Source organism: Verrucomicrobiia bacterium, from assembly GCA_035489575.1.
In the GTDB taxonomy this organism is placed as follows: Bacteria; Patescibacteriota; Saccharimonadia; order Saccharimonadales; family JAGQNK01; genus DATHJY01.
Genome location: DATHJY010000007.1, coordinates 1 through 57,671, shown reverse-complemented (window position 1 = coordinate 57,671; position 57,671 = coordinate 1). Strand labels below are relative to the sequence as shown.

The 57,671-nt window shown below is 53.2% G+C and carries 56 protein-coding genes (1 of these 56 running past the window's edge); 37 read left to right on the top strand and 19 right to left on the bottom strand.

From position 1 onward, the window contains the following. Positions 1–2: a 2-nt sliver of a methionine--tRNA ligase gene (gene metG, locus VK694_03395; GenBank protein HTE57766.1), read on the top strand. The gene continues 1,453 nt to the left of window position 1, outside the view; just 2 of its 1,455 coding nucleotides fall inside the window; its start codon lies beyond the left edge, outside the window; its stop codon straddles the left edge of the window (only 2 of its three bases are visible, at positions 1–2). A 116-nt stretch (positions 3–118) separates the two neighbouring features. Here the strand turns inward: metG and VK694_03390 are convergent, their stop codons facing one another. From VK694_03390 to VK694_03370, 5 genes are all read right to left on the bottom strand, one after another. Further along, the gene (locus VK694_03390) at positions 119–547 is read right to left on the bottom strand and encodes a hypothetical protein (GenBank protein HTE57765.1); all 429 of its coding nucleotides are present in this window, start codon (positions 545–547) and stop codon (positions 119–121) included. Between the two features lie 296 nt (positions 548–843). Next, positions 844–1,656, bottom strand: coding sequence for an NUDIX domain-containing protein (locus VK694_03385; protein HTE57764.1), 813 nt, complete (start codon positions 1,654–1,656; stop codon positions 844–846). Continuing rightward, positions 1,653–2,894, bottom strand: coding sequence for a nicotinate phosphoribosyltransferase (gene pncB / locus VK694_03380; GenBank protein ID HTE57763.1), 1,242 nt, complete (start codon positions 2,892–2,894; stop codon positions 1,653–1,655). The genes VK694_03385 and pncB overlap by 4 nt, the downstream gene beginning before the upstream one ends. A gap of 230 nt (positions 2,895–3,124) precedes the next feature. After that, positions 3,125–3,556, bottom strand: coding sequence for a hypothetical protein (locus VK694_03375; protein HTE57762.1), 432 nt, complete (start codon positions 3,554–3,556; stop codon positions 3,125–3,127). 180 nt (positions 3,557–3,736) lie between these two features. Beyond that, positions 3,737–3,925 (bottom strand): hypothetical protein, encoded by a 189-nt coding sequence (locus tag VK694_03370; GenBank protein ID HTE57761.1) that lies wholly within the window; start codon positions 3,923–3,925, stop codon positions 3,737–3,739. A gap of 133 nt (positions 3,926–4,058) precedes the next feature. Here VK694_03370 and VK694_03365 point away from each other — a divergent pair, with 133 nt between their 5' ends. After that, the gene (locus tag VK694_03365; GenBank protein HTE57760.1) at positions 4,059–4,544 is read left to right on the top strand and encodes a hypothetical protein; all 486 of its coding nucleotides are present in this window, start codon (positions 4,059–4,061) and stop codon (positions 4,542–4,544) included. 218 nt (positions 4,545–4,762) lie between these two features. On the opposite strand, the gene VK694_03360 is transcribed toward VK694_03365, so the two are convergent. The 3 genes from VK694_03360 to VK694_03350 all read right to left on the bottom strand — a co-directional run bounded on the left by VK694_03360 (position 4,763) and on the right by VK694_03350 (position 5,482). Further along, positions 4,763–4,927: a hypothetical protein gene (locus VK694_03360; GenBank protein ID HTE57759.1), complete on the bottom strand. Its 165-nt coding sequence runs from the start codon at positions 4,925–4,927 to the stop codon at positions 4,763–4,765. Between the two features lie 16 nt (positions 4,928–4,943). After that, positions 4,944–5,156, bottom strand: coding sequence for a hypothetical protein (locus tag VK694_03355; protein ID HTE57758.1), 213 nt, complete (start codon positions 5,154–5,156; stop codon positions 4,944–4,946). Positions 5,157–5,233: 77 nt separating this feature from the next. Beyond that, complete coding sequence (locus tag VK694_03350; GenBank protein HTE57757.1) at positions 5,234–5,482, bottom strand: hypothetical protein; 249 nt, start codon at positions 5,480–5,482, stop codon at positions 5,234–5,236. Positions 5,483–5,991: 509 nt separating this feature from the next. Between VK694_03350 and VK694_03345 the strand changes: the two genes are divergently transcribed. Next, positions 5,992–6,237 (top strand): DUF397 domain-containing protein, encoded by a 246-nt coding sequence (locus VK694_03345; GenBank protein HTE57756.1) that lies wholly within the window; start codon positions 5,992–5,994, stop codon positions 6,235–6,237. Between the two features lie 222 nt (positions 6,238–6,459). Here the strand turns inward: VK694_03345 and VK694_03340 are convergent, their stop codons facing one another. After that, positions 6,460–7,140, bottom strand: a complete 681-nt coding sequence (locus VK694_03340) for an NUDIX domain-containing protein (GenBank protein ID HTE57755.1) — start codon at positions 7,138–7,140, stop codon at positions 6,460–6,462. Between the two features lie 99 nt (positions 7,141–7,239). Between VK694_03340 and VK694_03335 the strand changes: the two genes are divergently transcribed. Beyond that, on the top strand, positions 7,240–9,399 hold the full coding sequence (locus VK694_03335) for a hypothetical protein (GenBank protein HTE57754.1): 2,160 nt from the start codon (positions 7,240–7,242) through the stop codon (positions 9,397–9,399). On the opposite strand, the gene VK694_03330 is transcribed toward VK694_03335, so the two are convergent. Next, entirely contained in the window at positions 9,396–11,306 is a 1,911-nt protein-coding gene (locus tag VK694_03330) for an NAD(+) synthase (protein HTE57753.1), read from the bottom strand. The genes VK694_03335 and VK694_03330 overlap by 4 nt on opposite strands. A gap of 85 nt (positions 11,307–11,391) precedes the next feature. On the opposite strand from VK694_03330, the gene VK694_03325 reads away from it, so the two are divergent. The 14 genes from VK694_03325 (at position 11,392) to VK694_03260 (ending at position 23,073) form a co-directional block, all read left to right on the top strand. Further along, entirely contained in the window at positions 11,392–12,003 is a 612-nt protein-coding gene (locus VK694_03325) for a nicotinate-nicotinamide nucleotide adenylyltransferase (protein HTE57752.1), read from the top strand. 4 nt (positions 12,004–12,007) lie between these two features. Continuing rightward, positions 12,008–12,775 carry a TatD family hydrolase gene (locus VK694_03320; protein ID HTE57751.1) on the top strand — a complete coding sequence of 256 codons (768 nt, stop codon included), beginning with the start codon at positions 12,008–12,010 and terminating at the stop codon, positions 12,773–12,775. 7 nt (positions 12,776–12,782) lie between these two features. Next, positions 12,783–13,142, top strand: a complete 360-nt coding sequence (locus tag VK694_03315) for a hypothetical protein (protein HTE57750.1) — start codon at positions 12,783–12,785, stop codon at positions 13,140–13,142. Then, on the top strand, positions 13,123–13,491 hold the full coding sequence (locus tag VK694_03310; GenBank protein ID HTE57749.1) for a hypothetical protein: 369 nt from the start codon (positions 13,123–13,125) through the stop codon (positions 13,489–13,491). Before VK694_03315 ends, VK694_03310 begins: the two co-directional genes overlap by 20 nt. 220 nt (positions 13,492–13,711) lie before the next feature. Then, on the top strand, positions 13,712–14,851 hold the full coding sequence (locus VK694_03305; protein ID HTE57748.1) for a cysteine desulfurase family protein: 1,140 nt from the start codon (positions 13,712–13,714) through the stop codon (positions 14,849–14,851). Between the two features lie 45 nt (positions 14,852–14,896). Beyond that, the gene (locus tag VK694_03300; protein ID HTE57747.1) at positions 14,897–15,745 is read left to right on the top strand and encodes a hypothetical protein; all 849 of its coding nucleotides are present in this window, start codon (positions 14,897–14,899) and stop codon (positions 15,743–15,745) included. A 148-nt stretch (positions 15,746–15,893) separates the two neighbouring features. Continuing rightward, complete coding sequence (locus tag VK694_03295; GenBank protein HTE57746.1) at positions 15,894–16,529, top strand: hypothetical protein; 636 nt, start codon at positions 15,894–15,896, stop codon at positions 16,527–16,529. Further along, positions 16,522–17,283, top strand: a complete 762-nt coding sequence (locus tag VK694_03290; protein ID HTE57745.1) for a hypothetical protein — start codon at positions 16,522–16,524, stop codon at positions 17,281–17,283. Before VK694_03295 ends, VK694_03290 begins: the two co-directional genes overlap by 8 nt. Continuing rightward, positions 17,280–18,869, top strand: coding sequence for a sodium-transporting two-sector ATPase (locus VK694_03285; protein HTE57744.1), 1,590 nt, complete (start codon positions 17,280–17,282; stop codon positions 18,867–18,869). Before VK694_03290 ends, VK694_03285 begins: the two co-directional genes overlap by 4 nt. Next, positions 18,866–19,735: a F0F1 ATP synthase subunit gamma gene (locus tag VK694_03280; GenBank protein HTE57743.1), complete on the top strand. Its 870-nt coding sequence runs from the start codon at positions 18,866–18,868 to the stop codon at positions 19,733–19,735. Before VK694_03285 ends, VK694_03280 begins: the two co-directional genes overlap by 4 nt. 160 nt (positions 19,736–19,895) lie before the next feature. Next, positions 19,896–21,203 (top strand): F0F1 ATP synthase subunit beta, encoded by a 1,308-nt coding sequence (locus VK694_03275; GenBank protein ID HTE57742.1) that lies wholly within the window; start codon positions 19,896–19,898, stop codon positions 21,201–21,203. Between the two features lie 60 nt (positions 21,204–21,263). After that, positions 21,264–21,539 (top strand): hypothetical protein, encoded by a 276-nt coding sequence (locus VK694_03270; GenBank protein HTE57741.1) that lies wholly within the window; start codon positions 21,264–21,266, stop codon positions 21,537–21,539. Between the two features lie 342 nt (positions 21,540–21,881). After that, positions 21,882–22,175, top strand: a complete 294-nt coding sequence (locus VK694_03265; GenBank protein HTE57740.1) for a hypothetical protein — start codon at positions 21,882–21,884, stop codon at positions 22,173–22,175. Between the two features lie 523 nt (positions 22,176–22,698). Beyond that, positions 22,699–23,073 carry a hypothetical protein gene (locus tag VK694_03260; GenBank protein ID HTE57739.1) on the top strand — a complete coding sequence of 125 codons (375 nt, stop codon included), beginning with the start codon at positions 22,699–22,701 and terminating at the stop codon, positions 23,071–23,073. On the opposite strand, the gene VK694_03255 is transcribed toward VK694_03260, so the two are convergent. Next, positions 23,070–24,062: a hypothetical protein gene (locus tag VK694_03255; GenBank protein HTE57738.1), complete on the bottom strand. Its 993-nt coding sequence runs from the start codon at positions 24,060–24,062 to the stop codon at positions 23,070–23,072. The genes VK694_03260 and VK694_03255 overlap by 4 nt on opposite strands. 297 nt (positions 24,063–24,359) lie before the next feature. On the opposite strand from VK694_03255, the gene VK694_03250 reads away from it, so the two are divergent. The 7 genes from VK694_03250 to VK694_03220 all read left to right on the top strand — a co-directional run bounded on the left by VK694_03250 (position 24,360) and on the right by VK694_03220 (position 35,544). Beyond that, entirely contained in the window at positions 24,360–25,070 is a 711-nt protein-coding gene (locus VK694_03250) for a hypothetical protein (GenBank protein HTE57737.1), read from the top strand. Positions 25,071–25,258: 188 nt separating this feature from the next. Further along, positions 25,259–26,506 carry a hypothetical protein gene (locus tag VK694_03245; protein ID HTE57736.1) on the top strand — a complete coding sequence of 416 codons (1,248 nt, stop codon included), beginning with the start codon at positions 25,259–25,261 and terminating at the stop codon, positions 26,504–26,506. A gap of 683 nt (positions 26,507–27,189) precedes the next feature. Further along, positions 27,190–28,377, top strand: a complete 1,188-nt coding sequence (locus VK694_03240) for a hypothetical protein (GenBank protein ID HTE57735.1) — start codon at positions 27,190–27,192, stop codon at positions 28,375–28,377. An 18-nt stretch (positions 28,378–28,395) separates the two neighbouring features. Next, a complete protein-coding gene (locus VK694_03235; protein ID HTE57734.1) occupies positions 28,396–29,466 on the top strand; it encodes a hypothetical protein in 1,071 nt (356 codons plus the stop codon). Positions 29,467–29,711: 245 nt separating this feature from the next. After that, positions 29,712–30,737 carry a hypothetical protein gene (locus VK694_03230; GenBank protein HTE57733.1) on the top strand — a complete coding sequence of 342 codons (1,026 nt, stop codon included), beginning with the start codon at positions 29,712–29,714 and terminating at the stop codon, positions 30,735–30,737. Positions 30,738–30,780: 43 nt separating this feature from the next. Then, positions 30,781–31,656, top strand: a complete 876-nt coding sequence (locus VK694_03225; GenBank protein HTE57732.1) for a hypothetical protein — start codon at positions 30,781–30,783, stop codon at positions 31,654–31,656. A 96-nt stretch (positions 31,657–31,752) separates the two neighbouring features. Then, positions 31,753–35,544: a hypothetical protein gene (locus VK694_03220; GenBank protein HTE57731.1), complete on the top strand. Its 3,792-nt coding sequence runs from the start codon at positions 31,753–31,755 to the stop codon at positions 35,542–35,544. Between the two features lie 169 nt (positions 35,545–35,713). Here the strand turns inward: VK694_03220 and VK694_03215 are convergent, their stop codons facing one another. After that, a complete protein-coding gene (locus VK694_03215) occupies positions 35,714–36,034 on the bottom strand; it encodes a hypothetical protein (GenBank protein HTE57730.1) in 321 nt (106 codons plus the stop codon). Positions 36,035–36,200: 166 nt separating this feature from the next. On the opposite strand from VK694_03215, the gene mnmA reads away from it, so the two are divergent. Beyond that, positions 36,201–37,256, top strand: a complete 1,056-nt coding sequence (gene mnmA / locus VK694_03210; GenBank protein HTE57729.1) for a tRNA 2-thiouridine(34) synthase MnmA — start codon at positions 36,201–36,203, stop codon at positions 37,254–37,256. 73 nt (positions 37,257–37,329) lie between these two features. On the opposite strand, the gene VK694_03205 is transcribed toward mnmA, so the two are convergent. Further along, positions 37,330–38,748, bottom strand: a complete 1,419-nt coding sequence (locus VK694_03205) for a hypothetical protein (protein HTE57728.1) — start codon at positions 38,746–38,748, stop codon at positions 37,330–37,332. 45 nt (positions 38,749–38,793) lie between these two features. Between VK694_03205 and VK694_03200 the strand changes: the two genes are divergently transcribed. Continuing rightward, positions 38,794–39,513, top strand: a complete 720-nt coding sequence (locus VK694_03200) for a hypothetical protein (protein ID HTE57727.1) — start codon at positions 38,794–38,796, stop codon at positions 39,511–39,513. Between the two features lie 295 nt (positions 39,514–39,808). On the opposite strand, the gene VK694_03195 is transcribed toward VK694_03200, so the two are convergent. Both VK694_03195 and VK694_03190 read right to left on the bottom strand, forming a co-directional pair. Then, entirely contained in the window at positions 39,809–40,315 is a 507-nt protein-coding gene (locus VK694_03195; GenBank protein ID HTE57726.1) for a hypothetical protein, read from the bottom strand. Next, positions 40,315–40,767: a hypothetical protein gene (locus VK694_03190; GenBank protein ID HTE57725.1), complete on the bottom strand. Its 453-nt coding sequence runs from the start codon at positions 40,765–40,767 to the stop codon at positions 40,315–40,317. The genes VK694_03195 and VK694_03190 overlap by 1 nt, the downstream gene beginning before the upstream one ends. Before the next feature lie 337 nt (positions 40,768–41,104). Between VK694_03190 and VK694_03185 the strand changes: the two genes are divergently transcribed. The 3 genes from VK694_03185 (at position 41,105) to VK694_03175 (ending at position 43,906) form a co-directional block, all read left to right on the top strand. Beyond that, a complete protein-coding gene (locus VK694_03185) occupies positions 41,105–41,551 on the top strand; it encodes a hypothetical protein (protein ID HTE57724.1) in 447 nt (148 codons plus the stop codon). A 249-nt stretch (positions 41,552–41,800) separates the two neighbouring features. Then, positions 41,801–42,568: an endonuclease/exonuclease/phosphatase family protein gene (locus tag VK694_03180; protein ID HTE57723.1), complete on the top strand. Its 768-nt coding sequence runs from the start codon at positions 41,801–41,803 to the stop codon at positions 42,566–42,568. Positions 42,569–42,721: 153 nt separating this feature from the next. Then, positions 42,722–43,906 (top strand): PQQ-dependent sugar dehydrogenase, encoded by a 1,185-nt coding sequence (locus VK694_03175; GenBank protein ID HTE57722.1) that lies wholly within the window; start codon positions 42,722–42,724, stop codon positions 43,904–43,906. A 104-nt stretch (positions 43,907–44,010) separates the two neighbouring features. On the opposite strand, the gene VK694_03170 is transcribed toward VK694_03175, so the two are convergent. From VK694_03170 to VK694_03160, 3 genes are all read right to left on the bottom strand, one after another. After that, positions 44,011–44,454, bottom strand: a complete 444-nt coding sequence (locus tag VK694_03170; GenBank protein ID HTE57721.1) for a hypothetical protein — start codon at positions 44,452–44,454, stop codon at positions 44,011–44,013. Between the two features lie 231 nt (positions 44,455–44,685). Beyond that, positions 44,686–45,066: a hypothetical protein gene (locus VK694_03165; protein ID HTE57720.1), complete on the bottom strand. Its 381-nt coding sequence runs from the start codon at positions 45,064–45,066 to the stop codon at positions 44,686–44,688. Positions 45,067–45,231: 165 nt separating this feature from the next. Further along, positions 45,232–45,663, bottom strand: coding sequence for a hypothetical protein (locus VK694_03160; protein ID HTE57719.1), 432 nt, complete (start codon positions 45,661–45,663; stop codon positions 45,232–45,234). A 165-nt stretch (positions 45,664–45,828) separates the two neighbouring features. Here VK694_03160 and VK694_03155 point away from each other — a divergent pair, with 165 nt between their 5' ends. Together VK694_03155 and VK694_03150 are read left to right on the top strand one after the other, a co-directional pair. Further along, positions 45,829–47,721, top strand: a complete 1,893-nt coding sequence (locus VK694_03155; GenBank protein HTE57718.1) for an alanine--tRNA ligase — start codon at positions 45,829–45,831, stop codon at positions 47,719–47,721. A 3-nt stretch (positions 47,722–47,724) separates the two neighbouring features. After that, positions 47,725–48,168: a hypothetical protein gene (locus VK694_03150; protein ID HTE57717.1), complete on the top strand. Its 444-nt coding sequence runs from the start codon at positions 47,725–47,727 to the stop codon at positions 48,166–48,168. Here the strand turns inward: VK694_03150 and VK694_03145 are convergent. Then, complete coding sequence (locus tag VK694_03145) at positions 48,165–51,443, bottom strand: DEAD/DEAH box helicase family protein (protein ID HTE57716.1); 3,279 nt, start codon at positions 51,441–51,443, stop codon at positions 48,165–48,167. The genes VK694_03150 and VK694_03145 overlap by 4 nt on opposite strands. Before the next feature lie 110 nt (positions 51,444–51,553). On the opposite strand from VK694_03145, the gene VK694_03140 reads away from it, so the two are divergent. The 5 genes from VK694_03140 (at position 51,554) to VK694_03120 (ending at position 57,524) form a co-directional block, all read left to right on the top strand. Continuing rightward, positions 51,554–52,852, top strand: a complete 1,299-nt coding sequence (locus VK694_03140) for a cell division FtsA domain-containing protein (GenBank protein ID HTE57715.1) — start codon at positions 51,554–51,556, stop codon at positions 52,850–52,852. Beyond that, complete coding sequence (locus VK694_03135; GenBank protein ID HTE57714.1) at positions 52,849–54,492, top strand: hypothetical protein; 1,644 nt, start codon at positions 52,849–52,851, stop codon at positions 54,490–54,492. The genes VK694_03140 and VK694_03135 overlap by 4 nt, the downstream gene beginning before the upstream one ends. A 160-nt stretch (positions 54,493–54,652) precedes the next feature. Further along, the gene (gene ruvX, locus VK694_03130) at positions 54,653–55,072 is read left to right on the top strand and encodes a Holliday junction resolvase RuvX (GenBank protein ID HTE57713.1); all 420 of its coding nucleotides are present in this window, start codon (positions 54,653–54,655) and stop codon (positions 55,070–55,072) included. Continuing rightward, positions 55,062–56,108, top strand: coding sequence for an endolytic transglycosylase MltG (mltG, locus tag VK694_03125; GenBank protein HTE57712.1), 1,047 nt, complete (start codon positions 55,062–55,064; stop codon positions 56,106–56,108). Before ruvX ends, mltG begins: the two co-directional genes overlap by 11 nt. A 321-nt stretch (positions 56,109–56,429) precedes the next feature. Then, the gene (locus tag VK694_03120; protein ID HTE57711.1) at positions 56,430–57,524 is read left to right on the top strand and encodes a LysM peptidoglycan-binding domain-containing protein; all 1,095 of its coding nucleotides are present in this window, start codon (positions 56,430–56,432) and stop codon (positions 57,522–57,524) included. Positions 57,525–57,671 lie beyond the last annotated feature (147 nt).

The window sequence follows — 57,671 nt, the reverse complement described above, 5'->3', positions numbered from 1 at the left end:
AGAAATGTTTAAGGCAGGTTAAGGGCAGTGGGGAGTAAGGGATATGTTCGATCGAGTGTGACCCGGACTGCCATAAAAAGACAGACAGTCCGAGCCAAACCCGTATTGCTGTGACTCGCTAGGCGACGGCCAGAATCGGTCCGTCGGTGACGGGTTGGCCGGGCCGACGACCGTCACGGAAGTGCTGGACCATGCCCGACCAGGCGCTGAGATCTGGGTCGTACACGGTTGTGCCATCTCCGTGGATGAACAAGATCTGGTCGTCGCTGATGGTCAGCACCAGGTCCGTACCGCGGACGGAGTACGTCCCAGCCTGCGGAAGTTGGGGGTGAGCCAACACGTACCGTGACAGTGCCTCGAACTGCTCCTGGTTGACCCACAGCACCCGATCTTGGTCTGCCGGTGCCATGGCATTGCTTGACATGGCAACGCCATGGATGCCCTTCTCGGGATGGGCGGCCTCATCGAAGGTGAAGCTGCTGCCGTTGGTGCCCGAGAACGCCGTGCGGTGTTCTGCAGGAACCCTGATCTTTAGCTTGTGTGTCATGAACATGCTCCTTGTATATGGGGTGGTTTTAACGCCTCCCCACTGCAAAAGCCTCGCTCGGATTTTGAACGAGACGCTTATGATTTTATGACTCATTGACGTTCGCATGCAACCACTTTTGCAGAACCTTTAACAAACCAGCGGACGCTCAGTATCGTTTTCGGGTGGGTACCTACCGAATTCTTTTTGACGTGGATGCACAAAACATTGTAATTCTGCACCTACAGCACCGTCGAGAAGTCTACCGACGTTAAGGTGACAGGACTCAGTGAAGTTCTTGGCTTCACGGCTGCTGGTCAAGCAGCCAGAGCAGTCTCGATAAGAAAGCGGTGGGAGCCATGCAGTCGGTTGCCAATCTCGCTCAGAGGCACCCAGGCGACGGCTTCGATTTCGCCTGCTTCATCGTTGCCTTCCCACTGCATCTCTAGTAAATGTTCGGTGGCTACATGATCGGGGATATCAAATCGCACTGCTGTAGTTTCGGGCCAGGCATGGGCGGTCGCTCGCAGGTCGGCTACGGGGCCCTGATATACCAGGTGCATACCCACGCCGGGTCGGCGGAGGGCCATTTGTATATCTGGACCAGTTTCTTCCCCAGCTTCGCGCATGGCCGCATAGAATCCGGTTTCGCCAGGATCTACAAAGCCACCGGGCAGCGCCCAGCCGTGCGTATCCGAGCGTTGAATGAGCAGTACATGCGGCTCTTCTAGGTCGTGACGAACGATGATGGGGTCGGCGGTGTAATTCGGTCCCCATTCCCAGTAGGCACCTTTGCCACCTAGCACACCGGCTTCGCTCTGGAGCATGTCCCAGAACCAGGGGTGCAAGGGGCGCCCCTCAGCATCAAACTGGGTGACGGTGTCCGGATATTCCTTACGAAAACTAGCGTCAGCTAGGTCAGCTTGGTTGACCCAGCCATAGTCGGTGGGTAGCAGCACGTTGTGTTGTTCTGGTACATACAGCAGGTTGTCTGCCTGGATGCGTTCTTCGTATGGCGGATAGCCAGGCCAAGCCTGATCTTTGACGCGTTGGGCCAGTAGCTCTATGCTGCCGCGGCGGATAATCTCTTCGGGGTGGGGTGGTTCGGCATTACGCATTTCGGGGCTCATGCTGTGATCTCCTCTTGAAAAATGTGTTGGTACAGGGCTATTTTTCCGGCAGGGCCGGTGTGTTTGCCGGGGTTGTCACTCAGCTTGACGGTGGGCGTGCCATCGACCTCGGTGGCTTTCATAACGATATTCAATGGCGGAATGCCGAGGTCGTTGGTCAGTGTGGTGCCCCAGCCAAAGATGACACCAACGCGATCCTTGAAATGATTGTGTAGTTTCACGATTTCTTCGATATTTAGACCGTCGCTAAAAACAATGGTTTTGGTGGTAGGGTCTATGCCATGTTGTTCGTAAAAGGCCAGGGCGCGTTCGCCAAATTCTATGGGATCGCCCGAATCATGACGCAGGGCCCGCCACTCGGCGGCTTGCTCTGATGTAAAGTCTGAAAAGAAGAAGTTGGTGGTGAAAGTGTCGGTCAGGACGGTAGACAGGTCTTCGCCGTAGCGGTCGTGCCAATCCTCTAAGAACTGATGATGCGAAGCCCGGATGTCTTGGCCACGGCTGTCGGCCAGGCCGGCGTAGACCATGGGCATTTCATGGGCAAAGGTGCCGATGGGCTTGATGTCCAGGGCATTAGCCAGGGCGACGTTACTGGTACCTACCATATTGTCCGGGTACTCGTTGACCAGGCGTTCTGTCACGTGCCGTTGCCAGCGGTGCGAGAAGTGACGGCGGGTACCAAAGTCGACAATTTTGATGTCTGGGTTTTGTTGCAGTATCTCGATCTTTTCGCTCAAGCGGCGGTCGCCTTCGTCGTAGACTTCGAAGATATCCAGGCCGTTTTTGGTCACATAGCTTTCAAAATACAGTTCGTTGACTTCGCTCATGACCACGGTTTCCCAGTAGGTGGCCATGCTCCACTCGCCGGTGGTATGTACGGCTATGTCGTTGTCTTCTATAGTGACGGTTGCTTCTGGCAGGGGAGTGTCGGCAATGTGTTGCAGGAACGAATCAGCAAAGACGCGTACGCCCTGGCTGTCATGCAGACTGGCCATGTAGTCTAGTTCGGTTTGGTTAAAGCCACGCCCCTGGATAGTGTCTAACCGGGCCTGCAACTGCTCTGGCTCGATGTATTCCACCAACCTCTGTTCACCTCTGTTTTTTAGGGTGAAGGTGACCTCGGCGTCTGGCTCTATCTCGTGCGCCAACTGGCTCATCGTGGGCTTGTAATAGTCTAGGCCGGAGGTGATGTAAGATCTCTCCAGTTCTGGTCCGTAGGTTATGGGCGAGTTTTCCATCTTCACTGTCCTGTTTGATTAGTTATTGTTCTAAATACACTAAGTAAGTATTGCTCTGATACTAACGCAACCTTAGTGTCTTGTCAACACTTACTGTATGATGCTTGTTCAAAAAAAGAACCCCTGTGTATGGGGTTCTTTTTTGCAAAATAAATAGTACCAGTGAGCGGCGAATGCCCGGCTAAGCTGCCGCGTAACATTCGCACGCTCCTGGCACGTTGCACTGATTTCTACATCCCAAGCAGCCGGAGCAGTTCGTTGAGCTTCTTGTCACGATGTTCCCACAAGAACTTGTGAAGGACGACGCCACGCCTTACGAGGTCGGTGATGGTGATGCCTTGCTCTTCACAGAGTAACAGCAGCTCCTCATAAACCCCTCCCTCTATGCTGATGGTGAGCGTATGTCGCTGAGCGTGGGACTTGGTAACAAAGAATGCGACCCCACCAGTGTAGCCGCTTGCAACGATGCTGATGTTCAGCGGTCCATCCATAATGCTGCTGAGCACTTTTTCTATAGTTGGCTGGATCACATGCCACATCACACGTGGTGATTTGGTAATGGTCAGTATCGCTGAAGGCTTGCTCGATGCTCCTACTGCGGTAATCAGCGGGTCATCTAGTAGCTGGGCGCAGGCGAGCTCGAGCTGCTCGGTAGTAGCCATAAAGGCCAGTATGGTGCGAGCCGTGTGTGGTGTTGTAGTGCTTCCCGGATGTTCCGTCACTGTTCCTCCGAAGGTGTCAACGGCAAGGGATGCCTCAGCATCACATGGAATTGCTGGTTTCGTCAAGAGGTAGTGTGTGCAAGACACAATTCACGATGCTTTCTACGGAGCACGAACTGCTTACTGGGCTATGATTGCGTCGTAGTCTTTGGCGGCAAGGTTACGGACTATTTTTTCTACGGTGACGGTCTTTCCGAGGTCTGGTCCGAGCGCTGTCTTTGTCTTTGTTAGACGGTTAGCGTATGCACATTGTAGCTCAAGCGCGACCGTCTGGCCAAAAGAGTTGGCCTGGACTCGTTGTTGACTCAATACAATATAAATAGTATAATATATTCTACTTTTGTAGAGCTTTTTGCTCCAGGGTACCTTTACAGCTTCTTGTCAGATAGTACGGCTAGAGATAAGCGCATACAGTGCGTTTTTTTCTATCCGTACTTACTCTGTGACCTTGGAGGTCATCTTGCCACCTTACGATCCATATCCCCCCTACATACCAGCTGACCTCAGTGCCTACGAGCCCGCTCCACAGAAGCCTTGGTTCCCCTGGAAGCTGACGGATCAGCACCTGGGTGTAGTTATTGTCGGCGTAGTGGCGGCTTTGATCGTTCTTGTTCTGTTGTCCATACCTGTGCAGGCTGCCATGATCTCTGACCAGGTAGCCATCGATGCCACTGAACGAGCCGAATACTCGGACGTTGAGGTCATTGACAAGGCAACGGTGTGGGGCTTTGGGAACAGTACTTGCAAAGGAAAGTTCGACGATGCCCAGTTTACGGTGCGCGCCACCGGTGACGATGGCTTCCGCCGCCAGATGGTGATATGTGCCAGTTTCTTTGGCTCAGAGACCTTAGTGATTTCTAGCATCTCAGCGCCACTCGAGACCACGCAACCCCAAGGGGCGAGGCGTCTCGAGCCAGCACAGGAGTAGTTCCGACAAGAGGCCCTGGCCCCCATTTCTCTTCTTTCGTGCCTCATGGTATGGAAGATGCAGGGATGGGGGTCTAATTTTATATATAAAAATACCACCAGGTGGGTGGCTGTGGTTTTCGAATAAGTGATATGACATGTCAGGCGGAACGAGAGAAGAGGCCGAGGCCAGCGGGGTGCTTCGTGGCAATACTAGCGCCACGAGGCACCCCAACTGGTTCAGCTCTGCTGCACGTCGTGATCGTCCTGGGGCGCGGTGTCTCCGGTGGAGCCGCCGATGTTGGTCCAGTCGATCTTGACGTCGAGCGTCACGACCTCGGTGATGAGGGCAACGATGCCGAGGACACCGAGTGCCATGATGAGGCGCTTGAGGGTCTGGCTCATGATCTGACCTCCGGGGTCAGGTGGGGGATGTGACTTCCTGCTGCCGTCGGGCACGCCGCTGGTAGCGGTCGCGGACGTTGTTGACCGGGGTCCACGGAGTGCGGGCCATGGTCCTGATGCCGCGGACGATGCGCTGGTCGCGGTCGGCGCTGGCGGCGTCGTAGGCCATGATGGCACCGATGGTACCAACGGCCGCGAGGACGGTTCCGACGAAGATCTTCTTGATCATGGATGTCTCCTGTTGCTGGGGGTTGCGAAACGCGACGATGGCTCGGGTGAGGCCGAAGACTCTCCGGACTCGTTCGATCATCGTGGTGTTGCTTCCAGGCGCTGGGCCTCGTCGAAGCCGACGTGGCGTTCGTTGGCGATCTGGCGGGTCGACGTGTCGAGGACATGTCGCGAGGGCAGGTCGAGCTTCTCACCACGCCACCAGGGCTTGGTGATGTAAGCCACGACGCCGACACCGACGACCATCAGACGGAGCGTCCACTTGCGGACGGACTTGGGGATCACGGAATCTCGTTTCTCGGTTGGGGTATGGATATGAAACATCACAAGATGGCTCGTATCCATATCCCAAACGATTTGCCTGACATGTCAAAGTGCTCAAATGATACGCAAGTGCGACCACCTGAGAATATGTTTATTATACTTTAATACTTAATATTTGTCAATAATTTATAAGAGGTGAACGGATGCGACGCCCATACTCATTTTTCCTTTGCGCCTGCTCTACTAAGTATATGAACTTTTGTACTGAGCCCCCAAGAAGTTTGAGGCTACATGCAACAAAAAATGAACTGCCATTGTGTGATTTTTAACAGAACCCAAGCCCCTTACATCTTAGACTTGTTCGGCACCCCTCATTTGCATGGCAGATGGGGGACGTTACATGAATGACCCTTATTTTAAGGGCCATTTGTACCTTCATAAGAGAAAGTTCAAGGTGGGATAGGTGCACGCTTTAGTAGCGTGTAGCCATCCCACCTTGAGGTAGTTTACTCAGGAAACCGGGAGGCTCACCCACCAGGGTGTAGTCGACAGCTACAGGAGAGGCAATATCAATGTCACAGCACCAGGACAGCACCATCGACTGGCTGACGAGTTCGTTCAGCGACGGCATGCAGTGCGTGGAGACAGCTGTCGTCGACGGCAACGTCGTCGTGCGCGACACGAAGGATCGGCAGGGTCCGACCCTCACCTTCACCCGCGGCGAGTGGGATGCCTTCGTGGAGGGCGTCAAGAACGACGAGTTCAACTTCGGTGCCATGGCCGCCGGCCAGCCGGTGACCGCCAAGGTGCTCGCCTGATCTGACGGGTGATGCCAGGACCGGGTGGTTGGAGATTGACGGCATGTCAATGTGGCTTCGGCCCTTCAACCACCCGGTCCTTCCCGTAAGCTCTCTTTTTCTCTGTGGAGTATAAATCCTTACAGTCATGTATATATGCCTGCCAGGTCATGGCGCGGAAGTAACAGTAGAAAGGCTCTTTAGCCCATCCTCCTTCCCGCCATGTGAAATATTTATTACTTGTTAATCAAAGCTGCGGACGAGGGTCTCGAGTGATTGTTTATTAAAGGTGTGCAGCTGTGCGGGTCGGTGGGCACCTTCGCGGCGGTATTCGTTGGTGGCGTGAATAAGGTCTAGGCTGAGGAATTTCTTGCGGAAATTGCGTTTGTCTAGCTCGCGGCCCAAGATGGCCTCGTAGGCAGATTGTAACTGGGTAAGGGTAAAGAACTCTGGCAATAGCGAGAATACGGCGTTGGTATAGGTCACCTTGGCCTGCAAGCGATCGTGGGCGTACTGGATGATGCTGCCGTGGTCATAGGCAAGGTCAGGCAGTTGTTTTACAGGAAAGAACTCTGGCTCTTGCGTAGTGGTACTGCTGACGGGCACGAGGTCTTTACCCAGTCCCATGTAGGTGACTGATACGGCGTGACCACGGGGGTCACGGGCTACGGTGTCAAAGGTATAGAGCTGCTCGATCAAGGGCAGGTCTTTTGTGTTCAAGCCGGTCTTAGTTTTGAGGACGCGTGCCATAGCGTCTCTAGTGGTTTGACCTTGGGCGTTGTATCCACCAGGAAGGGCACGGACGCCTGTGAATGGGTCTTGGGATCGGCGGATTAACAATACGCACAGCTGGTTATCGACCAACTGAAAGATGACGCTATCGACTACAAGGATCGGGGGCACATATTCGGTAGCATACTTCACGATAGACTCACTATACCAGATTATTGTATATTGTACACTAAAGTATTGCACAAATTGCACAAAAATGTTATTATAAATTAAAATAAGGATGTTTTGGACGTGTCAGTATCTATTGAGAGAGACGGTGTATATGATGGTGCAGAGGCAGAAAACCGCGAACAAGTCGGTTATTTTCTGGACCGTCTACACGACATAGCCGAAAACCCCGAGGAGTTTGCGGCGTTATACCCTGATCAGTCCAGTGATCCGGGGCTCATGCCCATACTTACGCAGGCAGAGAATCACCTGGCACACGTTACGTATAGCTTTCAGGTTGCGGCCGACAGCGATGATTTTCCGTACGAGTTGCGCCGAACCGAAGCGTATCCCGAACAGCCTACCAGCCGCGCCCTAGATAAGGCCACGTACTTTACAGAGGTGGTTCTAGACGACGGCGAGCCAGCTGAGTGGCGCCGTGAGGAACTGCCAGAATCCTATAAGGTCGAAGCGAAGGCCGAAGAACAGGCTGCTATGGACCGCCTGCTGAGTGATCCGCTAGCGGTATACGATGAGTTCAACAAGCGTCGGACAGAAGGCGGCATGGAGGCATTATTCCCAGAGTTCGGTGCTACCCTGAAGACGCTCTATTATGACTTGGTTAACAAGCAGCAAGTCCTGGCTGCTTGCGATCTCTCTCCTGCGACAAGCAAGATGCGCGATCGTGTTATTCGAAATGTTCAGGATAAGATTGACGAAGGAACCTTTGGATATACCAGCACGCTTGATCTGATAGAAGACACGGTTGCATTTTTTGACGTCGTTGCCCGGGTGAACGAGCCAGACTCGCCACCGATTTACCACACCAAACGGTTCGAGTATGACTGGCACACTCTGCCGCGCGAAGATGATTATTTTGTGCTGCCATCAACGGCCGGCCTGACGGCCTTTGATCTTTTGAAGGTTCGCGGCGTGCCGATAGGAATTGTCGGGGCTTCAACAGATACGCTGACGGTCGATGGTCGCCCGCAGACACCTTATGAATTCTTCCATCATGATGTCAACCATACTCGCAGGCTGTATGAAGAGTTGCTGCTAGGTGCCGAACGTGAAGGCGTGAGTATGCGCAAATACTGTGAAGATGCCACCAAGCTTATACACGAGACGCTGTTACCGGCAGTTGACCTAGAGGGCATAGCCGCCGGTGAGGAGTGGGATCGTCGAGTTGCCATGCGTATGATTTTGTTCGAGATTCTGCACGAAGACGCCTACGATCCCACCCGTGACACAATCGCAGACGCCATCATGCGCACCCCTGGCGAGCGTATGCCGTTTGAAGCCACTGACGGCACGGTGGTCGAGCACTTTATGGGTGAGCGTGCCACTGTGCTGGCTCACGTCTTCCGTAAGCTGTCTGGCAACTTTTTTGACCTGCCAGGAAGGCGTAGTACGACCCTGGGCAGCGACTTTGCCAGAACTAGGCTGGCTATTGCTCAGGGTGCGGCTGATTTGTATCGGCTGGTCTCGGACGATCAGATCTCGCAGGAGGACTTGCTGGCCACTTGTCGCGACCTAGTGTCGACAGACGAATATTTTACAGATGCTTTTATTGGCAACATGGCCAACATCATTAACGCAGACGGTTCCGGAAAGAACCGGCTCAAGATGGGGGTCGTCAAGCCGCTGGGAGTTATAAGCGCCATACGCAAGGCCAGAGAACACGGCATGCAGGTCCACGCTCTGTTTGGTTACTCGCTGCTAGAGTACGAAGATCCGGACGGACTGGTTGATGCGGTGGTAGAGGATCTGGAGGCGCTTGATCCAGAGGAAACGGCTATTGCCATCGGCGCTACTCCTTACGGCATTGGCCGATTGTATCCGGTTATAAAAGAACTTGGTTTTCATACTTTGGGAATCGTTGCCAGCACGGCTGTTGGCCGTAACGAAGAGGTCACCGACGGTGTGGATGAGCTGGTAGTGGTCAAAGATCAGGGATGGGGCGGGTATCGCTATGAACAGCGGGCAAGTGGACTGCTTTCGCCTACCACTCGCACATTCCTTGGTGCTAGTGATAGTATCGCAGCATACGGTGGCGGTAATATTACGGCCGTGAGTATTGCCAAGATGCGTGAGCGTGGCAAGCCTGTGACCTATCGGCCCTTTGATATGAACCATCGAATTGCTGATATGCTCAACGCTCAAAAGGGCGTTGAGGGGCCGGTTGATTACCATGGGCCGGCATATGCGGTCGCTCGCGACCTAGGCCTGCTAGCAGTTCGTTAGGACCACAAGGCTGTAGAGGGAATATCAGACGGCATGCGCCAGTCACCACGGGGACTGAGGGCTACTGAGCCCACCTTTGGTCCGTCGGGCATGGCTGAGCGTTTAAATTGGTTCTGGGTGAAGCGCTTGAGGAATGAACCGAGCCACTTACTGATTTCCTCTGGTGAGTAATCGTCTTTAAACGCTTGCTCGGCTAGGAACTGGATTTTGTTGGGCGCATCACCCCAGCGGATGAGGTAATACAGGAAGAAGTCGGTCAGGGCGTAGGGGCCGATGATTGCTTCGGTCTCTTGGCTGATTTGGCCTGGCTGCGCGCTTACCAGCTCTGGCGATACGGGTGTCTGCAGAATGTCTTCTAGGGTAGTTTTGCTTGTTTCGTGTGATGGCTTGGTGGTCAGATGAGCGACCAGATGTCGCACGAGTGTTTTAGGAATACTGGCGTTGACGTTGTAGTGGCTCATGTGGTCGCCATTGTAGGTGCACCACCCTTGGGCAATTTCACTTAGGTCGCCTGTTCCTAGCACCATGCCGCCTGCTTTATTGGCGTAATTAAACAAAATGCTGGTGCGCAGGCGGGCTTGGACATTTTCGTAAGTGATATCTTGCGTTTCACCATCGTGGCCGAGGGCCAAAAGCTGTTCCTGGCTGAGCTTGCCGATAGGGATTTGGGTGTTAGGTACGCCCAGACTCTGTGCCAGTTTGACGGCGTTGCTTTGGGTACGGTCAGAACTGGCCTCGCCAGGCATGGTGATGGTATGGATAAAATCTTTTGGTTCCTTGCCAAGGCGCTTGGCTGCCTCTACGGCCACCAGCAACGCCAGGGTGGAATCCAGTCCCCCTGACAGCCCCAGGACAACTCGTTCCTGGTGGCTACTTTTGGCGCGCTGCGCCAGACCAGTGGCCTGAATGGCAATGACACGGTCCAATCGTTGCTCGCGCTCGGCACTGTCTTCTGGGGGCAAAAATGGATATTTATTGAGCTTGAGATCAGGGGTGAAACGGTTGGGATCTATACCACAGCGGATGATCTGCGCCCCTGTTTTTACCACAGTATTGGTGTCTTTGCGCTTGTCGTGCTCCAGGTGTTGAATGTCTATGTCGGCAATTTGCAGCCGGCTTTCGTCTGATAGTGGCGTGCGTTCGGCCACAATGCGGCCGCTTTCGGCAATCAACTGGTGACCGCTCATGACAATGTCCATGGTCGACTCGGACGGGTCGCAGCCGGCGTATAGGTAGGCCATTACCAGCCGGGCTGACTGTTGGGCTACGAGTTGTCGGCGATAATCAGCCTTGCCGATCAGCTCCGGCGAAGCGGAGGGGTTGGCTATGATGTGGGCGCCATTTTCGGCCAGTTTGCGGCTGGGCGGATCGGCAACCCACAAATCTTCACAGATTTCCACGCCAACCTTGGTGCCATTGATGTCAAGCAGCAAATCAGTACCAAAGGGAACTGCTTTTCCGGCTACTTCCACCTCTATATTTGGCTGATCCCAGGCTTGGAACCAGCGTTTTTCATAAAATTCGCCATAAGTGGGCATGTTGGACTTGGGGACGATGCCCTTAACCTGGCCATCTGCTAAAACAGCCGCACAGTTATAGATAGCGCTGCCGACTGCCAGGGGTAGACCGACTACCATGGCGGTCGGCTTATTGGCGGTGGCCTCGGCCAACTGCGTCAATCCAGTTCGGGCGTTGGCCAAAAGCTGATTATTTTGGACTAGGTCACCGATGGAATAACCAGTTACCGACATCTCTGGAAAGACCACCAGAGCAGCATCTGCGTCGATAGCATCGCTATAGAGGTCCTTGATATGCTGCGTGTTAGTGGCAACGTCGGTTAGGGCTACCTCGGGGCAGGCAGTTGCTACGCGTATATAGTTGCTATCGGCTGATTTTTCCAGGGTCACTTCCCTTCTGGTTAGTGTTACGTTGACAATAATTACTTCGTAGAATACAGTATTGCATAGTAAGTGTCAATATAACACTTACAACATGAAAAAGGACCCTCTTATGAAAATTGCCCTCTTTGGCGGTACCTTTGATCCACCGACCCTTACCCATGAAGCGATCATTGCTGCCTGCCTGGCCATGTCAGATTTTGATCAAATCTGGATCATGCCGTCTGGCGTACGAGAAGATAAACCAGGGATGAGCAGTGACGCGTCTCGTCTAGAATTATTGGCTTGTATTGGTCAGCAGGTATTTGGTGATAATTCACGTCTGGTGATTACCGATTTCGAAATGCAGTTGCCGCGCCCAACAGAGACAATCACTACCGTGCAGGTCTTGCAAGCAACGTATCCCCAGCATGACTTTTGGTTCGTGTTTGGGGCGGATAGCTATCGGGCTATGCCAACCTGGCGGGGCGGAAAACAGTTGCAAGCAACGCTGCCGATGCTGGTTGTGGAACGTCACGGTGATAGTTGCCCACCAGCCTCTGCTGTGGTGCGTCACGTGCCTTTGCCGCAAGAGGTCCTGGACATGTGTGCATCTTCTACCAAAGTGCGCCAAGCAGTGGGCGCTGGACAGGCTATAGACGGTCTTGTGAGCAAAGCAGTCTTGGACTGTATTTTCCGACTAGGGTTGTACCACACGGTACAATAAGATCATGCAGTTGGTTGATACTCATTGCCATGTCCAGTTCTCGGACTATCAGCTTGATCCTGACGATGTTTTGGCGGCCGCGGCCGCTGACGGCGTCACGAAAGTTTTATGTGTGGGCTGTACGCTGAAGGACAGCCAGGCGGCCATAAAGTTTGCCTACGGCAGAGATAACGTATGGGCAACTATTGGGCTGCATCCGCACGAGGCGGCAACATATGTGGACGATCACCAGGCGCTGCAACAGTTCCATGATCTGGCGCGTAAGCCCAAGGTGGTGGCCATAGGGGAAGTAGGGCTGGATTATTACTATGAACACTCGCCACGCGAATCTCAGAAGAAAATGCTGAAATTTCAGCTAGATATCGCAACAGAGCACAAATTGCCGGTTATTTTCCATGTGCGCGACGCATTTGAGGACTTTTGGCCCATTTTTGACAGCTACAAGGGGTTGCGGGGAGTCATCCACAGCTTTACTGCAACAGAGGTGGAATTGGCACAGATACTAAAACGAGGGCTGTATGTGGGGATAAATGGCATTGTGACGTTCTCTAAGCAGCAGGAACAGCTAACGGCGGCCCAGAAAGTGCCAATTGATAGATTATTACTAGAAACTGATGCTCCGTACTTGACCCCTGTTCCATTCCGTGGTACAATGTGCCAGCCAAAGCATGTGCGAGTAACCGCGGAGTTTTTGGCAAAGCTTCGGGGCGAACGCCTTGAAGATTTGGCAACCGCTACAACGCACAATGCAATAGATCTATTCAACATTTAGGAGTTACATGTCTTTCCAACAACAGCCGGTTGATCCGGCAGAAATTTCGCGTGAGCAGTTTGGCCCTAGAACAGGGGCCGAGATTGTTGGTGCTGCCCGAGTAGCACACCTGGATGAAACCAGACGGCGGAGTGCGGCTGCTTTTGAAAAAATGGGTATCGTGGTAGATATGGAAACATACCGCCAAAATCGTACCGACCAGCCACAGACCCCAGAAGTACCCCAGCAAGCTATGTATGTGGATGAACGAGTTGCAGCACCTGCGCCCGTCATTGACCTAGACGCTCAACGCAGCCTTCGTGCAGCTAACGACGCAGCTGTCCCAACTGCAGAGTATGAGGATTACCATGATCTCCAAACTGGTTAAAGGCGTTATCGCCCAAAAAGAAGCTCAGCGACGAGCTGATTTGTACCGCAACCTTATCCGCCACGAAGCGCGTATTGGTGGCGAGCTATTCGGTCCGGTTGCCCAGGGCGGCCGCCGCGAGTTCTTCTGCCTAGATGAGCGCACGTGGGTATGGCACGAAGAGTGGGTTGACGAAAATGGTCAGCACCAAGCTGCTACTACTCGCTACGACATCCGTCCCAATGGCATTATCAAGTCACAGGGTGGTCAATACCGTTCGCTGACTCGCCAAGAGGCTATCAACCTGCAGAATGCTATGGAACAGTACCAGCAGCGGGTTCGTTCTGAATTGTATGCATTTGTAGTTTAGGAGGGGATGATTTCCCACTTTCAGCGGGCCCGCAACTTCATCTTTGAAAACAAAGTTTTCAAGAGAAGATTGCCTTGCAAAATGCCACTGGCATTTCTCACCTCCTAACGCGCCGAGAAACAAGTTCTCGGGCTGTTCTTCCCTCAATCAGATAAAAACTTTCTGGAGTGAATCCAGAAAGTTTTTGTAAAATATACTGGTAAAACTTATGACCAAAGAGATGAAATTGATTTATATGGATTATGCGGCGGCTACGCCCATGGACCCTGCGGTGTTGGCGGCTATGCAGCCGTACTTTATGCAGCAGTTTTATAATCCCTCGGCTCTTTATTTGTCGGCCAAGGCTGTGGCTAAAGATATTGCCACTGCGCGGGCTGGTATCGCTGGTATTTTGGGTACCCGACCGGCCGAGATTTTCTTTACAGCTGGCGGTACCGAGGCTAATAATTTGGCCATCCAGGGCATTATGCATGAGTTCCCAGAGGCCAATGTGGTGGTCAGTGCCATCGAACACGAGTCGGTCCTGCGGCCAGCCCACCAGTACGCTTGTAAAGAGACGCCGGTAGCCACCGACGGCCGGGTGGACCTGGACGCTTTGCAGAAATTGATAGACAGCAACACGATTTTGGTGAGCGTTATGTATGCCAACAACGAGATTGGTACGATTCAGCCTATTCGCCAGATTACACAGCTGGTAGAGACGGTGCGCAAGCAGCGTCAGCAGGCTGGCAACAATCTACCTCTCTATGTTCATACCGACGCCTGCCAAGCAGCCAATTATTTAGACCTGCATATCAGCCGGCTGGGCGTGGATCTGATGACCGTTAACGGTGGCAAAATCTATGGCCCCAAACAAAGTGGGTTGCTCTATGTGCGGGCGGGCGTACAACTGGCACCCCAGACCTTGGGCGGTGGGCAAGAACGTGGGCTGCGCAGCGGCACCGAAAACGTAGCTGGCATCATGGGTCTAGCCAAGGCGCTGGAATTGACCCAGGCCCGTCGGCACGATGAGACGCATCGGTTACAGGCTTTGCAGCAGCAATTTATGAAAGAACTTGAGCGGTCTATTCTGGGGGCGGTGATTAACGGTAGTAAAAAGCACCGTTTGCCAAACAATGTGCATGCGACTATTCCGGGCCAGGATAACGAGCGGCTGATTATGGCCTTAGATGAAGCAGGTATTCAAGCTGCGGCGGGCTCGGCTTGCAGCGCTAGCAACGACGAGCCGTCGCATGTGTTGCGCGCTTTGGGATTGAGCGAGCAGGATGCCCAAGCCTCCCTGCGCTTTACTATGGGCGTAGCAACCACCGCAGAAGATGTAGATACCACAGTCAAAGCTCTTGCCTCTCTGGTTGTGTAGGGGAGTAGTTTAGACTTATAATGATTATGGTTTTATTACAGAAACATGAAGACAAAGATCAAGAATCTCATCTCTCTTCCAAGGCTGCTGGCTGCCACAGGCTTGGTTTTTTTGGTGTGGCTGGGTTTGACCAATCCTTTGGGTGCTCAGACGGCTTTTATACAGGGATATGCGACTGACCAACCTCTGCAGCTGGGCTTGATTGTTCGGCTGAAGCAGGACGATGTGAATAAGGTCACTCCACTGAAGCTGGGGGAGATGGACAAGATGCATGGCGTGGTGGTGAACTCTAACGATGCCGCTGTAACGCTGTCGAGTGATGGCCAGAAAGCCTTTGTGGCCACGGCTGGGCGTTACGACGTGGTGGTCAGTTCGCAAAACGGTGACATCAAAGCGGGTGATTATGTAACCCTATCTGCCATTACAGGGGTGGGAGCCAAGGCGACCGACAAAGAACCCATGGTAGTCGGCAAAGCCCTGGCGGCCTTCGACGGCGGCAGCGTAGTGATAGGCTCGACCAAGATCAAGGATAGTGCTGGGGCCGAACGCGACGTAAAGATGGGGCGTATTGCTGTCGAGATCGGTATCTCGCGCAACCCGCTCATGAAAGGGCACGAGCCGGACCTACCTCAGTTCTTGCAGCGCGCAACAGAGGCTATTGCCGGCAAGCCGGTGGCAGCTGTTCGGGTGTACATAGGGTTGGTAGTGTTGGCTATATCGACGCTTGTGGCTGGCATTCTCATGTACGGTGGTATTCGCAGCGGTATGACTTCTATGGGGCGCAACCCCTTGGGCAAAAAGATCATCATCCGGGGCATGTTACAGGTTATTATCTCGGGGTTAATTATTTTCATATTAGGGCTTTTTGGAGTATATTTACTACTAAAGCTTTAGGACTTTCACAAAATGCACATCTTGGCCCCCGATCTGCGCTTCGCGTTCACCGTACCTCTGGTACGGCTCACTTGCGGTGCTCGCTCGGAAACCAAGCTGCACTATTTTGTGAAAAGTCCTTAAAAAGGAATTGGTGGGAACTAGCATAGTGGAATTGTGGGAACTAGCACTCATACTCGGGAGCCTATTGGCTGCCACGTTGGCATTTATTTGGATGGCCATCAGTGGCGGTGGTGGCTCTAAAAAGGGCAAGAAAGACACCAAAGACCCTTATACCGAGATGGCCGAACAAGATGTCGAGCACATCTTTAACGAGACCTTCCGCGAAGAGCTGCGCAACCGTGGCCGCCTACACTTCGAGAAAATTATTGGTGAAAATGCCATGTTCTTGCAGCAAGATCTGCGTCTGACGACCTCGCAGCTGAACGAGTTCATGAAGACCGAGATCACCAAGAAGCTGCAGGAAGAATTTGCCAAGTACGAAGAATCTATAACCGACGCCAAGCAGCTGGCTATAGATTCTATTAACAAAACCCAGGTAGCCATTGAAGAGCAGCGCAAGGCCATGAGCGCCCAGATTGCCAAAGAGCTGGGTGACGAAAAAGCTCGACTGACCAAGCGGTTCGAAGAAAATATGGCCGATATTATCAACCACTACGTACTGTCTGCCATAGGCGACCAAATAGACCTGAATGACCAGCTGGAATACATCCTGGCCGACCTGCAAGAAAACAAAGAAGCTATCATAAAAGACATCACCGAAGGAGCAGGACGCAGTGGATAAGACGACCACCATATCCTTGCCCGTACAGGTAGTCGGCCGCGTAGACGTGGGCCGATTGTTGCGTGAAGTAGAGGGGTTGGATAATTTCATGCAGCAGGCAGCTATCCGCCAGCCTGGTACTCCTCTGAAAATGCCCAAAACCAGCCGACTTATGGATGAGATGTTGGCCGGTAGCCAGCTGAACATGCTACACGAGCAAGATCGCAAACAGCTGCTGACCTTTCTGACGGCCGTAAAAGCTCGGTCGCCGGTGCTGCATATGAGTTTTGGGGCAGATCCTTCGCCACTGTTTTTGTCCAAACTGATGACTTGGCTGCGGGCAGAAATCCACCCCCAGGTGTTATTGCAAGTAGGACTGCAGCCCAACATTGGGGCGGGCATGATCATGCGTACCACCAACAAGCAGTTTGACTTTAGCCTGCGACACCGCTTCAAGAAACAACGAGATACCTTGGTCCAGCGCCTGCATGCTATGAGTGATACGCCGGTTCCGGTTGTGGCTACGGCAGTTGCAAGCGCTCCTGACACCGTTCTGGCTCCGCCAGCTCCAGCTGCTGCAGTGCCTGCGATACCCACAGGCGGTGAGACTTCCGAACAATTGGCCCAGATAGTCGAATCAGCCATTGCCCAGCTGGAGCAGCCACAGGTGGTCCCAGCTGTAGCCCCGGCGCTAGTCCAGGCTGCGCCCCAGGCCCCAGCCCCAGCAACAACAACTCCGGCCCCCGCGCCACCACCAACGGAGCACTCCGCATGACAGCCCCTACGCCTACGACACCACCAGCCCCTACCACCAGCGGCAACCAGCACTTTGATCGCTTGGTGGTGGCTGGCAATCCGGTTGGCGAAGTTATCGCCGTTGATAAGTTTTTGGTTAAGGCCAGTGGCTTACAGCCCTGTGCTGTGCACGCCCTCATCATGTTCGAGGACGGCAGCAAGGGCTTTGTGCACCAGGTACACACTGACCATATCGTTATCTTGCACTTAGGCAGCAAGACCTTACGCATTGGTATGGTAGGTGTTATTCAACACCAAGAGCTGGTGAGCAAGGTGGGCAAGGATTTTGTAGGACGGGTGATCTCTGTCACCGGCGAACCGTTGGACGGCAAGGGGCCAGTTGCGGCTGATTCTGTCTGGCCTGTCTTTAATACAGCGCCACCTCTGTACGAACGCAAGCTGCTGAGTGACCAGTTAGAGAGCGGCGTGACCACTATAGACGCCTTATTCCCGATTGTTCGCGGACAGCGCATGGCCTTGCTGGGGGACAGCAAGTCGGGCAAAAGTACGCTGGTAACCCAGCTGACCATGAACCAGAAGAACACCGACCAAGTGGTGGTGTATGTGCTGATTGCCAAGCGTCGCAGCGATGTAGACACGCTGCTAACCCGCCTGAACGAGACGGGTGGTATGGAAAAGGCCATTGTGATTGTGAGCACCATGTTCGAGTCGCTTATCATGAGCTATTTGGCGCCCTATGTGGGCTGTGCCATGGCTGAATACCTGTGGCAGAAGTGTGACCAAGATACCATTATTATCTATGACGATCTGACCAGTCATGCCCATGCCTACCGCGAGGTTGCGTTGCTATCTGGTGTCTCGCCTGGTCGCGACAGCTATCCTGGTGACATGTTCTATGCCCACTCTAGCTTGCTAGAGCGAGCTGGCCGGCTGGATCGCAATGGCAAGCATCTGACGAGCATTCCGGTGGTAAATGCGGCTGGTGGTGATATTACCGCTTATTTACCTACTAACATTATGTCTATTACAGATGGTCAGTGGATATTGGACATGGACATCTTCCGCAATGGTATTCGTCCTGCCCTGAACATTGGACTGAGTGTGACGCGTGCCGGTGGTATTGGCCATAACAAGCGCCAAAAGGCCCTGGCTTCACAAACGCTGAAACTGTTGGCAGACTACCGTCAGGCTGAAGAGTTCAGCCACTTTGGTACCGAACTGGCCGCCGAAGCTAAGCGCGCCCTGAGTGTGGGTAAGCAAGTCTTTGAGCTGGTCACTCAGGCGCCCACCGATACCTTTTCGCTCATCTGCCAGCAGCTTATGCTGGACCTGGTGCTGAACAACGAAGTCGGTAGCACACTGGACGTAGCGGCTATGAAGCTGAACGTCAAAGAATTTGCTGCCAAGATCAAGGCCGACGAAGATTACGACAAAGTCCGTGACGAACTAAAGGCCAAAGTGACCAGCGCACCTGCCATGCCCAGTGTGGCACCCGCCCCAGTCACCGCCAAAGACCAAAAGAATTCCAAGGAAGACAAAAAACACGACAAAAAAGAGGAAAAGAAAGAAGAAAAGTCCGCCGAGAAAACAGAGGTTAAAAAATGAGTAAGCGGCCAAACGAGCTAGAACGCGAAGAAATGGCCATGGGCACTCTGGTAGAACTAACCAGCGTGTTCGAGGGTATTGCCAGTATGCGTATTGCGCAGATCAAAAACCAGGTGCTGCAGGCGACTCAATTCTTTAACGAGCTGTGGGCTATTTATTCGCAGCTGCGCGTGGGTAGCTACTTTGGCTTTGGTCGCTCCCAGGCAGAGCAGGCCGAGATCATTCAAAAAGAACTGTACGTTATTATCACTGCCGAGGGTGGCTTTAGCGGTGACATTGACCAAAAGCTGATTGCTCTTATGTTGCAAACCTTTAACGCTGACCAAAACGATATCATTGTGATTGGCCACCACGGTGCTATCCAGTTGGCCCAGCGCGGTATCATGTACAAAAAATACTTTAAGTTGCCAACCCGCGACCAAAATATCAATGTCATGCCTATCATTCGCGAAGCCCAAAGATACAAATCTACCAGTGTCTTTTCGCAGGAATATCTATCGCTTATGAGCCAAGACGTCAAGAGGATCGAGCTATCAGCCGCGGTGCAGCAGAAGGGCACCAATGCCGAAAAGGCTGATGAGTTGATCACCGAGACCAACTATATATTTGAGCCAACTACCTATGACGTCGTCGATCACCTGGAACGCTCGATGATGCAGATTGCGGTTAGCCAGCTCATTTTGGAATCTAAGCTGGCCCAGTATGCCAGCCGCTTTAGGGCTATGAGCGCCTCGCACCAGCGGGCTGACGAGGCTAAGGCAGATCTGCACCTGGCTTATAACCGAGCCAAGCGCGGTATCAAAGATGAACGCCTGAAGGAAATTATCAACGGCCTAAAGAAGGCTCAAGTGGGGACAGCAAGCTAATGTCCGTGTACTCATATTTGCACCTCTCTTTGCGCTGCGGGCTCGCCCAAGCCGCCAAAAATACTTCTCGTCTCGGCGGTGTACGCCCGGTACCCTTTCTCACCGATAAGCATTTTTGCCTGGCCTGGATCAAGCCCTCGCATGCAAAGGAGGCACAAATATGAGTACGGGAACAGTCATTTCGATCAAAGACCTAGTGGTTCGCGCTCAGTTTGATGGCGAATCTCCAGCTCTGGGCGAACTGATAGAGGTAGATAATGGGTTTCAGACCGAGCTGCTGGTAGACCACCTAGAACCCGGTGGTGTAGCCATGTGCCTAAACATTCGAACCGACCGGCGTATCCAAAAAGGCATGGTGGTAACCCGGACCAATCACGGTATCGAGATCCCAGTGGGGACACCTATTATTGGTCGCATCCTGAATGCTCTGGGTGATCCGCTGGACGGCAAGCCGGCGATTCCGGTCGAGGGTCTGACAAAGAGGGATATCCTAAAACTGCCGGGCCGTTCGACCAAGTTCGATATTCAGAAACCAGAAATCCTCGAAACAGGCATCAAAGTTATCGACTTCTTTACGCCGTTTGTAAAGGGCCGCAAGATCGGTATTATCGGTGGTGCTGGTGTGGGTAAAACAGTGCTGACCATGGAGCTCATCAACAACATTGCAAAATCAGGCAGCGGCCTCAGCTTCTTTGCCGGTATTGGTGAGCGTATTAGGGAAGGTCACGAACTGTGGGATACTTTGCGTGAGAACGACCTGCTCAAAAACACCTGCATGTTCTTTGCGCAGATGAATGAAAACCCGGTGCAGCGTTCGCTGATTGCTATCTCGTCTGTAGCTGCTGCCGAGCATTTTCGTGACGACGAGCACAAAGACATCTTGTTCTTTGCTGACAATATGTACCGCTACATTCAGGCCCGGAATGAGCTGGCTACTATCTTGGATCAGGTGCCCAACGAAGGCGGGTACGAGCCCACGGTCTTTTCTGACGTAAAGGTTTTGCAGGATCGTCTGAGTTCTAACGAAAACGGCTCTATTACTTCGGTCCAGACCATCTATGTCCCGGCCGATGACTTGTCTGACCCGGCCGTACAGCTGATCCAGCACGAGCTAGACAGTACTATTGTGCTATCCCGCAAAGTTGCCGAGCAAGGTGTGCGTCCGGCTGTTGATCTGTCCCAGACTACTTCTTCCCTGCTGACGCCTGACGTGGTGGGGGACAGGCATTATGTGTTGAGCGTGCAGGCTCAGGCGCTGCTGCAAAAGTACAATTCGCTCAAGAGCATCATTGCCATTATTGGCGAGAACGAGCTGTCTGCGGCTGACCGTGCTGACTATGCCAAGGCCAAAAAGCTCATCACCAACTTCACTCAGAATATGTCGGTCATGACCAAGCACACTGGTGTGCCGGGTGATTTTTTTACCCGCGAACAAACCTTGCAGTCCATAGAAGAAATCATCGCCTGATTGCACATTGCAGTTAAAAGCTTGCATACTGCAGTCACTTGCAGTACAGTAGTAGGTATTATGAGTAATGCAACTGTAACTATTAGAACCGACGCTAAAACTAAACAGCAGATAGCAGACTTTGCTGCCTCTGTTGGTTTGTCTACTACCAGCCTCATGCTGGCGGCCACCATGCAAGCCGTGCGCACGGGCGAAGTACGGCTTACCTCCAGCCTTGAACCTACTCCCTATCTGGAAGAGATCATCAAGGAGGCAGAAGCAGACTATAAAGCTGGCCGCAATAGTACCACTACTACCACAGTGGAGGAGACGCTTGAGCACCTTAGGTCGTTATGATAACAACTACCTTTCATGAGTCGTTTGATAAGCAGTATAAAGATCTAAGACTGGCGTAAAAGAGACGTTTCGAAGAGGCAATTGCATTATTTAAAATCGAGCCTCATCATCCCGATTTGTATAATCATGCACTCTTGGGCAAGTGGAGGGGTCATCGCTCTATTGCTTTTTTGGGGGTGACTGGCGGGCGCACTATTTGCTGCAAGGCGAAAACCATGTGCTTTTTGTGGCTATCGGAACTCACGCTCAACTTTATAAGTAATCGATATGATCTAGCTCGCTCAGAGTTTGGAGGCATAAACTCGGCAACACCAAGCAGCTGCTTGGTTTATAATACTGCTTATGCAAGAAGAAAAGATGGTCATTCCCAAGAAGGAAGTGGAAATTCCAAAGGGGAAAATGCATGTCAAAGTGTATGCGCCGTTCAAAACTTATTACGATGGCATTGCTGACAGTATCTCGGCTACTAATGACACGGGGCCTTTTGATATTTTGCCACGGCACCATAACTTCATGACGTTGCTGAGTGCGGGCGATATTATTGTGCGCAGCGACAAGGGCGAAGAAAAAGTAGCTATCCAGCGCGGCATCATGCACGTCAAAGCCGATCGCGTGGTTGTATTCCTAGACGTATAGGCTCGTTATTTTAAGTGCTTGTGCCCCACACCCCCAGACAGGCGGTTGAAAAAACAGGACTGCCCAAAATAACCAAATCACCGGTGCCTCCGGAACTCCTTTCAGTCGGCCCGCAAGGGGCTGGTCCTCACCACGCGGTTAGATTTGGTTATTTTGTTCAATCAGTTTTTCAAAGCCTGATCTGAGGGTATGAGGCGCAAGCCGCTCACGCTGAGCACTCCCAAGAAGACAGTCCGCTCTCCAAGGTCTAGCGGTGCGGCTTACCTCTCCTGCGACCAGATCAGGCTTTGTGGAAACTGATTGGCTAGCCAGCGAGATGATACCTGCGGTCCGAGGATGTTTGACCGTAGGGAGTTCCGCAGGAGCCAGATAGTATCTCGCTGGCTGGACAGTCATGTTTCTGCAATCGCCTGTCTGGCGCAGGAGAGGTAAGCACTTCTTTACATGTCATCGATGTTTTATTTTTAACACAAGCTTTGTGCAATCTAGTATACTTTGTATCGTAATATATAAGGAGCGATACATGCGGGCATATGAAGCGGTGGCTGGGTTTGGTCTTTCGCTTGCAGTTGGTGTAGGGCTTGGTGCGGCGGTTGAAAATCATACGAACGAGATTGCAGAAGGCAAAATTATTACGGCCGAGACATGCCGGGATCTGGAGAACGAGCAACAGGATACCATTAGCAAGAAAATGGTTGAGTGCATGGAAGACGGCGTTCCCGGAGGACAGAAAATTGGTGGTGATAACTTTGATGAGGGTGATCCCATCGAATTTGTTGACTCTTATATAGATGCTCAAGAGCATGAGGCCGCGCAGATTGAGCTGGGGCGACTGGTGGTATGGTCTATTGTGCCCGATGCGATAGCTGTGGCGTGGATTGGGACGGGACTCAGTTAGTCGATGGCGATATAGTCAATGGCAAAGTTTTGCCCGGCTGGTGCGGGGTTGGTGGTGCATACTGAGAAGTCGGTAGTACTGCGGTTGATGTAGTAGTTGAGTCCGGCAGCCGCAGAGCCTACGGGCGTAATGATGATGTGGGGCGTCGAATTGAATTTGACGGCAAAGGTAACGGTTGCAAAGCAGCCCGCACCGGGTGCCCCACCAGTATTAACGGTGAGTGTTCCGGCCGTGTCGGTGCCGCTGATGGATGAGGTGCCACCGTTGCCCAGGGCGGTACCATTGGTGCGTCCGGGTGTGGGTCCGCCGGCGTCGATGTGTCTGATGAGGGATAGATCGCTGTTAAGCTGCAGGCTCTGAGCAGTGATCTGCGGTGCCGAGATAGGTCCGCCAAAAGTTGCACCGCCACTGACGGCCACGTTCTTCTGAACGGTCAGGGTGCCTTGCACATTGGTGTCGCCGGCTATGGAGAGCTTGTTGGCCTGCAACTGGTCAAAGTTGCTGGTACCGGCTACGGTCAGGCCTGGCAGGCTCAGGGCACCGCCAACTTTGATGGTACCAGCCACGTCCAAGCTGTCGCGGATGAGTACTTTGCCAGAAAAGATGGCGTTGGATTCTATGGACAGTGTTTGTTTGGGGTCGCCTACTTTTGTCTCGCTGTTGCTTATGGTGTCTAGGGCTTCCTGGGTAAGCTCTTGGGTGGCAATGGTTGGTGTTTCTAGTGCTTTTTTGTTGCGCTGCATGCCCACGAACACCACGACTGCGGCAATGATAATAATCAGCATAAACAGCAACAGATAAATGTTGATGTGGCTGACTAGGCGTTGTAGTAACGAGCCTGTTTTTTTGGGTTTTTCAGGTTTGGGGGCAGCTGCGTCAGGCTTGGGCTCGGCACCCAAAGAAGCAGGCTCGCTGCCGCCAGCCGAGTCGCCATCCGCAGGGCCTTCCAGCGAATTTACCTCATTCGGGTCTTGTACCGGTTCTTCCATGCCTAAACTTTCGTTGATCTCTTTACGTTTATGATACCACGGGCCGTGAAGCATAAACAGATTGCGAAAAGGTGTAAAGTAGGACAAAATATTCATGACATGAGGGTTCGAGCCTATTCCAGATCTCCAATTTCGCGCCAAAACCGCCCCTTCCGGCGTCAATTCGCCTTGGCTTCCGAGCCGTACCTATGGGTACGGTTCAAAACCCAGAACGAATTGTCACTCGAAATGGATCACTTTTGGCATCAAAAGCGAGATCTGGAACAGGCTCTTAGGAAAATAAAGCGTCTTTGGACTATGCTGCTGGCAAGTCTGCTATGGGTGCCGGTACCTGTCGCTGCCCAGTCCTCGTCCTCTAGTAATTACAAAGTAGATCAAACAATATTTAGCACCGGCAGCGAACAAGACTTGCAGTCTGGCCAGTATAAAGCTCAGGCCACATTAGGCGATTTAGGAGTGGGCAATACGTCTAGCCTGAACTACCAGGCCTATGCTGGTTTTAATACCACGGACGAGCCGTACCTGGAGTTTGTAGTAACCGGCAACAATGTAGACCTAGATTATCTAGATGTGGGGCAGACCAAAACAGCCAACGGCAACTTTTATATACGCGCCTGGCAGGCCAACGGATATGTGGTAACTACTGAGTCTGATCCGCCCACTAACCTAACCTTTCCTGCCGAGCAGATAGACCCCATGGTCACTCCTGCTGCCTCGTCGGTAGGCACTGAGCAGTTTGGCATGAATCTGGTGGCTAACACTGCTCCTGCTACCTTTGGGGCGGTGCCTCAGCAGGTTCCAGACAATACCTTCTCGTTCGGTGTGGCAGCTACGGGCTACGACGTGGCTAATTCTTTTAAGTATATAAAGGGTGATATCGTTGCGCAGTCACCCAAAAGCACCAGCGTGACTATATATACTCTGTCTTATATATTTAATATCGACGACGACACGACATCGGGCCAGTACAACTTCAACCACGTGCTAGTCGCCACGGCTACCTACTAGAACTTAAATAAACCTTAACCAGGCCTAACAGGGTAATCTACGAAATATTTCACAATCTGTGGATAATTGTACCCAAAAAGTGCTTGTGCTTGATTAAATGGCATGGTAATTTGAATGAGTAAATCCAAAAAACAAAAATATACCTGAGTCAAATTAGTCAGGTACCAATTAAAAAGGAGAACCAGTCTATGGTTTTAGCACACAAGCTAAAACGGCCTAAAGCTCTTGCTGCGGCTGCTCTCTTGATTCTGGCTAGCGCTGTTCCAATTTTTACCCAAGACGCCCACGCGTATGGACTGATTGGACTCCGCAAAATTACTATGAGTAGTTCGGCCAATGGTACCCTCACTGCCGGTCAGGATGTTACCTATGAAGTTGACTTTGACGTTGCCACTACCTCGACCCTAAACGGCCTGGTGGTAGATTTTTGCGCTAACTCACCTATCGTTGGCGAGGCTTGTACGCCCCCGACCGGGTTTGATATTGATGCCGCCAACTTGGCAGTCACTATCAATGCCGGTCTGACGTCATTTGCAAAAGACACGGGCGAGAGTGACGCTAACACCTTGGTACTAAACGCCTCGTCACCTTGGTCTGCAACGGCCAACGACAGTGCTACCTTTACGCTTGGAACAGCAGCTGTTAACGACGGCATAGACAACCCAGAGAATGCCAACACCACCTTTTATGCACGTATCCTGACCTTTACAACTACTGCTGGTGCTGACAACTACGACTCTGCCACTGCCGGACCAGGCAACGTCAACAACCCTGGTGCCGAGCCACCTGTGGTAGATGCTGGTGGTATCGCCATGAGTACGGCTGCCCAGATCACGGTAACCTCTAAGGTGCAGGAAAAACTGACCTTCTGCGTCTATACTTCTGCTGTTAACTACGCCAACTGTACGGTGAGTGGCACGGCGGTCATCTTGGGTGATACCAACGGCGTGCTAGATACTGCCGGACCATATGTTGATAAGACGACTAAATATAATGTAGCTACCAATGCTTCGCAGGGTGCTGCCATACGTATAAAGGGCGACACGCTCAAGACCGGGTCATTCGACATCGCACCGTTCGGCGCAGCTGCAGCCAGTAGTGCTGCAAATACCGAGCAGTTCGGATTCTGTACCTACCGCGATGCGGGTGGCGGCGCAGCCGGACTAACCGCTACGACTCCATATGACTCTGCTCCTTGCAGTAGCACGACCCAAACGGCCGGTACGGCCTCTACTGGTGGTGTCGGTACAGCCCAATTCGCCTTCGACACCAACGGTACCGACGGAACTATGTCTACCTACGGCGACCCCTTTGCCAGCAAGCCTGCCGGCGACTTCTCGACCGGCGTCATCGTCCTGGCGGCTAACATCGCCAACACTACCGAAGCCGGCATATACACGACCGTACTGACCTTTATTGCCACCGGTACTTACTAAAACAACAGCCTATTTTATCCCCCAGCTTAAGCTAAAACAAAAAGGAGTATGCACTAACAAAGACGCTCACTTTCGCAGAATGAGTATTCGGACCTCCCAAGGTTCTTACTCAGTATAGTCGATGAGCTGCTAAAAGTGCTACTGGTTTTACGCTAACGGGCAGTGGATGAAATAGGGTTAAGAGCAATCGTGACTGACCGCTCTAACATACATGTGCACCAGCCAGCCGGCTCCCGAGCAGAGCTCGTGACCCTGCTGTCTTCTTGGCACCCAGCACATTTTTCAGCTGTGGTACTCCCTTCACCGTACTTTGGTACGGCTCGGTCCGTTCCTCGCTGAGAAAATGCACTGTGCGCTCAAGTGCAAATGTATGTCATCTGAATAAGGCAGCTACCCACGTGTAGTGGCTTGTTTGCTTATGGACGAGCGGGTAACCGCTAGGGCCATGTTTGCATATACGCCCCCCGTTTGTGAGTAGGCCTGTATAATCCGCACTGAGAAATCCACAGTGCTTATTCGCGTTGTACAAAAAGCTTGTGCTGCCCCTTTGCTTATGCTAATCTTCACCTAGTTACATTCATTTAAAAAACAAAATGACAGGGGAGAAAACAGTGTTCGCGAGGGTGAAAAAATCGGGCACTTTGGTAATAGCAAGTGTACTCGTTGTTGCGAGCATACTGCCTTTGCTGAGACCGCAAAAAGCTGAAGCCTACGGCTCCATAACATCACGCAAGATTACCATGAGCAGCTCGGCTACTGGTTCTGCCGCAGCCGGCCAAGACGTTACTTATGAAGTTAGCTTTAACGTTGCCACCGATGCTCAGGATATCTCTGGTGTGGTAGTAGATTTTTGTTCTAACACCCCTATTATTGGCGACAGTTGTACTGCTCCTACGGGTTTTGACCTGAATATTACTAACCTGGCCATAAACATTTCGTCTGGTCTGACGGGTTTCACGAAAGATACTGGTGACAGTGACGCTAACACGCTGGTATTCACAAATGCCGTAACTCCCTACAACCCTGGTGCGGCTGCTCCCCAGGTGTTTACGCTGGGAACTGGCGCCGTTAGTGACGGCGTAACTAACCCAACCAACTCGAACACCACTTTTTATGCACGTATCATCACCTTTACTACGGCTGCAGGGGCCGAAAACTACGATTCTGCTACCCCTGGACCAGGTAACGTCAATAATCCTGGTGCCGAGCCTCCTGTGATAGACGCCGGTGGTATAGCACTCAGTACTGCTGCACAGATTGTCGTGACCTCCAAGGTGCAGGAACGCTTGTTCTTCTGTGTCTACACGACTGGTGTCGGCAACAACTGTACGACCAAGTCCGGCACTACGGTCACGCTAGGGGATACCAATGGTGTGCTTGATCCAACTGGCCCCTATGTAGATAAAAGTGCCAAATACTCCATAACGACTAACGCGTCCGGGGGTGCGGTGATTCGCCTGAAGGGGGTGACGCTCACGAGTGGCAGTAACACCATAGACGCTATTGGTGGTACGCCTGTGGCTAGCGCCGCTACTACTGAGCAGTTTGGATTCTGTACCTACCAATCCGCAGGTAGCGGTCTAACTGCAGACCCTGTTTACGACGGCGATTCAGTAGGCAGTAACCCGGCCGACTGCACGGGCACTACCCAAAGCGCAGGCACGGGTACGACTGGCGGTGCGGGCACTACAGACTTTGCCTATGACACGAGCGGCTCCGGTACGACCTCTACCTACGGCGACGACATTGCCAGTAAGATAGCGGGGGACTACTCTACAGGTACCATGGTGTTCATCGGCAACATCAGTAACACTACCGAGGCCGGTATCTATACGACGACACTGACATTTGTCGCCACCGGCACCTACTAGTTACGTTACAATTAGCATATGCGGTTTCTATATAAGGACAGGCGTAAGGCTTGGCATTACATGGTGGTAGCCATTGGTTACGCGTGCACTTTCTTGGTGCCGGTAACAGGGCATGCGCAGATTTTGCAGATGTCCGAGCGTTATGACATGATCTCTGACTCTACTGTTAGCTCGGTGGCTATCCATAAGTTTGGGTTTACATACAACGATCTGAGTAACCCGGTAGGGTCGGTGGTATTTGAATTTTGTTCTAACAGTCCACTAACTGCCTTGCCTTGCACAGTACCAACCGGTTTGGACGTGGACAACGCGGTACTTTTTACGCAGGCAGGGCTGACGGGCTTTAACATAAACGGGGCAGCTACCACGCCTAACAAATTGGTGATCAATCGGGGGCCTGTTACGCCCACGCCGGCTAACGCGGTATCTGAGTACCATTTTAATAACATTACCAATCCTGACGCAGAGGGAAGCTACTATGTTCGCCTGCAAACTTTTGGCAGTAGCGACGGCACGGGGACCGCTCTAGAAGAAGGTGGAGTGGTGTTCGTTATGAATGATATGTTTGACGTGTCGGCAGAGGTCCCGCCCTACCTGCGGTTTTGCGCGTCGGTGACTGTTACTGCCTTTGATTGCTCTACGGCTACCAGCTTTTTTATAGATTTTGGTGAATTTTCACGCACGCAAGCGCGCTTTGCTTCGTCCGAGATGGTGGTGGCCACCAATGCCTCGTTTGGGTTTAGTATTGCTCTGGCGGGAACTACCCTGACATCTGGTAACAATTTTATCCCGTCACTCGCCGTGCAGGCACCGTCCAGCCCAGGCAACAGCCAGTTTGGGCTGAACCTGCGAGCAAACACCAATCCCAGTATTGGCGCCGAGCCGGTAGGACCTGGGGTGTCGGCGCCAACGCCGGAGTACAACACGCCAAATCAGTATAGGTTTACGCAGGCAGACAACGTCGTAACCTCGACCACTACGACCGACAACCGCAAATTTACTGTTAGTTATGTTGCCAACGTCAGTGCTCAGCAAAGTGCTGGTATCTATGCTACGACCATCACTTTTATTGCGCTGGCCAATTTCTAAGAGCCTCTCCACGTCTCCCTGTGACGAGCGAATCCCAAGCAGCTGCCATGATTTTGTACCTGTTTTCTTGGCTTTTGGTCGTACCCATCGGTACGAACCGAAAACAAAAAACAGGTACAAAGTGGCAGAACTTGGGATTTTAGCCGACAGGGAGATGTGGAGAGGCTCTAAAGGGGGTATACCCTTCAGGGTAACTCTTATGTTAAGATACTTTTAACAGTGAATAAGCTAAAAGGGATGACTAAGTGAGGGGAGTACTGAAGCGCGGACTTCTGTTCGTGTCCGGACTGGTTATGATACTGGGGCTGGGAAGCGGCCTGGCGACAGCCCAAACGGCTGGATCGGCAGGTAACGGTTTTCGGGTGTCGCCGGTACGCAGCGAGTTTGTGATCGACAAGGGTGCTACCGAAAGTATGACCATTACAGTCGAAAACCCCACCGACGGCACGGTCATAGCTAAGCCTATTGTGAACGATTTTGTGGCCAGTGATAAAGAAGACGGCGAGCCTCGGCTGATTCTGGACGACAAGGCGCCAAAGCCACGCAACAGCTTTAAGGACCTGGTCAGAAACCTGCCAGACTTGCAGCTAGGTCCACGCCAAAAGAAAGATCTGCAAGTGAATATCTCGGTACCTAAAGGCGGCAATGCCGGTGGTTACTATGGCGCCGTTCGGTTTGTGCCGGCTGGTACGGCAGGCAGCGGTAACGTTGGCCTGACGGCGAGCGTAGGTACTATTATTTTGGTCAAGGTGCCTGGCGACCTAAATGAAAAACTCAGCCTGGTGCAACTGGGTGCAGCGCAGGGTGGTAAGGTCAAAGGCTTTATGAGGGGCGGAAACGTTACCGTACTGACACGCCTGAAAAACGTCGGCGACATCCATGTTCAGCCATTCGGTAAAGTCACTATAAAAAGCATGTTTGGCAAAACAGTTAAAGAGTTCGAGCTGAACGCAACCGACCCACGAGCAAACATCTTGCCAGACAGTACCCGTAAGTTTGAAGACGCTATTGAAAAACCAGGGCGGGGTTGGTTTGGTCGCTACACCATAGCTGCCAATATTGGCTATAGCCAGGGCAGCGGCGACTTGATTTCTACTACCAAGACGTTTTGGTACTTGCCTACTTGGTTCCTGATCCTGATAGTGGTCCTGATTCTGGCAATTGTGGGCGCGGTGCTGTACTTTGTGAAATTCCGTGGCGGTGGTGGTCGGCGTGGGCGCCGGGGTCGCGGTGTGAATACACCTCATTCTCCATCAGTCAGACGTTTCTAAACGCTTGAGCTTATCTGGCTCTAACCGTACACTAGTTAGTAACATGCGTGGATTTAAGACCTTTGTTGCAGCTCTGGGCTGTCTGCTCCTAGCAGTTCCTGCTACGGCATTTGCGCAGGTAGAGAACCCACAGAGTGGTGCCGTGGGTATGCAGGGTACCATTTCGCAGCCGCCACCCACCCGTGGGGCCACTATCAGTGTGCCTAGCAGCGGGCAATCTTTTAGCCAGATTCCTATTACCGTCAGCGGCTTGTGCCCCGGTGATTTATTGGTAAAGATTTTCAAGAACAATGTCTTTGCCGGTTCTGCGCAGTGTAGAAATGGCAGCTATTCGGTGATCCTAGACTTGTTTACGGGTGCAAACGAACTGGTCGCTCGGGTGTATGACGCCTTGGACCAACCTGGCCCGGATTCTAATACAGTGAGTGTGACATTTGTAGACGCTCGGGCCAACGTGACTACTCGGCCTACCCTGACCAGTAACTTTGCCAAGCGCGGCGTTAATCCCAAGCAAGAACTGGTCTGGCCCATTGTGCTATCCGGCGGTTCTGGGCCATACGCCATTAGCGTAGATTGGGGTGACGGCAAGCCACCAGATCTTATGAGCCTGGGCTTTCCGGGGCCATTCAATATTAAGCATGCCTATGATTCTGCCGGTGTTTACAACGTAGTAGTCAAGGCAGTAGACCGTGACGGTGGTACCGCCTTCTTGCAGCTGGTGGCAGTAGCTAATGGTCCACTCAGCCAGGACCAGGGGCAAAATAAAGAAGAAGATAAAACCGGTGAAACCAAGACAGTTATACTGTGGCAACCGGCAGCCATACTGATACCTATGATGCTGTCTACCTTTTGGCTGGGTCGCAAGTATGAGCTGAAATACCTCAAGAAAAAGATAGAACGCGGCGAACGCCCGTTCTAGCCCGATGAGAGAGGTTGCAAAAGCTACGATCGGTATTGTATTTGCTGAAAATAGGCTGATAATTAGTGTTGGAAACTAAGCTTTAGGGGGTTCGGGGTGAAGCGTGTAAAACCATTTATACTGGCGGGTATTTTTGTAATCTCGCAGCTAGCTCTTAGCTTTGGGGTGTTGTCTGGGCAGGCTCGGGCAGTAACCTACCCGCAAGCCGTCAAGGTATCGGACGGACTGAGCGGTGCCGAATCCAATGGCGACTCTACTCGTTCGGCTCTATCTGCCAATGGAGCTTTTGTGGCATTTCAATCGCACGCAAACAATCTGGTTGCTGGTGATACGAACAGCATGATGGATGTGTTTGTTAAGAATCTATCTACGAATGCCACAGAAAGAGTGTCACTCAACGATAGTGACCAGCAAGTGAGTGCTGCTAGTAACTTCACAGACAGGGTTGGCAGTGAGCCTACCATAAGCCAAGATGGTCGCTTGGTAACGTTTGTTTCGGCAGTGCCAGCCCTCACGGGCTATCCATCATTTAATTACAAAAACCAAGTCTTTCTGCGCGACCGGCAAACAGCTACCACACAGATCGTGAGTAGCGACGGTAACGGAGTCGTAGCAAATGCCCATAGCAACTTTGGAAAGCTGTCGGCCAATGGTCAGTGGGTAGTATTCTATTCGGCCGGTACGAATCTGGTGTCATCTGACACCAATGGCAGAATAGACCTCTTTATAAAGAACCTGGCGACTGGGGCGGTAGAACTGGTGAGCGTGTCGAGCGACGAAGTCCAGGGTAATGCTGACACAGACTATCCGCATACAGATGCGCTTGATATTTCTCCGGATGGACGATATGTATTGTTTGCTTCCACTGCCTCTAACTTGGTTGCCTCAGATCCAAATGGAAACACCATTGATGTCTTTCTGCGCGACCGGCAAACTGGTACTACCGAACGTTTTGCTCCTACCGACTGCGCGACCATGGGGTCAACTTATGCGGGCGGAACTATTTCTGACGATGGCCGTTGGGTAGCCTTTTCATCCCAGCAGTGCACAACGGGCACGGGAGGCAAGGTTACGTTGTTGGATCGTCAGACTTCTGCGCTGACGGTTGTGAACGGCATGAATAACGCTACTGACTTTTCCGCAGATGGCCGCTACTTGCTGGCAGATAACAGCAATATTTTTCGCTATGACCGTACGACCAACACCAGTACGGTGTACGTGCCTAACGCAGAGGGCGGCACTATGTCAGCCACCGGCAATAGCTTTTCATATTTTGCCCAAGACTATTACAGTCAGTATCCGGTGGGTCCAAAGCCCGGTGACACCAACCAGCTAAATGACTTGTTTGTCTACCAGCTTGCAGCCGAACCTACGCCCATATATACCTATTCCGGTACACTGAAAGACCAGGCCGGCAATCCGCTGCGTGGTACCGTTCAGCTACAGGGTCCTGCCGGTGGTATTGCGCCAGTTACGACCGACCCAATCACGGGTGCTTTTAGTCTGCAGGCTCCTGCCGGACAGTACCGAATCGTGGCAACAGCCAACAGCCAAATAGGGTTTGCAAGCTCTGTAGGCATGATGAGCGGGCCTGATGTGGTGGACTTGACGGGCAGTATGTCTCAGAACCTAGTGGTCAACTTTGTGAAATACAAGTTCAAGGTAGTGTACCCAGACGGCAGTCCCGCCCAGGGCGTAGATACACAGATTACTCAGCAGCTTTCCTCAGGAGCGTATCAAAGTACCCAGCTGTTACCCGGACAAACGGTGACGCTATCTGGCGCACTGCAGAGAAACCAACCTACCGATGCCAACGGTATTGTTGCGTTTGACATGATGCCAAACGCTCCTATTACACAAGTAAACTTTGGGACCAAGCCAGGCTATGGTAACCCTCCTGCTCTCAGTAACCTTGCGGCGATCACGCAGGACATGACAGATGGCGATGCAGTGGTGGCTACGCTCATAGGGCCGGTGACTTACTCGGGCACCCTCAAAGACCAAGCTGGCAATCCGCTGCGCGGCAGTGTCCAGCTGCAGGGCCCTGCTGGTGGTATTGCACCGGTTAATACCGATCCGGCGACTGGTGCTTTCAGCGTGCAGGCACTTCCCGGCCAGTACAGCGTGAATGTGACCGTGAATAGCCAGACGGGCTTCTCTAGCTTTGTTGGAATACAGAGTCCTGCCGCGACGGTAAATTTAACAGGTAACCTCACGCAAGATTTAGTAGTTAACTTTGTGAAGTATAAATATAAAGTAATCTACCCAAACGGCAGCCCAGCGACGGGCGTCAATGTGGGTATGACCCAGCAGCCAACCGCAGGAACGCAGAGTGTCCAGCTATTGCCAGGCCTGCAGACCTCTCTGTCTGGCTCGTTGCAGCGGTTGCTTGCTTCGGGTGGTGATGGGTTGGTACCACTAGATGTTTTGGCCAATGTGCCACTGAAGCTGGTGTATTTCAACACACCACCTGCCGGGTACTCATTACCGGCCAATCAGACAGATGTACCAGGCATAAGCCAGGACATGACTGATTCAGCAGCCGTGCTGGTGCCGCTGATCCCTGACGCTGTACCCACAGTTCCTTCAGGGCTGGCTGGCCCTTCGCCCACTGCCAGTGCTCCCGTGCTTGGCTGGAACACCGTGCTAGCGGCGTCCTCGTTCAAGATATTTCGTGATGGAGTAGAGGTGGGCAGCCCGGCCGTTCCTGGCTTTACAGATTCGGCACTTGCCCAAGATAGCACTTATGCCTACACCGTGTCCGCCTGCAATCAGGTGGGGTGTAGTGCACAATCTGGTCCGGTCAATGTTGCGTACGACACCACCAGCCCAACCCTGGGAAGCCCGAGCTGGTTTAACAATCCGGCTGTTGAAGGAAACAATGCCACCGTTACCGTGCCTGTTGCCGATAACGTTAGTGGTGTAGCGGCTGGCGAATACTACCTGGGGACCGATCCCGGCCAGGGTAACGCCACGGCTATGAATCTGAACGCTAACGAACTGACTGCCAGCCTTGGTGACGGCCTAGCACCCGGTACATATACGGTGCACATCAGGGCCAAAGATGCCGTGGGCCACTGGAGCACGGTGATCGACACCCAGCTAGTTATCTTGCCGCTGGATACCACGGCACCAGTCATCAGCTATACCTTTAGCACACCACCTAACGCCAATGGCTGGCACAAAGCACCGGTCACTCTAAACTGGACAGTGCAAGACGCCGAATCGACCGTAATTAGTCAAACGGGCTGCGCCCAAGTTACCGTCAATACCGACGGCAGCTACGCCTATTTCTGCTCGGCCACCAGTGCTGGTGGTGCGGCCAACCAAAGCGTAACTGTTAAATACGATGCCACGCTGCCTGTGGTAGGTCGGACGCTCAGTACGCCCGCCAATGCCAACGGCTGGCACAAGGCCGATGTAACTATCGACTGGCAGGCGACTGACACGGGCAGTGGTTCGCCAACTGACCCAGCAAACACCGTTGCTTCTACGCAGGCCGCCAACGTTACTTACACCAGTGCCCAAAGCTGCGACCTGGCTGGCAACTGTGCTACCGGTTCGGCCCAGGTGTCTCTGGACAAAGTAGCGCCCACTCAAAGCAACTTCACACCAGCAATGCTCTTCCTGGTGGTAGGAAGCCAAAACTTCAGCACCACTGCAACCGATGCGCTGTCAGGCGTGAACCGGGTCGAATACTACTTTGATACCGACCCTGGACAGGGCAGCGGTACGGCTGCAACACATACCACTGGCAGCACGTACACGGGCATCATCGATACCGGTAGCGGCAACTTCTTCACCTCGCATAACTTCTTTCTGCGCACCCAAGATAGGGCTGGCAATTGGAGCACCACGCTCACCCGCAACTACAGCGAACTATTCTAAAATATAAGATTTTTGGGTAGAAAAATCGGGCGACTTTCAAAAATGAAAAGGGTCGCCCATACTAGGGTATAACACATAGGTAAAGAAAGAGAGATGGAGGGTGAGCAAGGCATGGCCGGTGAGGGTTTGAGGCTATCGCCCCCTCGGTGGCCAGCTGTGGCTTCGGTTCTCAGATACGGCGGATGCCGACGATCCGATGACGGAGATCCGGGAAGGCTTGCTCGGTGAGGATCTCGTACTGGGCGTCCAGATTGTCTACCGGTGCGCAGGTGCCATGCCACTGCATAGTGGCTAGTGCCAACACATAGCGTGAGCTGATCAGCTCGTACTCGAACAGGCGTTGGCCGTCTACTTCGATGTAGTACTCGCCGGGGAGCACAACGGACTTGGTCCAGAACCGCAGGAAGGGTCTGGTCTCGGTGCGGGGCACCATGGAGAGCAGCGTCTTGTCTTCGGCGAGCTGGGGTAGGGTTGGTGTGGCGGTTGCCACGGTCCACCTCTCTTTCGGGGTGCGTAGGGGTTGCTCGGTCAGGTCGAGAGCAACGATCGAGTATTAGAGAGACCCTAACTAATATATTATAACATAAAAAATAGAAGCCGACGATTACTTGCTAGTGTATGAAAAACATGAGCTAATCTGTTAAAATAGATCGGATATGAAGCCCCAGAAAAAGCAGACTGTTTATGTGGGATTGAGTGGCGGAGTAGATAGCTCCGTTACTGCTGCTTTGCTGAAAGAACAGGGCTACCACGTGGTGGGCGTGTACATGAAAAACTGGAGCAAAGACCTGCCCGGTATGCCCTGTCCGTGGAAAGAAGACTACCAGGACGCCAAGCGCGTGGCGGTGCAGCTGGGCATAGACTTTAAGATGTACGACTTCCAGGTCGAGTACCAGCAAAAAGTCGTAGACTACATGATTGCCGAATACCAGGCTGGCCGTACGCCCAACCCAGACATCATGTGTAACCAAGAGGTCAAGTTCAGGTTGTTCCTCGACACCGCCCTAGCAGACGGTGCAGACTTGATTGCCACAGGCCACTACGCTCGGATACAAGACGGGCAATTATTGGTGGCGGCCAATGCCGAAAAAGATCAGACATATTTCTTATGTCGAGTTACGGAGGACGCGCTCAAAAAAAGCCTGATGCCCATTGGCGACTACAAAACCAAGGCCGAGGTACGGGCACTGGCCAAAAAGCTGGGTCTGACCACGGCCGAGAAAAAAGACAGCCAGGGCATTTGTTTTGTGGGTAAGGTCGGCATCCGTGATTTTCTGAGCCAGTATGTCACTACCGAACTGGGCGTTATAAAAGAGCAGCATGGTGTAGCCATTGGCGAGCATGACGGCGCTATTTTTTACACCATTGGCCAGCGCCACGGCCTGAACGTGGGTGGTGGCTTGCCGTACTATGTCACCGGCAAAGACATGGCCAAGAACGAGGTGTATGTGACCACCAACCTGAATGATGAGAACTTGTGGAAGCAAGAGCTAGCCCTGACAGATGTGCACTGGATAAACGGCCAACCAAACTTGGATAAGAAGTATCAAGTGCGCACGCGCTATCGAGCGCCATTGGTGTCATGCACAATTGAGCAGGCAGATACGGGTATACGGTTGATTTTGGACGAGCAAGTGCGGGCCATTACTCCAGGTCAGTCCGCCGTTATTTATGATAAAGACACAGTGCTTGGCGGCGGTATCGTAGTATAAAAATTTACCCGTGAGGAGGTCAGATCGGTTTGACCCGAAAAGACCCCCTCTCGGGTGATTGCGTCAAACGCGTTTACGCCAGGACCAGGCCTGGCTGACGCATCTGCGCCAATGGCTGAAGTGAGGCCTCGTTCACGTCCAGGGCATCGCCCAGAGTTCTGAGCTCGAACCCCCCGGACGATCCGACCCACAGGCCGGTAACCGGCAGGCCGCAGTCGCGCGCCCACGCACATTCTTGGGCTACGCCAGGTGCCAAGCCTTGGTCATCGACAAAGGCCAGAACCGGGGCGCAGTGTTGCTGCGCGAGCGCGAGCAACTTCAGACGACGACTCTCGACGTCTGGCTCCTCGAACGTGGTGACGCGGGCGGGGATGCCGGCAACACCAAGCTTGGCAGCCATCAGTCTCAGCGAACGAGTCAGGTGGATACGGCCCTCGGGGGCTTCTTGGTCGACGGGTGCTCCTCCGTAGATGAGGTGCGTCCCGGCGATCAACAATCCGGCCAACCGGTAGTAGGCGGCTGGCGTGAGCCGACCGACTGACACTACGGCACAGTCCTGCGGTGTGCAGATCTGTACTTCGCTGCCGGACTGCGACCACTGCCTGGCAAAAGGTACATACCCGATGTCGGGTGCGGCTAACGAGCCATTCACGACCAACAGCTCTGGTTGCGGCGTACTGCCACACCAGCTGCCCACGACCGAGACGCCACGGTGGCGCATCAGCTGGACCTGTCGGATTGCGTCCGGACTCAGTCCGTAGTCGCCCACGAAGGCGAAGACGGTCAGGTTGTCCGGCTCCACCAGTGCCTGCAAACGCCTCAGCTGGTCCTCGCCGTCTCCGGCCAGGTGGATGAACTGGGCGTCGATGCCCTGCTGGGTCAGCTTGTCAGCAAACAAGCCAAGTGTGGTCGCAATGTCCACGCGTTGCTCGAAGCCGAGGTTGCCCTGCTGGGGTCCGGCATAGACCACGGTGGTCCCGGCGGCCATGATGCCCAGGATGGTGTCCAGGGCCGAGCCGGTCAGTGCGTCCAATATGACAAGGGCGTACGTCTGGCCGGCCGAACTGGCCACGGTGTACTTGGGCTTGTGCTCGGCGTCCAGTTGGAGCAACGCTTGTGCGGTCATGCCCAGGTTGGACCAGTCCAGCTCTTCGCCGGCGAACAGCTCGGTGAGTGTCGACACGGTCAGAGCGGTCATTTCGCTGTCGGCCAGGTCGCCGGCGTAGGTGCCCTCTTGGGCCAGCGCTTGCTGGTACTGCTCGTCCGTTAGCTCGGCAACCGTCACGTAGGCGTGGTGTGCCGTGGTGGTGGCTGCAAGCTGGCGGGAAGCCACAAAGCGAAGTTGCGCGGGGCGGAGCCGTAGGCCGGTTTCTTCCCGAACTTCGTCGATCGCCACCTGGATGGGGTCCAGGCTGGGTTTGGCAGAGCTGCCGCCCGCTGCTTCGTAGACGTAGCCATCCGCGTTGCGGACAGTGCTGCGAAACTCCCGCACACCCACTATGTGTGTCTTCGGTCCCTTGCGGTATACGAGCACACAGTGCGAGATGTCAGGGCGGGAAATGACCCACTCGTTGTCCTTGTGACGCTCCTCGCCGGCTACCCAGATACTGACCTTTGCCGCCCAGAACAGCACAAAGGCTGGCACGGGGCAGAGGGTCATGTCCAGGTGGAAGTTGTCCAGCCGGTTGCCGGCGGCCTTGAGGGCGTTGTTCCAGGCTTGGAAGCTGGGCGTACGCCATACGTACAGGGGTACCTGGCACTCGCCACCATGTCGCTCGGCGCCTTCGCCGATCAGGCTGATGGCATGCTCCAGGCCGGCTTCGAGGCCGATGATCGGCTCGATGCCCTGCATTTTGGCAACGGTTTGTTGGAACTCGGTCTTCATCGCCAAATCGGCGTTCTCGGGAATACACAGCACGACACGCTGGGGGCCGAACCGGATGTACTGGCCAACCTCGGTGTTGGTGCTGAGGGCCAGGATGTCGGCCGTTCGGGTCATGTAGTAGAAGATGACGTCTGCGCTGTTCTGCGCAGCCTGCTCCCAGTCGGCTTGGCTGACGTAGGAGGCCAGGCTGCCCTCTTGGCGTTCGGGTGTCAGGACGGTGCCGTCGAACCTTTCGGCCAGAAAGCGGTAGGCGTCGGATCGCCAGTGGGCAGGCTCCTGGTTGATCTTGTCGGACCGCGGCAGTGCGCCTCCCAGGAACAGGGAGCCGTTGCACTTCTGGCCGACAATTTCGGTGGGCAAACTTTGCTTTGAGTGGATGATCCTCAAGTGCGTGATCCTTTGTCGGTCCACTTCAGTGGAAGGTGCAAACAAAAAAAGCTTTCTCATCAGGGAGTAAGCGAGTACGTTATATCAATTTTATAGCATAAAAGTTAATAAAATTCAATCCTGCCCCTTCTTATGCGGTGGTATAAAAAAAGCCCACAGGGGCGTGGCATAAAAAGTAAAACAAGCAGACAGGAACTGGACAAAGGGGGAGATACCGGCATCAGCCAGCAACATCCTGAGCCTTCGTCCAGCCCTGCTGCTTGGCCCATGAGGGCTACGGTTACGACGCGGATGCCACTATGGCGGCATCCTGGGGGAGTTCGGTGATGCGCAGAGCGTTCCGGAGTTGCTTGTCGGTGGCGTCCACCATGGCGAGTACTCGCAGCAGATAGTCCGCGGCGGCCATGGAGAGCCCGGTGTCGCCCTTACAGTCGAACCATGTCCGCAGCTCGTGGCCTCGGTAGTCCGTCACTAGCTCGGGTCGACTCCCGATGCAGTCTTCGAAGCGCTCCAGGAAGGAGTGGATGTCCTCGTGTATCCGGCGTAGGCGGATGCAGTGGTGTAGCACTGCGTGCCTGGCACTTTGCCAGCGCCACTTTTCCTGGTCGGCGGTGAAGCTGATCACGATGCCAATGAGGGCGGTGCTGTCCATGACGTTGAGCTCGGGGTCGGGGGCGAACCGTCTCCTGAACTCATCGACCAGGTGTTCCACCTTGAAGCAAGTCAGGAAGCTCAGGACAGAAACCAGCATGCTGGTATCTCCAGTCTGTAATGAGTGTCGCGGCACTAGCGGATGTGTGCGGGGATGGAGCTTGTCTTGCTGAGTTCGATCGCCAGTCCGTCGACGTTGTCGGCGCGGAAGAACTCCTCGACCAGGATGGTCAGGTAGGTCGCGGCTCGACGGTCCAGACAATTGCCGCGCTTGTAGTACTTGACTACCAGATCGTGCTCGCCCGGGAAGGGGCGGATGAACACACGAATCCCTCCGGGGAAGTGGTCTATGTAGTTCACCAGGGCTAGGTCATGCGTGGCCAGTGCGGCCAGGAAAGCCTCGGCCCGACGCGTCAGTTCTTCGTCGCCGTCGAACACGTCGATGCTGATGCAGCAACGGGCGCCACGGTAAACCGGAATGTTGGGCCTGGGCTCGGGGTCGGAAGTGCCCTCGGTCTGGGTGGAGTCGAGCATGGTGCGGAGGGTGTTGTAGAGGGTACGGAGGAAGTTCTTGACGCCTTCTTTCATGATGGCCTCCAAAAGGAACTCAGAGTCCATGGACTCTAGACGCAACCGATTGTCGCATCTAACCTTTGTCGTTTGACATGGATGAGTAGCAAAACTACCGGGCAAAGATAGCCTTGCTACTCATCCATCATCTGTCTGCTTGTAAAAGAACTCTAATAGAGGTGCCACAAGCGGCACCTTAGAGTTGCGTATACATTACCATAAAATTATAAAAAATCAACCCGCTTTCATCTGGGCATAGTATAAAAAATAGCCCAGAGGGGCGTAAAAGAAAAACAAGCAGACAGGAACTGGACAAAGGGGGAGCACGGGCAGCAGCCAGCAGTGTCCTGAACCTATGTCCAGTCCTGTCGACTTGCGGGGTCAGTGGCCGCTAGTGGTGGCGCGTCGTCCTGAGGACTTCCTCGAGGCGGCTGGTCTCGGCCTGGGGGTTGCTCAGCCAGTGCAGGAGGTAGTCCAGCTGTTCGGCGTTCGTGTGGTAGCCCTCGGCCATGGCGATGAACAGGCTGAGGTCATGACCCATGAAGGTGGTCCTGATCGCATGCCAGCTGGCGTTGCCGCTGAAGTGCTGTGCGAAGCCACCGATGGTGCCCTCCAGGCTCTTCACTCGCTCGGAGTGTTCCTCGACCCGTTGCTGGGCCAGGTTCCACTCGGCGTGCCACTTCCTCTCTGCGAGGATGAACAGGATGCAGCCGAAGCTGGTCTTCCGGAAGTCGATGTCGAGGCCGTAAGGCGCCAGCAGTCGCATGGCGATGTCCGCGCCGTTCTTGGCCGTCTGGGTTAGGGTCTGGAGCATGTCTCTCCTTGGTGTCGGGCATGTGCCCGTGTCGGGGTTGGTCGAATGTGAAATAAAACTATCACTATAGTTGATAGGCTTATTTCACACCCGACCACAGGATCCTGTCTGCTTATAAAGGTACTCTAACGAGACGTAGCCTCTGATAGAGATAAAACTATTTTAGCATATAAAACTACTTTTTGCAAGTTTGGACAATCATGCATGTCGCGCTTTGTACTTGATATAGTTATTTGCATGGCAAACACACAGGTAACTGTTGTTTTTTGGAATATCTGGGAGCAGGTACAGAGTGGCCGGCGTGACGACGGTTCCAAGCTGCAGGCAAAATTTGACCACTTTATAAAAGCCTACGACCCTGACGTATTTGGGCTAAATGAGGTGCTGGTCCATCGTCAGACCAACGCCTCCCCGGTGCTGGACTATTTCAAGAAGCAGGGGTACAAAACGCACTTTGCACCGTTTAGCCCTATGTCAGATCAGTGGATGATTGGTAGCGCACTGGTAACCAAACAAAAGCCCACCAAAATAGTTGATCACCGGCTGGGGCCGGATACGCAGGCCAACAAAGCGCGCGGCTACCAAGGCTACCACGTAAAAGCCATAGAGGCACACCTGCGATTCGGCGGAGAAGATGTAGCCATCGTCGTAAATTATCTGGCTGCCTTGTTCTTTATGAACTGGTCCACGCATGTTAAGCACCGCCGAACTTACGAAAAGCTGCTGGAAAGCGTCGCGCATAAGAGCGTGATAATTGGTGGTGACTTTAACGAAACAAAATATATGGCACCGTGGCTTCGCATGCCCCAGCACCTTGGGCGACGCACTGGTTCGCTGCGAAACCCCACCTGGCGCTGGAATGGCCAAAAGTGGCGGATTGCTCTTGCTAACTACGACAATATACTTTGGACAAAACACGGCGAGCTGCACTTAGAGGAGTTCAACGTTCTGCCGCGCTCTCCCTCTGATCATTCGCCACTACTCGGAGTCTTCATCATCAAATAATACCCATATTATGCGAGATCCTCATCCAGAGTCCTCATTTCAGGGTCGAACCCTGTTTCAGGGTTCGACCCTGAAATGAGCGAGAGAGCGGTTTGGAAAGGGTGATGAATATGGGATGGGCTGTTGAGTTATGAGGCGTGGTACCATAGAGGTATGAAGAATAGGCGTGGGACGTTGCTCCTCTTGGGCATCGGTGTACTTGCCATAGGCGTGGCCCTGTGGCTGACTGTGCGTGTGCGCCAGGCGCTGGCCCCTGCGGTCGACGACGCCCAGATGGTTCAGGAAGGCAAATTGGGCGCCCCTGATCTGCAGCGCCAGATCGTGCTGGATAAGCTGAACAATGTCTGGGATGTGGCCTTTCTGCCCGACGACACCATGCTATTTACCGAACGGGCGGGCACCATTAGCAAGCTAGCGCAGGGGCAAAAAGCCATTGTGTACAAACTACCAGATGTATACGCTGTGGGCGAGGGCGGTCTATTGGGCTTGGCGATAGATCCCCAGTTCAAAGACAATCGCTACATCTATGCCTGCTACGATACCCGTCCAGATATTCGGGTGAGCCGCTGGAAAGTAAATGCTGACGTTACCGGTCTGACTGACAAGGTAGATATTGTGACGGGCATCAAGTCGTACCCGGTTACGCCACAGACGCCCAATCGACGTCACTCGGGGTGTCGTCCACGGTTTGGGGCCGATGGCAATCTATGGATAGGCACCGGTGACTCAGCTATTTACACCAATCCGCAAGATCCAAAGAGTCTGTCTGGCAAGGTGTTGCGGGTGGACCGCGACGGCAAGCCAGTCTCGGATAATCTGGGCGGTGCATTTGACCCACGTATTTATAACTACGGGCACCGCAATATACAGGGGTTGGCTATGTACCAGGTGCCGCGTGGTGGTGTGTATGGCTATAGCGTAGAGCATGGCGTGGACCGGGAGGATGAGGTGAACAAACTAATCAAAGGCAATATGGGGTGGAGTCCTGGTCCGCCATCTTACGACGAGAACTTTCCCATGACAGACAAGGCCAAGTTTCCAGATGCCGTGGATGCTGTGTGGAACTCGGGCGAGACTACTATCGCACCCTCTGGTATGACCTTTGTCTCTGGCGCTAAGTGGAAGGACTTCAATGGTCGCTTGGCCATGGCGGTCCTTAAGGACAAGCAGGTGCGCTTGCTGGAAATAATCAATGACAAAGTAGTGTCCCAGCAAACACTGTTCGAGGGCGAATTTGGCCGGCTGCGTAGTGCAGTTATGGGCCCAAATGAAGAGCTGTATCTAACCACCGATAATGGCAGCAGCCAGGACAAGATTATTCGCATTTCGCCACGGTAAGTAATAAAAAATAACAGACAGAACGGACAACAAGGGGGCAAAAAGGCACGCCGTGGGGCGAGCGCCAATGATGGTAGGCGCCCGCCCCTGGTTACCGTGAGTGGCTACTTGCCGTAGCGGTGGATCTGGCTCACGACGAAGCCGACGAAGCCGAAGGTGCCACCCACGTGGTCTTGAGCCATCTTGCAGACGCTGAACACGAGGGGGACGAAGCTGTCGTGGTACTCGTAGGGCAGCTCCACATCGACATGCACCTCGGCCTCGGACTTGGGGAAGTCGCTGTCCGGATCACGCAGCGTGATGAAGCCGTTGTAGTTCGAGCATGGCTGGATGGCCTGCGGCGAGGAGAAGGTGCGGACCTCATCGTCGTCGGTCGTTCCCAGGTAGGGTGCGACCTGCCGCAGGAACCGCTCCAGGGTGTCGAGCTGCCTTACGAGCCAGTCGGGCAGGTCGTCCGGGTTGACTTCCTTCTTGGTCTTGCTCATCAGGGAGATCCGCACCGTAGGGGTGTCGATCCGGCGCAGGGTGGTGAGTTGTTCGGTGGGCATGAGGCCTCAATTCTTTGGGGTGGGCAGGATGTCAGCGGCTGCTTGTTGGCTGGGTTGCCAAAAGATGCCAGTTGAGCAGCACACTCACTTTTATGGTAAAAGCGGGCCTGCTGCTCAACTGGATCATATCGTTCTGTCTGTTATAAAAGTGCTAGAGACTCAAGAAATACCAGAGACGCTAACTATATTATTATAGCATAAAATTAGTTTTAAATCAATTCACAGGAAGAACTATGATACTTCGTCGGGGGAAGGCAGTGGGATCAGGCCAGATAGTATCGTGACGTAGCGCCCGTAGACTCGGACACCCCTGTGTTCGGCGCGATCCATCTGGTTAGCGATTTCGCCGTAATATATCTTTAGCCCAACAATGTGCTCTCTGCTGAGGCTAAGCGCATCAGGGAGTTCATCAGCCTCTAGCGCACCCTGAAGGTCGGTATGCAAATGCCCCAGAAGGGCGTCGTTACCATTTATACGTGAATCGGTCAGATCGTCGTAAACGAGCTGGGCCTCTGTCCGGTCTAGATGTAGACCATCGTCATCTACCCGAAAGGGAAAAGACAGGTCTTGGGCTGGTGAAGAGGAGCGGTCTCGGGGTATAAGTGTATCCATAATCGAAAACTATAATACTGGTGGTTTAGTACAGCTGCTAAAATAATCACTTTTTAAGCGTGGAATAAAAATAATAGACAGAACAATAGGCGGACAGAGACGGAGCGGGGGCAGGCCTGAGGGGCGAGCACCTTATGGTGGAAGTGCTCGCCCCGATCATGGCCCCTAGGCGCTCATCAGCTGGAGGCCGTTGATCAGCAGCTGGTTGAGCGACGTTGCGCCATGCAGGGCGTGGCGCGTCAGTACGGCCACTGCGTGATACGCCGCGGCGTTGATGGTCGGCATGGACACCACGATGTTGATGAGCAGCTTGTGCACACCGTTGTCGTGGTGCACCAGCGTGTAGTCCGTCATGAAGGACTCGCCGTAGGTGAGCGCACGGGTGCCTCGCGGGGGCTGGCCGTCGACCAGGGGGACCTGCATGGTGTCACGCAGGAGGGGCTCGGCCTGGGCCAGGAAGTTCAGCACCGCGTTGACCTTGTCGATCGCCCACTTGGCGGAGGGGTCGTTGCAGTCGAAGTCCTCGGGGGTCGTGACGACGTAGGTGCCGAGGTCGGTATGCCGGATGACCACGGGGGAGCTGGAAATGTCGGACATGGGGTGTCTCCTTGGGTTGGAGGCTTGTGGGAGATTGCAGCGTCAATGGCGCAGGTAACGAGTTTTCACCCTAGTCACATGCTCTGCTATTATAACATAAAAATATATACAAATCAATATTTGTCTGATTGGCTAGTTTTGTTCACCTCTGTTATAATGCATGCCATGAATGCCCAAGAAATCAGAAAAGCCTACCTTGAATTCTTCAAAGAACGCGGTCACGCCGTTATTCCGCGGGCACTTCTGGTGCCACAAAACGACCCAACTACATTATTCACGGGCTCCGGCATGCAGCCGCTGGTCCCGTATTTGTTGGGCGAGGAGCACCCACAGGGCACCAAACTGGTAGACAGCCAAACTGTTATTCGCGTACAAGACATAGAAGAAGTGGGTGATAATCGTCACGATACTTTCTTCGAGATGCTGGGCAACTGGTCACTCGGGGATTATTTTAAGGCCGAGCAATTACCTTGGATTTTTGAATTCTACACAGATGTGGTGGGGCTAGATCCGCAGAAACTCTATGTAACTACTTTTATTGGTAGTGAAGAGTTTTCTATTCCTAAAGACACCGAGTCTGCCGACATCTGGAAAAAACTATTCCAGGCTAAGGGCATCGACGCCACCGAGGCCGACCTAGGGTCCGAGGAAAACGCCGCGGCAACTGGCATGCAGCCTGGCCAGCGTATCTTTGCTTATGATGCTGCCAAAAATTGGTGGTGCCGGAATGGCAAAATTAGTGACATGCCCCCGGGTGAGCCGGGCGGTCCCTCGACCGAAATATTTTATGAGTTTGATTTTGTAGATCACAATCCCGAATATGGTGAAAAATGTCACCCCAACTGCGATTGCGGCAGGTTTGTAGAAATCGGTAACAACGTACTCATGGAGTATCGGCGTACCGAGCAAGGATTTGAAAAGCTGCCCAAGAAAAACATCGACTTTGGCGGTGGCTTGGAGCGTATCGCCATGGCGGCTATTAATAGCCCCGATATGTTCAAGATCAGTATCATGTGGCCAATTGTGCAGCGGCTGGAAGAGCTGTCTGGCAAAAAATACGATAGCCACACAACCAGCATGCGTGTGATTGCAGATCACTTGCGGAGCGCGACTTTCCTGGCCGTAGACGGTGTGGTGCCCAGCAATAAAGAGCAGGGCTACGTTATGCGTCGCCTGATGCGTCGCGCTATCCGCTTTGCCTTTGACCTGGGTATCGAACAGAACTTCCTGGAACAAATCGTACCCGCTATTGCCGATCTGTATCACGAGGACTTCCCAGAAGTAGCCGAAAAGCGCCAGGAAGTGGTTGATATACTGGTTCGCGAAGAAAAGGTCTTTCGCCAAACCCTTCGCAAGGGCGTAAAAGAACTGCAAAAAATGGGCGGCGCTGGCAAGCTTGATGGCAGCCATATCTTTACGCTCTATGATACCTACGGCTTTCCATTAGAGCTCAGTGTAGAAGAGGCGGCCATGCAGGGTATCGAAGTCTCTGCTGAGTGGCAGAAAGAGTTTGACGCCAAAATGAAAGAACAGCGCGAGCGTTCACAGACGGCCGCCAAAGGCACCTTCAAGGGTGGCCTGGGCGGACAAACCCTGCAGCACAAGAAATACCACACCGCCACGCACCTGATGTACCAGGCCTTACGCGAAGTATTGGGTGATCATGTCATTCAGCGCGGCAGCAATATTACCGAAGAGCGCCTACGTTTTGACTTTAGCCATCCCGAAAAAGTAACACGGGAACAGCTGGACCAAGTAGAGAAAATCGTGAACGAGCAGATCGCCAAAGACCTCAAAGTATCTTGGGAAGAATACCCGACAAAAGTCGCGCGTGAAGAAAAGGGCGCCTTGGGCCAGTTTGGCGACCGCTACGGTGACACGGTCAAGGTATACAAGATGATTGCTGACGGCGCAGACAAACCCTTTAGCTTTGAGATCTGTGGTGGTCCCCACGTCGACCACACGCTCCAACTCTTTGAAGACGGCAAGAAATTCAAAATCACCAAAGAAGAAGCCAGTAGCGCAGGTGTACGCCGAATTAAGGCAGTCCTGGCTTAGGTTATGGAAGGACAGTCCATACTTAACGGACTGATTGCCTACGAAATTCCTATTGATGAAGAAGACAGAACTCGCCTAGAGATTGAGGTCCCCGCTACGGGCAATCTGAGCAGAATCAACACAGCTTTTAAGCAGGAGGTACGCGCCTACCACGAGGCACTTCCGCCAGAAGAGCAAGAGCAAGATCCGCACGTAGCTATTGTGCGCTGGACACCTGCCATTGTGCGGCTCGGCAACGCAGCCTTTATCGGCATGCTCTGGTTGCCCCAGGCAGCCGAGGCGAAGGGCATGATTGTCCAAGATGGACGGGCTATCTATGAGCGGCGAATGGCAGAACAGCGTCAGCAGCGACGATCACATAATCCATACAAGAAGCCCGACAAACACTATGGTGGATTTAGCCAGGGGCGCGTGACTCCCGTCGAGCCAAAAGAAGAGTACCTTTAGGTGACCGATTCTTGCTGCTTTCTCTTTGTTCGGCCTCGGTACTTGCTGCTGCCATTTTTATTGAAATAGGAGTGGGCCCGAATGGGTTCTAGGTCTTCGACAAAAAACATATCGTAGTGGTTGCGGGCACCTTTTCTGCGCTTGGGTAAGATACCCAGTTCTGCGGCCTTGGCCTTCAGTGTTTTATCGGCTGTGCCCAGCTCGACTGCTAGTTGGTGTACCGATACGGCGCCGGTTGGCGCCGGTTGGGCCTCCTCGATTATTTTCGAGCCAGTTATCCAGGCCGTATGGGCTTTTTTAACCGCCTGGAATGGCTGGCCCTTAGAACGGCTGCGGTTCAGCAGGTCATCGGGGGATATCCCAAGTTCTATCTGAAGCGCGTGTATGAAAACTTCCTTGGACACGTTCAGGGATAGTGCGGCGCCGTAGACGCTCTCCTCGTCTTCGCCCAGAGGAGAGTTGGCGTCGGCAGCTACCTCTTTGTACTTTTGGACACGGGGGTTGGCTTCTAGTAGCGCCAGGGTGGCTTCATCTACGGCCAGTCCGGGTGGTCCGCCGTCATCAAAGTTTCGCGTGGGCAAACGTATGTCGCCGTCATTCAGTGCCTTGTCCACGGTTGTTTGGCCTACGCCAAGCTGCTTGAGGGCCTTGGGCAGCCGTATTTCTCCTGGTTTGAAAAACTCAATGGCTAGCCCGGCCTGGGCATCTAGCTCTTGCTGGTACTCTACCGGCAGCCAGTATGCTCCGTAGCGATTGGGTAGGCTGAGGGGGATCATGTGTAGAATTCGCATATACCTGACCACTGTTCTGAAGTCGCGGCTGCGATCCCGTGCATATTTCTTGACACTCATGGCATCGGGTAACATTGGGTCTCTGTCTAGTTCTTTGACTCTTTGCACAAAGTCCACACGTGTTGCCTGGAAAGTAAACAAGATATTATCCAGGTGCACCATTCGTGGCTGGAGGGCGGTCTGGGCCCATTGTTTTGATTGGGTTGCAGGTGTGCGGCCGGCCTTGATCTCTTTGACGGCTCGATTACCCATCATGATATGCCCCCAGTTATTAGGGAAATCCAGGACTAAACACGATGGCTTGCCGGCTTTCTTGCGAAGGCCCCGCGCCAATTGCTGGATATATTTTGGCTCCGAATCGGTAGCGGCCAAGAAAATGATGACATTTACGTCTGTTATGTCGATACCTTCGTTCAGCATGTTTACTGTAACCAGCGTAGGGAACTCGTTATTCCTGAACGCTTCTAGGGTGTTCTTGCTGCGTGTGTGGAGAGTGCGGGCGGCGTTGGCGGTGATATCTGTCTGGCCGTTTTCTGCTGCTTCGGCCTCGGACCAGAGCCGGGCGATAACGTCGGCATGGGCAATGGTTGTATCAAATATCAGCGGCTTTGCCTTCACGCCGTGTCTGAGCTCGTACGCTCTGACTTCCTCGCGGGCGGCAGCAACTATTTTCTTATCGCGTGCTTCTATAAAGATTCGCCTATTGAGCTTGGTGGGGTCAATCCCTTCGGTCAAAAAGGTCTCTTCTTCATCGGGATCCTCCATGACGATGTACTCGGGCCATACCAGTCTTTTCTCGTCCATGGCTTCGGCAAATGTCTTGGAGTATACGGGTGCTCCCCAGATTTCTTGGATGTCTCTCATGTCGTGACGCTTGATGGTGCCACTCATAGCTATGCTGTTGATGGCGCGTGGCAAAAAGTGGTCCAGCACAGCTTCGTAGGTGGCTGCCTTGGAATGATGGCTTTCGTCCACTATGACCAGGTCGAACTCTTGGTCTGCAAAGTATTCTTGCCAGTTTTGCTGTTGCATTGTCTGGAACGACGCAAACATAAAGGTGGGATCGTCCCAGTCCTTTTCTTCGCCAGTAAAAGTGCCATAGGTGTACTCTTCGTCCCCGAGGATGTGTTTGAATCGGGCGCGGGCTTGGCTGAGCAAGCGTGTGTCATGGCACAAATACAGCACCCGCTTCTCGGGGTTTTCGCTCAGCCAACGGTCGGCCATGATTGCCGCCATATTTGTCTTGCCGCCACCAGGATACATTTGGTATAACACTCGCTCTTTGCCAGATTCTATTGCTTGCTCTACCGCGTGCACTCCCTGGATCTGATCGTCACGAACCTCCAGGTCGGCCGATTCAAAACTGATAGCAATAGATTCGAGGGCGGGATTCTGGTCTACGAGTGCCTGAACTTCGGGGGCGAGCGGACCTCTGAGGGTGAGCTCGTCGTGATCGTCCAGGCCGTCGAGCGTTCCATCGGCTGCAGCTCTTTTGGCAATTAGGCTCCGTCTTCTCCGGATTACTCGACGCTCTCGTTCGTTGGTCCCACCCCATATGCCATGCTTTTCCTTGTGCGCAAGGGCCGACTCTAGGCAAGCCTGGCGTGCACTACATCCTCTGCAAACACTCTTGGCCGGCTCTTGGTTTTCGCCTCTTTCCGCAAAGAAATACTCTGTGGCGCTAGAACCCAGACAGGCAGCCTGGGCCCGCCATGCCTCGTTTTCTGTTTTCGGAGTTTCTTGGGGAATGGTTTTTTCGTGCGGGATAAGTATTTGCTGCTTGCTCCAGACAGGCAGCCCTTGTTTTTTGTCACCATAAGGCACGATACCAATTGGTTTGGGGATGCGACCATTTTCAATAAGCCATTCAGCTGTTTTTGTCCTGGCATGACTGGCTATGCCCAGCATATCTTTGACGGCACTGATCGTAATAAGTGATAGCTCTCCCAGGACTTCTGTGGTTAGGTCGCCTGGGTTTTGGTCTTTAACCCAATAAGAGAGCGTTTGCTCGCCAGTGCTTACCTGAAGAGCGGGTGGGATGTCGGTATTTGGGGCTGTCCTGGCGTTTTGCAGCTCGACGCTGGCCAGAAGGTCACGAATAAAAAATTCAGATAACTCTTCTTCCTCTGTTTCTTCCTCGTCGGGCATCTCTACTGGATCGTGTTTCAGTTTGGGCTGGGGTTGGGGTATGGCGTCGTACCCCATTGTTTGGCGGAATTGCCGGAGACTATCAAGTGATATTCCGTCATCCCACTCAGTATCCCTGTTGGTAGGCAGCTCACGGTGTCCACGCCCGACAGCAAGTGTTTCGTCATAAGGGTCATAATCATCCGAGCCGTGGCCATTAGAATCTACATCGCTCAGTTCCAAGAAGAACTCAGTGGCAAAAGGGACTTCGATTGCTCCCGAAGTCATGTCGGGTATAACATCATCAACCGCCAGATATGCTATACCTCTTTCACTATCATCGGAAGCTTCGGGCAAGCGGCTTCCCATGCACTCACATAACTACAGCGCTCTGTCAAAGTCAACCACCAGCGGCATATCTGATAAGACTCCCACTTTCTCATGATAGAATAGTAAGGATTATGCCTATGCTTGATAAACTCTCGAGCCTTTCTAGCTCCGCCCTCAAAAGAAAAAAGTCTGAGCCTGCTGATGCGCAGAACTATTTAGTGGGCCTAGACATCGGTACCGAGTTTGTAAAAGCTCTGGTGGCCAAAATTACAGAGGACGACACCCTAGAGATCATTGGCGTCGGGCGCGCACACCAAGAGCTGTCTGATATGCAGGCTGGCGCTATTTCGGATATTGCGGCCGTGGTGGGTAACTGCGATGCCGCGCTGGCCCAGGCCGAACAACAGGCCGGAGTTAGTGCCCGCACAGCGGTCATTGGCATAGCCGGCGAGCTTGTAAAAGGTACCACTACCACGGTGCGGTGTACGCGCAAAGATGCCAACAAACCCTTGGACGTAACCGAGCTAGAGCGAATTATTGGGCTAGTTCAGGGGCGGGCCGAGGCCAAGGCCAAAAAAGAACTGGCCTGGGAGTTGGGTGGCAAAGAAGTAGAGATCCGGCTGGTCAACAGTGCGCTCGTAGGCATTGATATCGACGGCTACAAAGTAACCAACCCGGTGGGCTTTCAGGGCAAAGACGTCCTGGTGCAGCTGTATACCGCCTTTGCGCCGCTGATACATATTGGTGCTCTGGAGCGAACGGCTCAAGAATTGGATATTGATCTGTTGGCCGTCGCGGCCGAACCCTTTGCTGTAGCTCGTTCAGTTATTGGTGATGACCCGAATGCTACCATGAGTGCCATCCTTATGGATGTCGGGGGTGGTACTACCGACATTGCAGTTATTAACGAAGGCGGTGTGCAAGGTACCAAGATGTTTGGTATTGGTGGCCGGGCGTACACCCGGGCAATCGAGCGCGACCTAGACGTTGATTTTGCTCAGGCCGAAGAGCTCAAGCTAGCCATCGGCAGCGGCCGTGTTCCCCAGCACAAAGCAAAGGTGCTAGAAAAGAGCCTGCGTAAGACACTAGACGTATGGACAAGCGGTGTCGAACTAGCGCTGAGTGAATTTGACAAGCTAGACCACTTGCCTAACAGGATTTTACTGTGTGGCGGCGGCTCCAGCCTGGGCATGCTTATGGAGCAACTGTCCAAGACAGATTGGTACAAAGAACTACCCTTTACCCGCAAACCAGTCGTGCAGCATATTCAACCCGAACAAGTGGTGGGTATGGTTGATAAAACTGGTCACGTGACAGATCATACCTTTGTAACAGCCATGGGTCTGCTGCGCGTTGGGCTGGATACGGTCCAGCAACAAAACGACAGACCAACTGGGTCTGTTCGCCAAAAAATTGATAGAATGCTTAGAATATGAACAATAAGGACACCATTTACATCGATGTCGATGACGAGATAACCGGTATCATCGATAAGGTTCAGGATTCCAGCCAAAAGATTGTTGCCCTCGTTTTGCCTAAGCGTGCCGCGGTCTTCCAGAGCTTGGTGAATATGAAGTTGCTCAAGCGTACCGCCGACGAACAAGGCAAGCGCGTCGTGCTTATTACCTCTGAGGCCAATTTGCTACCCCTGGCTGGTGCAGTTGGTATGTACGTAGCTAAGTCTTTGCAGAGCAAACCAGAGATTCCTGCTGGCCCCAACGATACCCCACCAGCTGATGACGATGAAGCCGATGTGCCGCTGGAACGTTCGGCAGCGGCAGCGAGTGCTTTGGCTGCGGACGATGACGATGAATCTATAGAAGTAGACAACAGCTCCGATGACAGCAGTGGCCCCAATGGCAAGAAGAAAAAGGGCAAAAAGGGCAAAAAAGGAGCTGACGGTGGCAAGAAAAAGTTCAATATACCCAATTTTGAAAAGTTCCGGACACGGCTCATCCTGGGAGCTATCGCAGGAGTTATTCTCATTGGCGGCGTTATTCTAGCGTTCTTTGTGCTGCCAAAAGCCACCGTTATTCTTAAAACCGACACTCAAAATATAGACACCAGCTTTGCCTTTGCGGCTGATCCTGCAGCCCAAGAGGTTAACACCGAATCCAAAGTCTTGCCTGCCAAAAACGAAGAATTCCGCAAGACCGACACTGAAAAAGTGCCGGCTACAGGCCAGAAAGACTTAGGGACCAGGGCTGCCGGGCAAGTGACGCTGTCAACCGTCTGTTCGTCCAATGTGCCAACAATCCCTACGGGCACAACGGTTAGTACTGGCAACCTCAGTTATGGTACGGCCGCACCGGTGACATTATCCCCAGCAGTTGTTGGTGGTCAGTGCCGTTTCCAGGGTACAGCCGATGTCGTGGCTACTAGCGCAGGTGAGCAATACAACGTAGAGATAGGCAAGACTTTTGCCGTGTCTGGTTATTCGGCCGTATCCGGCACAAATGCCGCAGCCTTTGCAGGTGGTACCAGCAAGGTCGTAAAGATTATTCGCCAGGAGGACGTCGACCTGGCCAAACAGCGTATCAATGAGCGAGCCGGCGGCGAAGCCCCGGATGAGCTCAAACAAAAGTTCGAAGAAGGGGGCCGAATGGCCCTGACCGACACCTTGACTTTGGGCAACGCCACGGTCACCAGCACACCAAACGTGGGTGACGAGGCGAGCGAAGTCACTGTGACTTCTACCTCTGTATTTACCATGTTGGGTATCAAAAGGGACGACCTCAAGAAGCTGGTCGAAGAAGAGGCCAAGTCCAAGCTAGACACTTCAAAGCAACGAGTGCAAGACAACGGCATAGACAAGGCCACCATAAAATCTACCGCCGAGAAAAAGCCCAACACTCGCACAGAGATGAATATTCAGACCACCGTGGTAGCCGGCCCGCAACTGGACGAGACCGCCCTGAAGCAAGAGATTGCTGGCAAAAAGCGGGGCGAAATACAGGAACTATTCAAAAACCGGCCAGGTGTCCGCGACGTAGAGGTGGCTTACAGTCCGTTTTGGGTACAATCGACACCCAAGAGTACCAGTAAGATAACCTTTGTTTTCGAAAAAGCCGAGTAAATGATAGGACTCCATCTCAAAACCCATCTTGGCCCACGACCAACCTTGACGGCAAGCTACCGGTTTTTTGCTTCGCACCATAACTACGGTTATGCCTTGTCACAAGAAAACCGCTATCTTGCTCGCCAAGGTTATCCGTGCATTCAAGGAGGGTTATGAGATGGAGTTTAATCTCATAGCATTAGACGTTGGTGAAAAAAGGGTGGGCGTCGCAGCGGCCAACACGGTGGCACGACTGGCCAACCCGCTCACTACCCTGGTACGTGACGATAGTTTTTGGCCGGAGTTGGAAAAATTACTCACCATCGAGCAGCCCAGTGTCATACTGGTAGGGTTGCCACGCAACCTAAGCGGCGACGATACTGCCCAGACTACTGCCACACGAGTATTTATTACTGAGTTGGGACAACATACTGATGTACCCATAGAGACTCAGGACGAAGCTCTTACGTCGCGGCAGGCCGAGGCCGAGCTGCAGGCGCGGGGCAAGCAATTTGCCAAGGCTGATATTGACGCCCTGGCAGCAACCTACATACTAGAAGATTATCTACGGAGCCAAGAAACCTATCATGCAGCCTAGACCTAAAAGCAAAACCAGGTGGCCAATTATTCTCACCATTCTGTTTGTCATGATTGTGCTGGTGGCCGTGGGCGGTGCGTTTGTGACTCGCCGGGCCTACGACCAAAACCTAGAACCAGTCAGTATTTCCCAGAGCAGTCAGCTTATCAAGGTAGAACAAGACGCATCGGTAAAACAGGTGGCTGGCCAACTGAAACAGGCGGGCTTGATCCGTGCGGCCTGGAGCTTCGAGTGGTATTTTCGTAACCAGAGCCTCAACGACGACCTAAAAGCTGGTACCTACAGCCTGCGACCCAGCCTATCGGTCCCAGAGATTGCTGCTATTTTGACCGATGGCAAGATTGCGACTGACCTGGTGACTGTATTGCCAGGCCAACGGCTAGATCAGATACGCAGCGCCCTGATTGAGAAATACGGCTTTACGGCAACTGCGGTGGACGCCGCGCTCAAGCCTGACCTGTATGCCAACCACCCGGCCTTGACCGACAAGCCGGCTGGCGCCAGCCTGGAAGGCTATCTGTACCCGGAGTCTTTCCAGAAAACAGCCGATACCAGTCCAGGGACTATTATTCGAGCTTCTTTGGACCAGATGCAATCGGCATTGACCCCCGGTCTTCGGGCGGGCATTGTGCGCCAGGGGCTAACGGTGCACGAAGGAGTTGTCTTGGCCTCTATCATCGAACGCGAGGTCGGTAACCCTGACGATCGCAAGGTAGTAGCCCAGGTGTTCTTGCGACGCTTGCGCGAAGGCCGCCGGTTAGAATCTGACCCCACGGCCAAGTACGGGGCTATCCTGGCTGGCCAAGAGCCAAGCGTGTTCTACGATTCGGCCTACAATACTTACACTCACGGGGGGTTGCCACCAACACCTATCAGCAATGTTAGCAAATCTTCTTTAGAGGCAGTGGCCAACCCAGCGGGAACCTCCTATCTGTTTTTCGTAGCGGGCGACGATGGCAAGACTTATTTCTCTAATACCTTAACCGAGCACGAAGCCTTAACCGAGCAGCACTGCAAAAAGCTCTGCAACCGTTAGTGCCCCTGACCCCCGTTAACGAAATTATGATAACAGAGACGTAACAGGGGTGGATAATATTGATTTAATGTTAGTTTTTTGGTAGTATCTGGGGGCAACTAATGGCTGCCTCACTTTTCTTAAGTGGCAAACCTAAGTTGCCCGGAATATTGTTTTTAAAAACCTATCCCAAAACCTCCCGAGTGAGGCTTTGAACAGGCTTAACACTCGCATACACAAGATTGGTCGAACACTCTTGTATTTAGCAAATAAGAACCAATATATCGGCACGTTCCGTACATAACGGAACCGGAGACTAGTATTCGCACCATTTCGCATACATTGAGCCGCCAAGCCGACTCAAAGTCAAAGCGCACACTGCTCCCGCGTTCATTCGCTCGGGCTTTCAAGAAATCTCGTAAACGAATCATTCGTTATGGGTTGTTGGCTGCCAACTTTGCTCTTTTAGCATTGGTGATTGGCTTTGTGGTACAAAGTCCAGATTCGGGCGGCGCAGCCCGGCAAACAGCTCTGGCCAGCAACGACAGCCAAACCGTGAACCCCCTAGACCAACTGTCTTCGTCTGATATTGCTGTGCACTTGGCACGTATGACCAGCCTGCCAGAGTCCACGGCCGTCGTTAACCAAGCTGACACTATTAATGGTCAGCTGGCTTATAGTTCTGCCGACAACAAGGTAGTGGCCAAGCCACAGATTGTCAGCACCGCCTCTAAGTCGCGGTTTGATATCCAGCGGTATGTATCTGCTGCCGGCGACACCCTGACGGGCTTGTCTGCCAAATTTGGTGTGACCTCTGACAGTATTCGCTGGTCGAATGGCCTGAATAATAACAACATCCCTGGCGGCCGCGAACTCTTTATTCCACCAGTTAACGGTATTGTCTATACCGTAAAGCCGGGTGATACAGCCGAAAAACTGGCCTCTGACTTTAGCGCGAATAAAGAGGCTATTATTGCCTTTAACGACGCCGAGGTGTCTGGCCTGCCTATTGGCCAGCGGATTGTTGTTCCTGATGGTTCTAAAGCTACCGGAGGCATTAGCGGTGGCGGTACTAGCTATGGCGGCAGCGTGGCCTGGGGCGCAACGGCTATTTATGGCTTTAACGGCTACGACCGTGGCTGGTGTACCTGGTATGCGGCCAGCAGGGTGTCTGTGCCTGCCAACTGGGGCAATGCTAATACTTGGGACAACTATGCTGCTCGCAGCGGCTGGACGGTCAGTACGGTGCCACGGGTTGGTGCTGTTGCTCAGACCGATGCCGGTGGCTTGGGCCATGTGGGCGTAGTAGAAGCTGTTTCAGAGGATGGCACCATGATTAAATACTCTGATATGAATGGCCTCGCTGGCTGGGGCCGTGCAGGCTACAGCGACTGGGTCCCCGTCCGCTCCAAGTTCCAACGTTTTATTTATAGATAATCTGTCTGCTCGGGCTTGCACTATGCACCCAAACTGGCGGTTGGATAAACAAGACTAGCCAGAAAAGATTCTACCATCTGGCAGCTTGCGGAACTTGTCCTGTCTTTGTTATTGATTTCAAACGAAATACAGGACTGCACACAGTCC

Bases quoted from the DNA above. Each gene is read 5' to 3' on its own strand.
- VK694_03390 (HTE57765.1), bottom strand. From the start codon at position 547: ATGACACACAAGCTAAAGATCAGGGTTCCTGCAGAACACCGCACGGCG.
- VK694_03385 (HTE57764.1), bottom strand. From the start codon at position 1,656: ATGAGCCCCGAAATGCGTAATGCCGAACCACCCCACCCCGAAGAGATT.
- pncB (HTE57763.1), bottom strand. From the start codon at position 2,894: ATGGAAAACTCGCCCATAACCTACGGACCAGAACTGGAGAGATCTTAC.
- VK694_03375 (HTE57762.1), bottom strand. From the start codon at position 3,556: ATGGCTACTACCGAGCAGCTCGAGCTCGCCTGCGCCCAGCTACTAGAT.
- VK694_03360 (HTE57759.1), bottom strand. From the start codon at position 4,927: ATGAGCCAGACCCTCAAGCGCCTCATCATGGCACTCGGTGTCCTCGGC.
- VK694_03355 (HTE57758.1), bottom strand. From the start codon at position 5,156: ATGATCAAGAAGATCTTCGTCGGAACCGTCCTCGCGGCCGTTGGTACC.
- VK694_03345 (HTE57756.1), top strand. From the start codon at position 5,992: ATGTCACAGCACCAGGACAGCACCATCGACTGGCTGACGAGTTCGTTC.
- VK694_03325 (HTE57752.1), top strand. From the start codon at position 11,392: ATGAAAAAGGACCCTCTTATGAAAATTGCCCTCTTTGGCGGTACCTTT.
- VK694_03320 (HTE57751.1), top strand. From the start codon at position 12,008: ATGCAGTTGGTTGATACTCATTGCCATGTCCAGTTCTCGGACTATCAG.
- VK694_03315 (HTE57750.1), top strand. From the start codon at position 12,783: ATGTCTTTCCAACAACAGCCGGTTGATCCGGCAGAAATTTCGCGTGAG.
- VK694_03310 (HTE57749.1), top strand. From the start codon at position 13,123: ATGATCTCCAAACTGGTTAAAGGCGTTATCGCCCAAAAAGAAGCTCAG.
- VK694_03305 (HTE57748.1), top strand. From the start codon at position 13,712: ATGAAATTGATTTATATGGATTATGCGGCGGCTACGCCCATGGACCCT.
- VK694_03300 (HTE57747.1), top strand. From the start codon at position 14,897: ATGAAGACAAAGATCAAGAATCTCATCTCTCTTCCAAGGCTGCTGGCT.
- VK694_03285 (HTE57744.1), top strand. From the start codon at position 17,280: ATGACAGCCCCTACGCCTACGACACCACCAGCCCCTACCACCAGCGGC.
- VK694_03280 (HTE57743.1), top strand. From the start codon at position 18,866: ATGAGTAAGCGGCCAAACGAGCTAGAACGCGAAGAAATGGCCATGGGC.
- VK694_03275 (HTE57742.1), top strand. From the start codon at position 19,896: ATGAGTACGGGAACAGTCATTTCGATCAAAGACCTAGTGGTTCGCGCT.
- VK694_03270 (HTE57741.1), top strand. From the start codon at position 21,264: ATGAGTAATGCAACTGTAACTATTAGAACCGACGCTAAAACTAAACAG.
- VK694_03265 (HTE57740.1), top strand. From the start codon at position 21,882: ATGCAAGAAGAAAAGATGGTCATTCCCAAGAAGGAAGTGGAAATTCCA.
- VK694_03260 (HTE57739.1), top strand. From the start codon at position 22,699: ATGCGGGCATATGAAGCGGTGGCTGGGTTTGGTCTTTCGCTTGCAGTT.
- VK694_03255 (HTE57738.1), bottom strand. From the start codon at position 24,062: ATGGAAGAACCGGTACAAGACCCGAATGAGGTAAATTCGCTGGAAGGC.
- VK694_03250 (HTE57737.1), top strand. From the start codon at position 24,360: ATGCTGCTGGCAAGTCTGCTATGGGTGCCGGTACCTGTCGCTGCCCAG.
- VK694_03245 (HTE57736.1), top strand. From the start codon at position 25,259: ATGGTTTTAGCACACAAGCTAAAACGGCCTAAAGCTCTTGCTGCGGCT.
- VK694_03235 (HTE57734.1), top strand. From the start codon at position 28,396: ATGCGGTTTCTATATAAGGACAGGCGTAAGGCTTGGCATTACATGGTG.
- VK694_03225 (HTE57732.1), top strand. From the start codon at position 30,781: ATGCGTGGATTTAAGACCTTTGTTGCAGCTCTGGGCTGTCTGCTCCTA.
- mnmA (HTE57729.1), top strand. From the start codon at position 36,201: ATGAAGCCCCAGAAAAAGCAGACTGTTTATGTGGGATTGAGTGGCGGA.
- VK694_03190 (HTE57725.1), bottom strand. From the start codon at position 40,767: ATGAAAGAAGGCGTCAAGAACTTCCTCCGTACCCTCTACAACACCCTC.
- VK694_03185 (HTE57724.1), top strand. From the start codon at position 41,105: ATGTCCAGTCCTGTCGACTTGCGGGGTCAGTGGCCGCTAGTGGTGGCG.
- VK694_03180 (HTE57723.1), top strand. From the start codon at position 41,801: ATGGCAAACACACAGGTAACTGTTGTTTTTTGGAATATCTGGGAGCAG.
- VK694_03175 (HTE57722.1), top strand. From the start codon at position 42,722: ATGAAGAATAGGCGTGGGACGTTGCTCCTCTTGGGCATCGGTGTACTT.
- VK694_03170 (HTE57721.1), bottom strand. From the start codon at position 44,454: ATGCCCACCGAACAACTCACCACCCTGCGCCGGATCGACACCCCTACG.
- VK694_03165 (HTE57720.1), bottom strand. From the start codon at position 45,066: ATGGATACACTTATACCCCGAGACCGCTCCTCTTCACCAGCCCAAGAC.
- VK694_03160 (HTE57719.1), bottom strand. From the start codon at position 45,663: ATGTCCGACATTTCCAGCTCCCCCGTGGTCATCCGGCATACCGACCTC.
- VK694_03155 (HTE57718.1), top strand. From the start codon at position 45,829: ATGAATGCCCAAGAAATCAGAAAAGCCTACCTTGAATTCTTCAAAGAA.
- VK694_03150 (HTE57717.1), top strand. From the start codon at position 47,725: ATGGAAGGACAGTCCATACTTAACGGACTGATTGCCTACGAAATTCCT.
- VK694_03140 (HTE57715.1), top strand. From the start codon at position 51,554: ATGCTTGATAAACTCTCGAGCCTTTCTAGCTCCGCCCTCAAAAGAAAA.
- VK694_03135 (HTE57714.1), top strand. From the start codon at position 52,849: ATGAACAATAAGGACACCATTTACATCGATGTCGATGACGAGATAACC.
- ruvX (HTE57713.1), top strand. From the start codon at position 54,653: ATGGAGTTTAATCTCATAGCATTAGACGTTGGTGAAAAAAGGGTGGGC.
- mltG (HTE57712.1), top strand. From the start codon at position 55,062: ATGCAGCCTAGACCTAAAAGCAAAACCAGGTGGCCAATTATTCTCACC.